The organism is Streptomyces sp. LS1784, assembly GCF_020103755.1.
In the GTDB taxonomy this organism is placed as follows: domain Bacteria; phylum Actinomycetota; class Actinomycetes; order Streptomycetales; family Streptomycetaceae; genus Kitasatospora.
In genome coordinates this window covers 1-47,631 of sequence record NZ_JAHSQD010000008.1, presented here as the reverse complement: position 1 = coordinate 47,631, position 47,631 = coordinate 1, and the positions used below count along the sequence as shown (strand labels likewise).

54 protein-coding genes and 1 pseudogene are annotated in these 47,631 nt (G+C 70.1%); 28 read left to right on the top strand and 27 right to left on the bottom strand.

The window, feature by feature from the left end; genetic code table 11:
* Positions 1-85: 85 nt before the first annotated feature.
* From KS423_RS02540 to KS423_RS02495, 10 genes are all read right to left on the bottom strand, one after another.
* Positions 86-2,443, bottom strand: coding sequence for an XRE family transcriptional regulator (locus KS423_RS02540; RefSeq protein ID WP_224274338.1), 2,358 nt, complete (start codon positions 2,441-2,443; stop codon positions 86-88).
* Positions 2,440-2,766: a helix-turn-helix transcriptional regulator gene (locus KS423_RS02535; RefSeq protein WP_224274331.1), complete on the bottom strand. Its 327-nt coding sequence runs from the start codon at positions 2,764-2,766 to the stop codon at positions 2,440-2,442. Before KS423_RS02535 ends, KS423_RS02540 begins: the two co-directional genes overlap by 4 nt.
* Positions 2,763-3,506, bottom strand: coding sequence for a tyrosine-type recombinase/integrase (locus tag KS423_RS02530; RefSeq protein ID WP_374119891.1), 744 nt, complete (start codon positions 3,504-3,506; stop codon positions 2,763-2,765). Before KS423_RS02530 ends, KS423_RS02535 begins: the two co-directional genes overlap by 4 nt.
* The gene (locus KS423_RS48365; protein ID WP_374119890.1) at positions 3,425-4,120 is read right to left on the bottom strand and encodes a transposase; all 696 of its coding nucleotides are present in this window, start codon (positions 4,118-4,120) and stop codon (positions 3,425-3,427) included. The genes KS423_RS02530 and KS423_RS48365 overlap by 82 nt, the downstream gene beginning before the upstream one ends.
* Positions 4,121-4,173: 53 nt before the next feature.
* A complete protein-coding gene (locus KS423_RS02520) occupies positions 4,174-4,560 on the bottom strand; it encodes a hypothetical protein (RefSeq protein WP_224274329.1) in 387 nt (128 codons plus the stop codon).
* Positions 4,561-4,857: 297 nt separating this feature from the next.
* Positions 4,858-5,472, bottom strand: a complete 615-nt coding sequence (locus KS423_RS02515) for a hypothetical protein (RefSeq protein WP_224274327.1) — start codon at positions 5,470-5,472, stop codon at positions 4,858-4,860.
* 139 nt (positions 5,473-5,611) lie between these two features.
* Positions 5,612-7,030 carry an IS4 family transposase gene (locus KS423_RS02510; RefSeq protein ID WP_224274326.1) on the bottom strand — a complete coding sequence of 473 codons (1,419 nt, stop codon included), beginning with the start codon at positions 7,028-7,030 and terminating at the stop codon, positions 5,612-5,614.
* A gap of 275 nt (positions 7,031-7,305) precedes the next feature.
* Positions 7,306-9,054 carry a hypothetical protein gene (locus KS423_RS02505; protein WP_224274324.1) on the bottom strand — a complete coding sequence of 583 codons (1,749 nt, stop codon included), beginning with the start codon at positions 9,052-9,054 and terminating at the stop codon, positions 7,306-7,308.
* On the bottom strand, positions 9,051-9,368 hold the full coding sequence (locus KS423_RS02500) for a hypothetical protein (RefSeq protein ID WP_224274322.1): 318 nt from the start codon (positions 9,366-9,368) through the stop codon (positions 9,051-9,053). The genes KS423_RS02505 and KS423_RS02500 overlap by 4 nt, the downstream gene beginning before the upstream one ends.
* Positions 9,353-10,459, bottom strand: a complete 1,107-nt coding sequence (locus tag KS423_RS02495) for a site-specific integrase (RefSeq protein WP_224274320.1) — start codon at positions 10,457-10,459, stop codon at positions 9,353-9,355. The genes KS423_RS02500 and KS423_RS02495 overlap by 16 nt, the downstream gene beginning before the upstream one ends.
* Before the next feature lie 682 nt (positions 10,460-11,141).
* On the opposite strand from KS423_RS02495, the gene KS423_RS02490 reads away from it, so the two are divergent.
* The 12 genes from KS423_RS02490 (at position 11,142) to KS423_RS02430 (ending at position 19,207) form a co-directional block, all read left to right on the top strand.
* Entirely contained in the window at positions 11,142-11,369 is a 228-nt protein-coding gene (locus KS423_RS02490; protein ID WP_224274318.1) for a hypothetical protein, read from the top strand.
* Positions 11,370-11,528: 159 nt separating this feature from the next.
* Entirely contained in the window at positions 11,529-12,737 is a 1,209-nt protein-coding gene (locus KS423_RS02485; protein WP_224274311.1) for an MFS transporter, read from the top strand.
* A gap of 25 nt (positions 12,738-12,762) precedes the next feature.
* Positions 12,763-13,476: an HAD family hydrolase gene (locus KS423_RS02480; RefSeq protein ID WP_224274309.1), complete on the top strand. Its 714-nt coding sequence runs from the start codon at positions 12,763-12,765 to the stop codon at positions 13,474-13,476.
* A gap of 138 nt (positions 13,477-13,614) precedes the next feature.
* Complete coding sequence (locus KS423_RS02475; protein WP_224274307.1) at positions 13,615-14,199, top strand: DUF4913 domain-containing protein; 585 nt, start codon at positions 13,615-13,617, stop codon at positions 14,197-14,199.
* The gene (locus KS423_RS02470; RefSeq protein ID WP_224274305.1) at positions 14,196-14,948 is read left to right on the top strand and encodes a glycosyl hydrolase; all 753 of its coding nucleotides are present in this window, start codon (positions 14,196-14,198) and stop codon (positions 14,946-14,948) included. The genes KS423_RS02475 and KS423_RS02470 overlap by 4 nt, the downstream gene beginning before the upstream one ends.
* Positions 14,945-15,436 (top strand): hypothetical protein, encoded by a 492-nt coding sequence (locus KS423_RS02465; protein ID WP_224274303.1) that lies wholly within the window; start codon positions 14,945-14,947, stop codon positions 15,434-15,436. Before KS423_RS02470 ends, KS423_RS02465 begins: the two co-directional genes overlap by 4 nt.
* A complete protein-coding gene (locus tag KS423_RS02460) occupies positions 15,433-16,086 on the top strand; it encodes a hypothetical protein (protein ID WP_308020124.1) in 654 nt (217 codons plus the stop codon). The genes KS423_RS02465 and KS423_RS02460 overlap by 4 nt, the downstream gene beginning before the upstream one ends.
* Positions 16,083-16,910 carry a helix-turn-helix domain-containing protein gene (locus KS423_RS02455; RefSeq protein WP_224274302.1) on the top strand — a complete coding sequence of 276 codons (828 nt, stop codon included), beginning with the start codon at positions 16,083-16,085 and terminating at the stop codon, positions 16,908-16,910. The genes KS423_RS02460 and KS423_RS02455 overlap by 4 nt, the downstream gene beginning before the upstream one ends.
* Before the next feature lie 126 nt (positions 16,911-17,036).
* On the top strand, positions 17,037-17,516 hold the full coding sequence (locus tag KS423_RS02445; RefSeq protein WP_308020123.1) for a DUF317 domain-containing protein: 480 nt from the start codon (positions 17,037-17,039) through the stop codon (positions 17,514-17,516).
* A 45-nt stretch (positions 17,517-17,561) separates the two neighbouring features.
* Complete coding sequence (locus KS423_RS02440; protein WP_224274300.1) at positions 17,562-17,834, top strand: hypothetical protein; 273 nt, start codon at positions 17,562-17,564, stop codon at positions 17,832-17,834.
* Between the two features lie 14 nt (positions 17,835-17,848).
* The gene (locus tag KS423_RS02435; protein ID WP_224274298.1) at positions 17,849-18,697 is read left to right on the top strand and encodes a DUF317 domain-containing protein; all 849 of its coding nucleotides are present in this window, start codon (positions 17,849-17,851) and stop codon (positions 18,695-18,697) included.
* 24 nt (positions 18,698-18,721) lie between these two features.
* Positions 18,722-19,207: a hypothetical protein gene (locus KS423_RS02430; protein WP_224274296.1), complete on the top strand. Its 486-nt coding sequence runs from the start codon at positions 18,722-18,724 to the stop codon at positions 19,205-19,207.
* Between the two features lie 7 nt (positions 19,208-19,214).
* Here KS423_RS02430 and KS423_RS02425 read toward each other — a convergent pair whose 3' ends face one another.
* A complete protein-coding gene (locus KS423_RS02425; protein ID WP_224274295.1) occupies positions 19,215-19,454 on the bottom strand; it encodes a hypothetical protein in 240 nt (79 codons plus the stop codon).
* Between the two features lie 218 nt (positions 19,455-19,672).
* On the opposite strand from KS423_RS02425, the gene KS423_RS02420 reads away from it, so the two are divergent.
* Positions 19,673-20,020: a DUF317 domain-containing protein gene (locus KS423_RS02420; protein ID WP_224274293.1), complete on the top strand. Its 348-nt coding sequence runs from the start codon at positions 19,673-19,675 to the stop codon at positions 20,018-20,020.
* A 26-nt stretch (positions 20,021-20,046) separates the two neighbouring features.
* Positions 20,047-20,391 carry a hypothetical protein gene (locus KS423_RS02415; protein WP_224274291.1) on the top strand — a complete coding sequence of 115 codons (345 nt, stop codon included), beginning with the start codon at positions 20,047-20,049 and terminating at the stop codon, positions 20,389-20,391.
* A gap of 124 nt (positions 20,392-20,515) precedes the next feature.
* On the opposite strand, the gene KS423_RS02410 is transcribed toward KS423_RS02415, so the two are convergent.
* Entirely contained in the window at positions 20,516-20,689 is a 174-nt protein-coding gene (locus KS423_RS02410) for a hypothetical protein (RefSeq protein WP_224274289.1), read from the bottom strand.
* Between the two features lie 245 nt (positions 20,690-20,934).
* Here KS423_RS02410 and KS423_RS02405 point away from each other — a divergent pair, with 245 nt between their 5' ends.
* A complete protein-coding gene (locus KS423_RS02405; RefSeq protein ID WP_224274287.1) occupies positions 20,935-21,147 on the top strand; it encodes a hypothetical protein in 213 nt (70 codons plus the stop codon).
* 1,330 nt (positions 21,148-22,477) lie between these two features.
* Here the strand turns inward: KS423_RS02405 and KS423_RS02400 are convergent.
* From KS423_RS02400 to KS423_RS02355, 10 genes are all read right to left on the bottom strand, one after another.
* Positions 22,478-24,307, bottom strand: a complete 1,830-nt coding sequence (locus tag KS423_RS02400) for an AAA family ATPase (RefSeq protein ID WP_224274285.1) — start codon at positions 24,305-24,307, stop codon at positions 22,478-22,480.
* Between the two features lie 221 nt (positions 24,308-24,528).
* The gene (locus tag KS423_RS02395) at positions 24,529-24,918 is read right to left on the bottom strand and encodes a hypothetical protein (protein ID WP_224274283.1); all 390 of its coding nucleotides are present in this window, start codon (positions 24,916-24,918) and stop codon (positions 24,529-24,531) included.
* A 91-nt stretch (positions 24,919-25,009) separates the two neighbouring features.
* The gene (locus KS423_RS02390) at positions 25,010-26,758 is read right to left on the bottom strand and encodes a relaxase/mobilization nuclease domain-containing protein (RefSeq protein ID WP_224274281.1); all 1,749 of its coding nucleotides are present in this window, start codon (positions 26,756-26,758) and stop codon (positions 25,010-25,012) included.
* On the bottom strand, positions 26,755-27,180 hold the full coding sequence (locus KS423_RS47880; RefSeq protein ID WP_224274274.1) for a MobC family plasmid mobilization relaxosome protein: 426 nt from the start codon (positions 27,178-27,180) through the stop codon (positions 26,755-26,757). Before KS423_RS47880 ends, KS423_RS02390 begins: the two co-directional genes overlap by 4 nt.
* A 275-nt stretch (positions 27,181-27,455) precedes the next feature.
* A complete protein-coding gene (locus tag KS423_RS02380) occupies positions 27,456-27,680 on the bottom strand; it encodes a hypothetical protein (protein WP_224274272.1) in 225 nt (74 codons plus the stop codon).
* 83 nt (positions 27,681-27,763) lie between these two features.
* A complete protein-coding gene (locus KS423_RS02375; RefSeq protein WP_224274270.1) occupies positions 27,764-28,762 on the bottom strand; it encodes a DUF2637 domain-containing protein in 999 nt (332 codons plus the stop codon).
* Positions 28,759-29,325, bottom strand: a complete 567-nt coding sequence (locus KS423_RS47875) for a WhiB family transcriptional regulator (RefSeq protein ID WP_308020122.1) — start codon at positions 29,323-29,325, stop codon at positions 28,759-28,761. The genes KS423_RS02375 and KS423_RS47875 overlap by 4 nt, the downstream gene beginning before the upstream one ends.
* 109 nt (positions 29,326-29,434) lie before the next feature.
* Positions 29,435-30,142 (bottom strand): ATP-binding protein, encoded by a 708-nt coding sequence (locus KS423_RS02365; protein WP_224274263.1) that lies wholly within the window; start codon positions 30,140-30,142, stop codon positions 29,435-29,437.
* Positions 30,142-31,179 (bottom strand): hypothetical protein, encoded by a 1,038-nt coding sequence (locus tag KS423_RS02360; protein ID WP_224274261.1) that lies wholly within the window; start codon positions 31,177-31,179, stop codon positions 30,142-30,144. The genes KS423_RS02365 and KS423_RS02360 overlap by 1 nt, the downstream gene beginning before the upstream one ends.
* A gap of 1 nt (position 31,180) precedes the next feature.
* Positions 31,181-31,336: a hypothetical protein gene (locus tag KS423_RS02355; protein ID WP_224274259.1), complete on the bottom strand. Its 156-nt coding sequence runs from the start codon at positions 31,334-31,336 to the stop codon at positions 31,181-31,183.
* Between the two features lie 578 nt (positions 31,337-31,914).
* Here KS423_RS02355 and KS423_RS02350 point away from each other — a divergent pair.
* A complete protein-coding gene (locus tag KS423_RS02350; protein WP_224274342.1) occupies positions 31,915-32,358 on the top strand; it encodes a helix-turn-helix domain-containing protein in 444 nt (147 codons plus the stop codon).
* Positions 32,359-32,362: 4 nt separating this feature from the next.
* On the opposite strand, the gene KS423_RS02345 is transcribed toward KS423_RS02350, so the two are convergent.
* Positions 32,363-33,187, bottom strand: a complete 825-nt coding sequence (locus tag KS423_RS02345; RefSeq protein WP_224274257.1) for a helix-turn-helix domain-containing protein — start codon at positions 33,185-33,187, stop codon at positions 32,363-32,365.
* Between the two features lie 421 nt (positions 33,188-33,608).
* Here KS423_RS02345 and KS423_RS02340 point away from each other — a divergent pair, with 421 nt between their 5' ends.
* The 6 genes from KS423_RS02340 to KS423_RS47870 all read left to right on the top strand — a co-directional run bounded on the left by KS423_RS02340 (position 33,609) and on the right by KS423_RS47870 (position 40,593).
* Positions 33,609-34,319, top strand: coding sequence for an SDR family oxidoreductase (locus KS423_RS02340; RefSeq protein WP_224274255.1), 711 nt, complete (start codon positions 33,609-33,611; stop codon positions 34,317-34,319).
* A 107-nt stretch (positions 34,320-34,426) separates the two neighbouring features.
* Positions 34,427-34,924 (top strand): regulator component, encoded by a 498-nt coding sequence (locus KS423_RS02335; RefSeq protein WP_224274254.1) that lies wholly within the window; start codon positions 34,427-34,429, stop codon positions 34,922-34,924.
* A gap of 230 nt (positions 34,925-35,154) precedes the next feature.
* A complete protein-coding gene (locus KS423_RS02330) occupies positions 35,155-36,243 on the top strand; it encodes an IS110 family transposase (RefSeq protein ID WP_224274252.1) in 1,089 nt (362 codons plus the stop codon).
* A gap of 33 nt (positions 36,244-36,276) precedes the next feature.
* A complete protein-coding gene (locus KS423_RS02325) occupies positions 36,277-37,521 on the top strand; it encodes an MAB_1171c family putative transporter (protein ID WP_224274248.1) in 1,245 nt (414 codons plus the stop codon).
* Between the two features lie 2 nt (positions 37,522-37,523).
* Positions 37,524-38,705: a cytochrome P450 gene (locus KS423_RS02320; RefSeq protein ID WP_224274340.1), complete on the top strand. Its 1,182-nt coding sequence runs from the start codon at positions 37,524-37,526 to the stop codon at positions 38,703-38,705.
* A 172-nt stretch (positions 38,706-38,877) separates the two neighbouring features.
* Positions 38,878-40,593, top strand: a complete 1,716-nt coding sequence (locus KS423_RS47870) for a prolyl oligopeptidase family serine peptidase (protein WP_224274246.1) — start codon at positions 38,878-38,880, stop codon at positions 40,591-40,593.
* Here KS423_RS47870 and KS423_RS47135 read toward each other — a convergent pair.
* Positions 40,571-40,693, bottom strand: a complete 123-nt coding sequence (locus tag KS423_RS47135; RefSeq protein ID WP_263454383.1) for a hypothetical protein — start codon at positions 40,691-40,693, stop codon at positions 40,571-40,573. The genes KS423_RS47870 and KS423_RS47135 overlap by 23 nt on opposite strands.
* A gap of 60 nt (positions 40,694-40,753) precedes the next feature.
* Between KS423_RS47135 and KS423_RS02310 the strand changes: the two genes are divergently transcribed.
* Positions 40,754-41,299, top strand: coding sequence for an HD domain-containing protein (locus tag KS423_RS02310; protein WP_224274245.1), 546 nt, complete (start codon positions 40,754-40,756; stop codon positions 41,297-41,299).
* 1 nt (position 41,300) lies between these two features.
* Here KS423_RS02310 and KS423_RS02305 read toward each other — a convergent pair whose 3' ends face one another.
* Together KS423_RS02305 and KS423_RS02300 are read right to left on the bottom strand one after the other, a co-directional pair.
* Positions 41,301-41,771 (bottom strand): NUDIX hydrolase, encoded by a 471-nt coding sequence (locus KS423_RS02305; RefSeq protein WP_224274237.1) that lies wholly within the window; start codon positions 41,769-41,771, stop codon positions 41,301-41,303.
* On the bottom strand, positions 41,768-42,517 hold the full coding sequence (locus tag KS423_RS02300; RefSeq protein WP_224274236.1) for an XRE family transcriptional regulator: 750 nt from the start codon (positions 42,515-42,517) through the stop codon (positions 41,768-41,770). Before KS423_RS02300 ends, KS423_RS02305 begins: the two co-directional genes overlap by 4 nt.
* A gap of 181 nt (positions 42,518-42,698) precedes the next feature.
* On the opposite strand from KS423_RS02300, the gene KS423_RS02295 reads away from it, so the two are divergent.
* The 5 genes from KS423_RS02295 to KS423_RS02275 all read left to right on the top strand — a co-directional run bounded on the left by KS423_RS02295 (position 42,699) and on the right by KS423_RS02275 (position 46,864).
* Complete coding sequence (locus KS423_RS02295; protein ID WP_224274234.1) at positions 42,699-43,088, top strand: roadblock/LC7 domain-containing protein; 390 nt, start codon at positions 42,699-42,701, stop codon at positions 43,086-43,088.
* The gene (locus tag KS423_RS02290) at positions 43,085-44,542 is read left to right on the top strand and encodes a hypothetical protein (RefSeq protein WP_224274232.1); all 1,458 of its coding nucleotides are present in this window, start codon (positions 43,085-43,087) and stop codon (positions 44,540-44,542) included. The genes KS423_RS02295 and KS423_RS02290 overlap by 4 nt, the downstream gene beginning before the upstream one ends.
* A 36-nt stretch (positions 44,543-44,578) precedes the next feature.
* A complete protein-coding gene (locus KS423_RS02285) occupies positions 44,579-45,085 on the top strand; it encodes a LuxR C-terminal-related transcriptional regulator (RefSeq protein WP_224274231.1) in 507 nt (168 codons plus the stop codon).
* On the top strand, positions 45,085-46,590 hold the full coding sequence (locus KS423_RS02280) for a helix-turn-helix transcriptional regulator (RefSeq protein WP_224274229.1): 1,506 nt from the start codon (positions 45,085-45,087) through the stop codon (positions 46,588-46,590). The genes KS423_RS02285 and KS423_RS02280 overlap by 1 nt, the downstream gene beginning before the upstream one ends.
* A 121-nt stretch (positions 46,591-46,711) precedes the next feature.
* Positions 46,712-46,864 (top strand): hypothetical protein, encoded by a 153-nt coding sequence (locus KS423_RS02275; RefSeq protein ID WP_224274228.1) that lies wholly within the window; start codon positions 46,712-46,714, stop codon positions 46,862-46,864.
* Positions 46,865-47,001: 137 nt separating this feature from the next.
* On the opposite strand, the pseudogene KS423_RS02270 reads toward KS423_RS02275, so the two are convergent.
* Positions 47,002-47,631, bottom strand: a pseudogene (locus tag KS423_RS02270) (XRE family transcriptional regulator); the annotation flags it as partial.

The window sequence follows — 47,631 nt, the reverse complement described above, 5'->3', positions numbered from 1 at the left end:
GTCAACACCGCCCGCTCCTCCTCGGACAGCAACAACGGCTCCAACGCGGGACCACGACGACGCACCGGAACATCTGGAGAAGGACTCATGAACGATCTAACGACGGATCTCTGGCGCAGGACACTAGGTACTCGGCCCAGTCGCGTCGGGCGTAGGCGACCCAGCGGAGTGCGGTGTGGCGGTGCATCCCGGTCACGTCGGCGAGGATCGGGCTGGGGAGATCGGCAGCGAGGGCGGCAAGCGCCGCGTTGCGTGCAGTGCGAACTGGGATGCCGTGCCGGTTGAGTTTCTGGGTCATGCCGTGGGTCGAGATCGGCTTGCCGGGGACCATGCCGGGGAATAGCCATCGAGGGCCTGGGTGGGATCGTGAGAGCTGTGGCCGTAGCTGGGGCTGTTCAGCGAGGTGCCGCAGGAGCTCGGCGAGTCGCGGGGGTAGCAGCACGGGGTGACGGCCCAGGACCAGGTGAGTGTGCTGGTCACCGACCTTGAGGTGCTCGGGTGTCAGGTGACAGAGGCGTTCGGTTGACGGGCCGAACAGCAGGGTGATCGCGCCGGCCGCCCGGACGTCCGCGGGCAGGGCATCATCGGTCAGGCAGCGCTGGAGGAGTGGCCATCGATCATCCTCGTCGAGCAGGTCCTGGGGTTCCTGGCTCGGGATGGAGGGGACGGTGAGCTCGCGGGTGAGCTGGCGGCTCGTGGTCCATTTCAGGAAGTAGCGGACCAGGTAGCGACGTTGGCTGGTGGCTCCGGCGATCCAGTCGTCGACGTGCTCCTGGGCGAGGGCAGCAAGGGTCAGGCCGCGCTGGTCTGTCCAGGCCAGGAAGTCCAGGGCGACGCTGATGCGGCGTCGCAGGTCGCGGTCGGCGGAGGCGGGGTGGTGTCGGATGGCGGCCCGTTGGCGGGCGCGTCGGAGCAGGAACCAGTGCAGGAACGGGCGGACGAGGTTGGCGTGCGCGGCCGGCTTGTCCGCGAGCTCGTGCTCCAGCCAGCCGGGGATGCGTTCGAGGTCCTCGTTCCGCTCGACCAACACGCCGGTGTGCACGAGGAGTTGGCGGATGTAGCGCTGGTTCCGGCTGGGCGGGAGCTCGTCGAGCAAGTCGTGGCTGAGCTCGCGCCCTTCGGTCACCAGTCGGGCAAGGAGCTTGGTGTTCGGGCTCTCCTTGATCCACTGGATGGCCGGGAAGGGTGACGGGGCCACTGCCAGCGCCGCTGCGAGCGGCTTGAGCTGCGTGGCGACCGTGCCGTCGGGCCCGGCCAGTAGGGCGTCGACCCGCTCGGCGAGGACGCAGTAAGCGCATTGGCCGCGGCTGTGGGGGTTTCCGGCCCGACCGCACTGCTTGCAGGTGTAGTCGGCGGCGAACCCGACACATGGTCCGCAGACCTCGACGCCGTGATCGTCTCGTGCGACCAGTGGCTGGACCATGCCGCAGCGAGGGCACTCGGCCGGTGACCGGAGCACGGCCGTGTAGCAGACCTGGCAGACCGGACCGATGGGCCACCGGGTGGTGCTCGGCTTGGTCCGGCCGCAGCGGGCGCACGGCTCGCCAGTGCGGTGCCGCTGGTAGCAGGTGGCGCAGATCGGCTGCCCCTGCTCGTCACGGCTGGCGCAGGGGCGGACGCGACTGCAGATCGAGCAGGTTGCTTCGGGGCCCTGGTAGCAGCCGTCGCAGAGGTCCGGCTGCCCGTCACGTGCGTTGCGGGCTATGCGCTTGAGCTGCCCGCACCGGCCGCAGAGGCGCCGTGGTCGGCGATGGCGGTTGTAGCAGAGGTGGCAGACCGCGCCGTCGGCGTCGACGAGAGCGGCGGCGGCAGTCTTTCCACAGGTCACGCAGGTGTGCGTCGGGCGTTTCCAGCACTTGATGCACAGTCCGCGCCCGTCGTCCCGTCGTACCACCGGGTGCCGGAGCTGGCCGCAGTCGGCGCACTCTTCGAAGGTGACGGGGTCCGTGCGGTAACACCGGCTGCAGATCGGCCCTTCGGGGCGCCGTGCGGTGACGCGCTGGCCATCTCGGTGGCAGCGTGCGCAAGTTGCCAGACGGTTCCGGGCGCCACACGTCCCACAGAGCCGTCCCTCAGGCCGCAGGTCCCGTAGGTCGGTCCGGACCTTGCCGCAGTGAGCGCAACCGGGTCGGACCACCGGGTGGCCGGCTTCGTCCAGCACCTGGATCAGCCGCAGCAGAACCGGCGGGCAGAGCGAACTGCCCGACGCCAACGCGTCAGGGTGGGCGGCGAGGTGTCCGGCCAGTTCCTCCAGGAACTTCGCTGCCCCGCGCACAGGGATCGGGACCGCGGTCACCAGTGCGGCCTCGGCCTCCTGGGCGTCGAGCGACGGCAGCATCGAGGTGAGCTGGCCAATGGCGGCGGACGTCGCGGCCTCCATGCGGGCGGCCTGCGCGGCGAGCCGGGCGACGGTTGACGGAGCAGTCGGAGAGGATGCGTTCACAGACCCTCCGGCCGTCGGATCGCGGTCCGTCGCACGGCCGGCAGCGGCCCCGGCGTCTCGCCGCCGGCGGTCTTGCGTACCTCTTCGTTGACGACCTGGACCTCGATGAGGTCGTTGGGCTGGCAGCCGAGGATGTCGCACAGAGCCGCGAGGGTGTCCATCGACAGCCGCTGCGGCGGCTGTGTGACCAGGCGGAAGACCTGCTCACGTGAGAGGCTGACGCCCCGTTCGGCCAGCAATGGCACCAGGTCGCTGGTCTGGAACATGTCCCGGTCGGCCATGAGCTTGCGCAGGTTCCAGCGGTAGCCCATCTTCTTGATCACTTCGGGTCCTCCCAGATTCCGGGGTATCGCTGGCCCAACTTCTTGTGCAGCAACCGGTTTCGGTACTCGTCCGAGACGCCGGTGTAGAGGGCTGTCGTGCTCGCGTAGCTATGGCCGGCCCGGTCTTGGATGAACCGCTCCGGGTAGTCAAATTCGGTCAAATGGGTTATATAGGAATGTCTTAGGCAGTGCAGTTCGAGTTCTTCGGGCAGGCCGGCGGCCTGCTTGGCGGCTTCGAAGGCTTCGTTCGCCGAGCGACGTGACAGGCGCCCGCACCGCTCGGTGACCCAGATCGCGGGGTGCTTCCCCACGTTGAACCGCGGTCTGACCTCGGTCAGGTAGTGGTCGAGGTCGTCGACGATCCAGTCCATCTCGGGGACGGTGAAGATGGTGCGGCGCTTGGGCGGGCTGCCCTTGGAGGACTTGCCCCAGCGCACGAACACCGCGCCGTGGCGCTTGTATTGCGGGGCCTTCGGGTTGCGCCGCAGGTCGGCGATGTCGAGGCCGACGTTCTCCCGGCGCCGCATGCCGTAGGCGTAGTAGGTCTTGATCAGAGCGGAGTCGCGCATCGCGGTCAACACGCCCTTGCGGCCCCGCTTCCGGATCTCCTCGACTCGACCGTCGGCGGCGTCGAACAGGTCCTGGATCTCGTCGTAGGTCAGCGGTCGCCGGCGCGGGTCGCCCTCGTACTCGCTGACGTGGGTGACGGTGTTCCACTCGTGCAGGATCTGGACCGGCACCTTCGGACCACGCCGAGGTCGATCAGCAGCTGGGAGACCTTCTTGCTCGTCATCGAGGTGCCGCGGTCGGCGTGCACGGTGTGTGGCACGATGCCGTTACGCTCGATGGCCTCACGGATCAACTCCTCGGCCCGCTCGGCTGATTCGGCCCGTTCGACGGTGTGGCCGACGACGTAGCGGCTGTAGATGTCGATCATCACGTAGGCGTGGTACCAGATGCCCTTGACCGGGCCGGGCAGGCGGGTGATGTCCCATGTCCATACCTGCGAGGGGCCGTTAGCCACGAGCTCGGGGATGGTGCGGGGCGGGTGCGTGGCCTGGCGGCGGCGTTCGCCGTTCTGTCCGGCGGCGGCCAGAATCCGGTACATGGTGCGGATCGAGCAGTGGTAGCGCCCGGTGTCCAGCTCCCGAGCCCAGATCTGCGCGGGAGGCAGCTCGGCGTACTCGGGGCTGTCCATAAGCGCCAGCACGGCGGCGCGCTCGGTGGGCGACAGCGCCTGCGGCGGAGCGGATCTGGGACGCTTCGGCTTCTCGGCCGGCTCCTTGGGGTGCAGGTGCCGGTGGTGGGTGGCCCGGGACCTTCCGGTCAGCCGGCAGGCCGCCACGATCCCCACGTGATTTGCCAACTCATCCGCGAATGCGGGGAGGTGGGCGTCCAGGACGTGCTTCAGTCCGCGCTCTCGGAGACCGATTCCAAGAGCGCGACAGCTTTTCCCAGGACCTCCACCGCGGCCTTGTTCTTCGCCAGCTCCCGCTTGAGTCGCTCGTTCTCCCGGCGGAGCTTCTCGTTTTCGATCTCGGCCGCCGTCTTCTTCGGCCTGGACGGGCTCTTGCGGTGGTCGGCCAGCCGCTCCAGCGCGCCGGCCTCGCGGGCGGCCCGCCATTCCTGAATGTGCGAGTGGTACAGGCGCTCGCGTCGCAGCAGGGCCCCGCGCTCGGCGGAAGAGGAGGCGGCCTCGTACTGCTCAAGGACGCGGAGCTTGTACTCGGCGGTGAAGGTACGGCGCTTCGGCTTCGCGGCCGGGTCGGTCCCGTCGGGGTTGGTGCTGTTCATTACTGGGTGGTACTCCTGTGTCTCGCCCTCTCAAACTACACAAACCCGCCGAAACGGGACGTCTCACCCAAACCTGTCACAGAGGGCCGGCCGACAGGCGTGAGCGCATGCGAACGCCGTGCTCCTTGAGGAACGTGCGTCGAAGTTCGCCGTTGATGAGAGTCCAGGCCACCAGCCGCAGTTCCTCCCGAAGGACGGCTGGGCAGTGCTCCCAGAAGATCGATCTGCGTCCCTGGCTGCAACACCGTTGCGTTTGGGCTGTGAGTCGTACGTCAAGCCCCAGCCTCGACCGTGCCCTCAGCCGAAGACAATGGCATGGCCGCTGGCGATGCTCGACTGGCATGCTGCATAGAGCTGGGCCCAGGCGAACTTCTCGGGCTCGAAGGGGTCAGTGCGCGGCATGTCCACCAGTTTGGCCTGCTCCGCACGGGAGAGCGTTCCGTCCTCGTCGGGATGGATGTCGATCCCCGGTGCCAGCCAAACCAGCTCGGACTGCAAACGCTGGCTGGACCCGACCATTCCGTACCCTAGGACTTCGTCATCTTCGGGCAGGAACAGCGGCTCATTCATGTCAACCGGCACGTAGTAACCCCCGTTGTCGGCATGGCAGAGCAGGTGTGACGAAAACATGGTCAGCTCGTCATCGACCTTCTGCTGGTCCCGGGCGTACTGCTCAGCGTCCACGGCGTGAGCGGGGGTGACAGCTTCCCCGCGCAGCCGCAGGACGAACGCACGGCGCAGGTGGCTCAGGTAGCTGTAGGGAAAGCCTCCGGCGTAGAGGACATCGCCAGCGGGATCCGTGCCCGGTTCGCGCCAGTCGATGCCCTGCCTGGTAAGTGCCTGGTTGAGCAGGGCGAAGGCGCTCAGATGGTGTTCCCATCCCTCGGGGTCGTTGCGGGCCAGGTCGTTCAACAACCCCACTGTTATCGAGAGTCCCATGCCCACAAGGTTAAGAGGAGGGTCTGACACGGCAGCTGCAGTTCGTGATCGCTGACGTGTTCGTGCTGTTCTTGCGTCCTGAACATGAAAGGGAGTTGGTTGTCGGACGCGTTTAGCGGCGGGCGCGGGGTGAAAGTCCGCCTTCCATGGCGTGGATCTCGACGGAGAGGGTGTAGGTCTGGGCGGTCTGCGGGTGTTTTCCTGCGTTCGGCCCGTACTTGCTCGTTGGGTTCTTGCGGCTGCGGGCCTTGACGCGCTGGCGCCGCGCGGTGGGCAGTAGGTTGTCCAGGACCATCCGGCCGATCGGTCCGAGCAGGGGGTTGGGTCCGGCGGCGTGTATGCCGGTGGCGGTGGTGACTTGATCGGCGGCGGCCTGCAGCAGAACGGTGAAGCTGATCCGCTCCATGGCCAGACCCGGTCGAGCGGTGACCGCGTCGGCCGCGGTGCGGATGAGCGCCTGGTAGGTCGCCAGAAGCGCGTAGACCTCCTGGTCCAGGCCCGGGACGCTGCGCGAGCGCAGGACGCGGCCGTCGAGCATGGTCGCCTTGATCGAGAAGTAGGTGGTCTCCACCTGCCACCGGCGGTGGTAGAGCTCCACGAGTTCGCTGGCGGGGTAGCGCTCGTGGTCGAGGAGGCTGGTGACCAGCCGCCACGGTTCGCGCCGAGTGGTGCCGTCGGCGAGGGTGACGGTGATCCACGCCTCGATCATGCGCACCGGCAGCGTGCTGTAGCCACTCCCGGCCCGGTAGGGGGCGGCCAGGCGGGCCAGGTAGGAGCCGTCGGGCAGGCGGCGCTGGATGGTGGGGCGGCGCCGGGCGGAGGAACGCACCAGGAACTGAGCGCCGGTCGCGGTCACCTCGCGCAGGAACTCCACGGCGTCGAAGGCGGCATCGCCGAGCAGCAGCATCGAGGCATCCAGGCAGCTCAGCAGGTGGCGGGCGTAGGGAAGTTCACCCTCGTCCTCGGGGCCGAAGCAGGCGGCGAGCACGGCCCGGGTGCCGCACTCGACCACCACGAGCAGGCGTAGCAGCGGGTAACCGAACTCCAGCAACTCGCCGACGCGCTTCGGGTAGCGCCAGGTGACCTGCTCGTCGTCGGGCACGTGCAGATGCGTGCCGTCCAGTGCCACGGTCCGCAGCCCGCGGTAGAAGGACCCGGCCTGGCCGCGATCGGCGACCGGGCCCGCGAGGACCTCGAACAGGCGGCGCAACGGGACCGCTCCCACCCGGCGTCGGGCTCTGGCCAGCGACGATGCAGCCGGGCGGACAGGGGCGAGTACGTCAAGGGCTGCGGTGAGCTTGCCCCACACCACCCGGTAGGAGCACTGCTCGAACAGGGCCAGGGCCAGGACGAAATACACCACGACCCGGGACGGCAGTAGCCGAAGCCGCTTCTCGCGTGCCCCGGTCTCCTCCAGCACCGCGTCGACCAGCGCGAAGTCCACGATCTGGGTCAGCTCGCCCAGATGCCCGGGCGCATGGACACCCGCGGCTGTCTCGATGGTGCGGGTGATGGCAGACTTCTCCTGCAACGGGACCCCTGGTTCTTGATCACATGGCTCGACACCACAGTGATCTACCAGGGGTCCCGTTCTGGCTGATCAGCGGCTTGACGAACCACCAGTCAGCCAAACGCAACGGCGTTGTCCCTGGCTGGGGTCTTCGATCAACGGGGCCATGGGCCAGATGAGGGCGCCGTAATTGGCGTTGAGGTGAGCGTGCTCCGCCACGACCAGGTGCGCGGGGACGACCGGGGTGGCCGGGGTCGGCAGCGGAAGACGGAAAGGATCGGGCTGGGCAGCGGCGGTCACGGGTTGAGCTCCCCGGTCAGCAAGTGGTCGATGATCTCACTGTCGGTTTCGGTGATCCGGGCCAGCGCATGCCGCCAGCCGCCGTCACCGATCGTGTTCTTTAGGTCTCCCAGACGGGCGTGCGCATCGCCCCAGTCCCGTTCCCACGCGGCCGGCGGCAGCACGGATCGAACCTGGGCGAGGGCCTGGTGCAGGTGAGCGAGCCGGGGATGGTGGTCTGCGTGGACGCGGGCGTTGCTGCAGGCCAGACACAACAGGAACGAAGCGCCGCAGCCTCCGCTGGAGGCGGGGACGGGACTGTTATCGGAGTCCGAGCAGTCCGCAGTCGCGGTCTCCGCGTGGGCCGGGTCGCGGACCTCGCTCAGCTCCGCGGCCAACTTCACCGTTTCACGGGCCTTGCGGACGGCGGAGGCGGCGCCGGCCGCGATGACAGGTACGGCCGCGGTCTGGACCCGCTGATCGGGCAGCGCGTAGGTCCGGTCGTGTGTCTCCTGCGAGTGCTGGGCTCGCTCGCCGCGCTCGACGGCCAACACCGTCCGGCGTCCGCGCTGGAACGGTGAGCCGCCGAGGCCCTCCTTCTTCGCCCAGTCCGATGCGTCGTCATAGCTGACGCCGAACCGGATCGGACCGACCGGCGGCGGCCGTTCCATGTCGCCGGTCGTCTTGTCGGATCGGTAGGTGCGCCAGGCGATGAAATGGTCGATGCCTGGGGCGAGTTGGTCGGCGAGGGCACGGGCGAAGCAGGTTGCCCGCAAGGCCTGGGTGATCAGCCGCCCCGGGGAGTCGGCGCCGCTGTCGGTGACGTTCTCCGTCTCGTAGTAGCGTCCGGCGCCGCGGCGGTACTTCACCAGCGGGATGCGGTAGGTCGGATGCCCGTCCATCCCTGGATCGGCGGTTGCGCGCGATATGAGGGCGCGGTCGATCACCGACAGATTCCACCCGTACTCGGCCATCAACAGCACCCCCAGCGCGGTCGCCTCCCGCCGGGACAGGAACAGCCGCTGCCACGTCACCTCAGACTTCGCCCCGCCCAGCACCCGGCGGTATCTGCCGACCAACGCCATCTGACCGGCGGGCCTTCGGGTATGGGGCAGGGTGCCTGTGCGGGCAAGGAGGTCGAGGGCCTCCCCGAGCTTCCAGTCGTGGCTGTCCGCGGCAAACTCTCCGTCCCGCCAGCGTTCCAGGTGCCTGGCGTTGTCCTCGATCCGCAGCAGCGCGGTCCGGAATATTCGCCGGGCGACGAGCTTGACCTGGTCGAAGTCCGCTTCGTTGAAGGACTGCCGCGTGCTCGGAAGATCGCTGACGCGCCGGGCCAGTTCCTCCACCACGGGCCCTGTCTGGAGGCGGGCGTCGCCCCGCAGCAGAAGCGACACGCTGCTGAACTGCATCCGCCCGCCGGCGGTCGTCCGCGTGCTCAGCCACCAGCGCTTCACCAGCGCGGCTGAAAGCTCGTCCAGATCTCTCGGGGGCTGGTCCTGCTGCGACAGAAACGTCGCGAAGCCGACCACGAGGCGATGGATGCTCTTCGAGGTGCTGTGGCGGGTCCAGGAGCTGCCGCACCGGGCGGCGAACAACGCGGCGAGCGAGCGCTGCAGCGGCTCAGCCACCGGCAGGGCGGAGAAGTCGTACTCCTTGACACGGCCATCCGTGTTGCAGTGACGGACTATCAACCCGTCGAACGCCAACAGCTCGGGGCGACTGTGATCGGCCGGCGGCAGTGATGCCTTGCGCCCGCGGGCACTCACTCGGCGCCCCCGGCGAGCGTCATACAGGCATCGATGTCCTGGATGCCCTCCGCGTCACGGGCCACGCGCGCGAACAGACAATCCAGACTCGGCATCGGAGCATCGGGCGGTACTGCCGCGTCGGCGAGCAGTGACTGCAACTGCAGATGCCGCACCGGAGCCAGATACGTCTCAACCGTTGTCTCCCGCGAGGCGTGACCCAAGAGCCCTTGGACCATGAACCACGGATCACCGTAGAGCAACCTGAAGTCCCGCCGCTCGGCCGGCGTCAGGCCGTAGCGCCGGTCCATCACCTCGTTCAGCACGACCAGCATGAAAGCGCAAAGCTATGCCGGCCGGCGTGAACGGTCGCGTAGGGGGCGAAGACCTGATGCGGATCCCGACCCAGGTGCTCGGGCGGGGTCAGGACGCGCTCGCACCGCTGGTTCGCCGTGCGGAACACCCCTTCCCACGAATGCGGCTGAAACGGCAGCCCCTGCTCGTTCAGCCACAACCACAGCGGCTCGGGTCCCTCCGGGCCCTCGGTGAACAGCAGCATCCGCTCCTGCCAGGTCAGCCGAGCCAGTTCCCGCTCGCCGACGACGCCGTCCTGGTCGCACCACCGCACCCTCGGCTTCGTCCCGCGCGTGACCTCGGTGACCTCTCGCCGCTCGGGCAGCCGGTCGTACCGGCCCGCCCTCTGGGCCTGCCGCACCGCCCATGCCCGCGACGAGTCCACGTAGCTCTCGACATCACCCACCGCGCCGGTCGAGACGTAGAACGTCCGCGACTTCTTCGACCGGGTCACCTCGGCCGCGATCCTCCCGTAGCAGTAACGGCTTTCTGGCAGAGTGAGTTTGGGGATCTCGAACGTCAGCAGCGAACCCGCCTCCAGACGCCGCAGGCCCGACGACGTCACCAACCGTGTGAACGCCACGTTCCGGTCCTCCAGCCGGCCCATCCAGCCTCGCTCCGGCACCCCATGGCGGGTGTGGCCCCGTAGCCCCACGTTGATCCACAGCCGCCACGTACGCGGCGTCAGCCAGTGCACGTTCGACGGCCTACTGTCCTTCGCCTTCGCCGTTGCGACGGTCAACACCTCACCCCGCCGACCCAGAACCTGCCTGGTCGCCACCGGACTCCGGGTGATCCAGCGCTCCTTGACCGCCCACGCGAACAGCCCCGAGAACGCGGCCAACTCCCGGTTCCACTTGGACCCGCCGACCCGGACCGGATTCTCAGCCGCGCGCAGACGCCAGTGCTCGTAGTCCTCCAGATCCCGCGCCATCGCCTCCCTCCACGACCGCCCGCGACTCGACAGAAAGGTCAGCAGCAATGCGATATCCGTCGCATAGTTCCGCTTCGTCTCGACCGAATGGCGGCGGAAGCCCGGCGACTGCACGTACAGGCTCAGCAGGGGGTCCACCCGGTAGTCCGGCGACAAGAAGATTGGATCGCCCGCCCGGACCCCGACACCGCCCCCTCACGCTCTGTCAGGTCAGCCCATCCAGTCAGCAACCGGTCCGATATCCCGCCCCGAGCTCTCCCGGACGGCACCCAGCACACCCGCCACTCCACCTCGACCACACCTCTCTTGATCGGCTTCAACACGCCGATTCAACAGGGAACTCGTCGAGCTCCGGTACGACGCGCGATGGCTCGTGCTTCGCGCCTCCGACGTCGGCGCACCCCACCACCGGGCCAGGGTCTTCCTCACCGCCTGGCCCGCCGACGGCGGCGCTACTCAAAACTCCCACGTCCAACATCGCGACGAACGGCGGCTCGCAACATCCGGAGAAGAGGAAGCGCGGGGGCCATGGTCCGAATTTGGCGGACGAGGTGGAGTGGCTGCTGCCCACGCCGAAGGCGTCGGACGGGATCAAGGGCTCGCCGAACCAGCGGCACGGCGGCGGGGACCTGACCCTGCCCTCGGCAGCGGCCTCGCTCCGACCCTCCTCACCCCGGAACCCAGCCTCGCGTTCCCGCAGGCGGGCGGCTCCGCCCGCGCCGGAAGCGATGGCACTGCCGCTGTGGGCGGAGGCCACGCCGCAGTCCGACTCGACCCCGGACGATGGGGACCGTACGCCGCCGCCGTCGCCCGATGGGAGATGCTCACGCACCCGGCACCGCCGGCCACCGACGAGGGCGGCAAGCTCCGGGCCGAGTTCGTCGAGTGGATGCAAGGGCTCGCGCCGGGCTGGGTGACCGCTACCCCGGGCCTGGGCCGACCGGCCCAGCTCACCGCCCTCGGCAACGGCGTCGTCCTCCAACAGGCCCGCCAGGCATTGGAGTTGCTGGAACCTCCCTTCCCTCCGTGCCCGCGCTGTCGTACCTGATGAGGGGCTTCTACCCCTTCTTCCCGGCCGTACCAAATCCCGGAATCCGCGGACCCTTCTCTCCGCAGCCGCACCGAGCCGAGGGGGCTGTCATGCCTGCGCATGCCCCGGTCCAGCGCGCCCGCGCGCCGCCGGCCGTACGACCGAAGGACCTTCTCCTTGACCACCACCACCGCCTGCGGCCCAGCCCAGGACAGCGGATACCGCGCTGTCCTGGGCTCGCCGCACGTCGCCCGCCTGCTGGGCGGCACCCTGATCGGCCGCCTACCCACCGGCATGGCGCCGATCGCGATCCTTCTGCTGGTGCGCGCCGAGCACGGCCCGCTCGCCCTGGCCGGCGCCCTCGGAGCCCTGTACGGCCTCGCCTCCGCGCTCGGGCAGCCGCTGCTCGGGCGCCTGGTCGACCGCCACGGCCAGATTCAGGTCCTCGCCCCCGCCACGATCGCCGCCAGTACGGCGTTCCTGCTGCTGCCGTGCACCGGTCCGGTCCGTCACCCGGTGCTCGCCTCGCTGACGGTGCTGGTGGCGGGGCTGGCGACGCCACCGCTGGAGGCAGGTCTTCGGGCGCTCTGGCCGGTGCTGCTGCCCGATGCCGGGCGCCAGCGCACCGCGCTCTCGCTGGACAGCAGCACCCAAGGCCTGGTGTTCGTAGCGGGTCCACTGCTGGCCACCGGCTTCGCGACCGGTGCCGGAGCGACCACCGCGCTGGTGGCGACCGCGGCGCTCGGCCTGCTCGGCACCGGCCTGGTCGTCACCTCCCACCCCTCCCGCGCCTGGACGCCCGCGGAGTTCACCGAGGCAGTGCACTGGACGGGGCCGCTGCGGGTGCCCGGGCTGCGGGTGCTGTTCGCCGCGCTGATCGGCACCGGTGTGGCGCTCGGCGCCGTCAACGTCCTGGCGCTGTCCGCCGCCGAGCGCCACCATGCCGGGTGGCTGGCCGGGGTGATGCCGGCCGCGCTGTCCATCGGCAGCATGCTCGGTGGCCTCGCCTACGGCCGCCACCCCTGGCCCGGCGCCCCCGCCAAGCACCTGGTCGCCGCCTCCATCGGCTTCGCGGCCGGATGGCTGCCGCTGCTGCCCGACCCCGCGCCTGCCGTCGCCGTCCTGGGCGCCGTGCTGCCCGGCTCCTTCCTCGCCCCGCTGCTGACGGCGGCGTTCCTCACCGTCGACCACCTCGCCCCCGAGGGAGAAGCGACCGAGGCATTCGCCTGGCTGATCGCCTGCATCGGCGTCGGCCAGGCCACCGGCACCGCCCTCGCTTCCCTCTCCTCCAGCGTCGGCCCGCAGTTCCTCGCGGTCGTTCCCCTCACCGGGGCTGGTGCCGCGCTGTGGCTGCTGCGCCGCTTCAACGACCGCCTTTCCACCTGACCCGCACACATCCGAAGGACCTGCCGTGAACACCGCCCTCTTCGCCGCCACGACTCCCGCCACCCGTATGCACGTTGTCTGGGACTGGAACGGTACGGTCAAGGACGACCTCGACGACCACGTCTCCGCACTGAACGCGACCCTGCCCGCTCTCGGCGGCGCCCCGGTCGACCGGGAGACCTACCGGGCCAAGCACACCGTCCCGATCCCCCGCTTCTACGCCCGCCTGCTCGGCCGCACGATCACCGAGCAGGAGTGGATCTCCAGCGACAACGCCTTCCTGGCCCACCTGCGCGCCCAGCCGGTGCGCGTGCGCGACGGCGCGACCGAGCTGATGACCGCCCTGCGCGAGGCCGGCCACACCCAGTCGCTGCTGTCGCTGTGCCCGCACGACACCCTCGTGCGCGAGGTCGAACAGGCCGGCATCGGCCACTTCTTCAGCCGGTACGAGGGCCGCATCGGGCCCTCCGGCGGCACCAAGGCCGCACCTCTCACCACCCACCTCGAAGCCCTCGGCCTCACCGAGCAGGCGAACCGGGTGCTGCTGGTCGGCGACGCGGTCGACGATGCCGACGCTGCCCACGCCAACGGCGCCCACGCGGTGCTGCACACCGGCGGGCTGCACCACCCTGCCAAGCTCGCCGCCACCGGCTACCCGCTCACCGACACCCTTGCTGACGCTGTCGCCCTCGGCCTGCGCCTCGCCCAGGACCACAGCACCCAACTGGCCTGCGCCTAGCACCGATCGGCGGCCGGACCAAGCCGCCGTTCCTGCGGACCATCTCCCTCAACGACTGCTTCACCGGAGCCCTACCGTGACCCGAAGAAAACCTTCCGACCCCGGCCTCTCCGACCGTCCGAACCTCCTGGATGTGCCATGTCCGACCCGATGCCGGGCACCCCCGAGCCCGATCCGATCCACATCCCCGACGAGGACCTCGACGACCTCGTCAGCGCCCTGAACCGCACCATGGCCGAGGTCCGCCAGCACGGCGTCATCCTCGACCGTCTCAGCTCCGAACCCGACGACGAGACGGGGTCCGGCTCCATCGAGCCGGACCCCGGCAGTGAGGACGCGCCCGAGGCCGCTCCGCCGCTGTTCATCCTCGCGATGGGCGGCGCGCAGTACGCCGCCGAGCTGGCCGAGCTGTCGTTCTGGGTCACCCACATCCTGCTGCCCGTCTACGGCCGGGAGATCGGCTCCATCCGCCCGTGGTGCGCGAAGTGGCCCGAGCACCCCGAGGCCGTCGCCCGCCTCCACGCGCTGTGGCTGGCCTGGCAGCAGTTGACCGCCGCCGAGGCCGGCCATGGCGGCCCTTCGACGTGGCATCGCGACCACCTCGACCACGCCATCGCCCAACTCCGGTCCCCGGAAGGTCCGTTCGCCGCGTGCACCACGAGCCCCTCCCGGCCGGCCCACCGCGTCCTGTCCACCCCCGACCAGCTGGGACTCGCCACATGAAGGACACCGACTTCCGGCTCGACAACCTCGAACCCGCCGACGAGCACACCGCCGAACTGTACGAGTCCACTTGGGTCAGCGACTTCAAGACGATCTCCCAGCACGATGTGGGCGACCACAGTTTCATCATCGCCTTCGATGCCTCGGCCACCTGGGGCTACCCCAACATGCCCAACATCGCATCCTTCGATCTCGTGCGCGACAGCAGCCAGGCGACCTTCAGCATGCACAGGTCCAAGCACGCCACCTTCGCGTTCGCGCAGAACTGGCTCGTCAACCGCGACTGCCCTCCGGATGTGCTCGCGCCGATCATCGACGTCCCCAAGCCAGCCGACGAGCTGACCGTCCATGTCGAGGACCGCATTCGGCGCTCGGGCGAGGGCCTTGCGGTCGTCGACTACCAGGTCATCGACGGGTCCGACGTCGAGGGCTGGAGCATCGCCGTCGACCGCCAGGACAAGGAGCTGCCCGTCCGGCTGTTCCTGGAAACGCTCCAGCCCGACCAGTACACCTACACGGTGCGTGAGGGGGCGTTCGCCAACCACGCCGCCGCCGAGAAGTGGCTGGAGCAGCGCTCCACTCCGCTGCCCGACGCGCCGGAGTATCGCCTCAATGCGGCGGCCCTGCGCACCCGCGCCGCCCTCGCCCGCAGCACCGCCTCCTCGGCCGCCGTCACCGCCGCCGACGTTCTGGCCGCCGCGCCCGCAGCCGCAGCCGCCGCGCGGCCCGGCAGGGGGCGGTCTCAGTGAGCCGCGCCAAGTTCGCCTTCTCCGCACACCCTGATGCCATCGCCGACCTGCGCCAACTCCCCGACGCCATCCGCGACCAGGCCCTGCTGCACCTGCAGGACCTCGTGCACGGCGAGCGCGTCGCCAAGCGCCTCGACGGCCGGCTGGAGGGCTGCCACAAGATCTACCTCGGCGTCGGCGACCAGTTCGCCAGCCACCGCCTGGTCGTGCAGTTCCGCGACGCCCCGCCGGCCTCAAGGCACGCACGCGAGGTCCATCTCGTCGCCGCCGGCCCGCGGCTGGACTACGCGGTCTACCGCTCTGCCCAGAACCGCCTGGGCCGCACCGGGCTCAACCACCCCGCCGGTCTCAGCCCCACCGAGGAGGCCCGGGTGCGCGCCGCCCGTGCCCGCTCCACGCGCCCGGCACCGGCGGCTGCCCCCGGCACCGCGTACACCACAGCCTCTCCCGGCTACGCCCCCAACTCCGCTGCTCGAAAGGCCCGATGATGACCACCGCGCCCACCCACGCCGAACTCGCCACCTGGCTCGTCGAGGCCGCCGAAGCCGTCTCCGGCATCGTCACCACCCAGCGCTCCACCCCGCTCTCCCGCTCCTACCTCCACCCCGTCCTCGGCCCGCTCGCCGCCGGGCCCGAGGTGCTCACGGCCCTGGCGAACCGCATGGAGGACCTGCTCGACGAGGAGCTGCCGACCGCCCCGGCCACCCTGTTCACCCTGGCCTCCTACGCCTCCGCCCTGGGCTGGCTCACCGAGTCGCTCTCCGAACTGACACAGACCGTCGACGCCCTGGCCACCATGGCCGGTCTTCCGCCGCGCCCCGGTGCCGCGCCCACCGTCCCTGGGGAGCTGGACGGTTTCGACCTCTCCGGCTACGCCCCGCGCGACCAGGAGACGGTCACCACCCTGGCGGCCGAAGCCGCGCTCCCGCCCGGCCTCTACCTCCAGGTCCTGGGACGATCCCTGCTCGCCGCCTCGGACTTCACCGACGCGTGCATGGAGATCGTCGGCGCCCTGACCGAGGACGCCCACGACCTCCTCAAGGAGTCGGTCAGCTTCATACGCCTGGGCGGCAACGGCCCCGACAGCCTGCCCACCCTGGTCCGCTCCCTCATCGCCCGGATGGAGACGACCGAGTGAACCCGCACGACCAGCTGGCGAAGCCGGCCCCTGCCATGACCACCGCCGACGCGGCACGCGTGGAGAACGTCCTGCGCCATCTGGCCCCGAAGTGGACCACGCACTTCGTCCACACGATCGCCAAGTACGGCCCGGAGCTGCGCGTGCGCGACGTCGCCCACCGCCATCCGGCGATCAACCAGCCGTACGTGAGCAAGCGCCTCGCCGCCATGGCGGACGCCGGGCTGGTGAACCGCGACACCACCTTCGACCGCTGGGCGCCGTACCGGCTCAGCGCCGGCGCGCGAACGCTCGGCCCGCTCTACCGCGCGGTGGCCCAGTGGTCCTCCGAGCACCTCGACCGCCCACCGCAGGGCCGCTCCGACCGGATCGAGGACGCCCTGCGCCGTCTGCAGCTGATGGACACCACCGAGGTGGTCCGGCTGCTCTCGGAACACGGGAGCATGCGGGTGGGCCACCTTGGGGAGCGCGTCGGCGTCTCCGAGCAGCTCATCGCCACCCGGCTCAACCGCATGCAGGCCGACGGCCTGGTCTCCCGCACCGGCTCCCGGCACGGCGCCCCCTACATCCTGACCGACGCCGGGCGCGCCCTCGCGCCCGTGTACACCGCCGTGCAGCAGTGGGACAACTGGCACTCGGCCGCCCAGGCCGTTCGGATGCCGGCTGCCACCCGCACCCTGGTCACCGGAGCGGACACAGTGCGAACCGCGGCGGCACTGCGGCGAAGCCCCGCCCCCGCGGGCCTGTTCAGCCACACCCCGGCCCCGCAGCCGCGCGTCCCCGCAGCAGTGACGGCGGCCTCCCACCCCTCCCGCGGGCGGTGACCGCCGTGAACACCCAGTCCAGAACCCTTCCCATCTCCGGCTCCCCCGCGTCCGCACACCGCCGCCCCGGCCCCGCCACTGCCGGCGTGCGGGCCCGTTCCCCACCTCGTTCAGGATCTCCTCCCGGTGCTCTCCACCTCCCCCTTGCTCGTCCACCCGCTCCGTCTCGCCGGCCCCGGCGACCAACGGCTCATCACCGACGCACTCGACACCGCCCCCGGCTGGAGCCGAGACCGCTCACCCGACGGAGTACTCCGCTTCACCAGCCCCTGCCGAACCGCCGTCATCACCGGTGAACCCGCGACCGGCCACCCTGGCGCCTGGACCGTCCACGGCTACCGCTCGCCCGGCTCCGCCCCACTGTGGCGTGCGTCGTTCGCGCCCGGCACGCCCGCCGAGATCACCGCCGCCTTCACGACCACCCTCGTCCACGGCCTACGCAGCGGGCACCGCGACTACCTGCGCGGAGGCCCCCACCACCTCCCGGCCACCCCCGCCTCCGTCCTCGCCGACCGCGGCTGGCGGCCCGACCAGAGCACCCCGGGCTTCCACGACCAGGTCGCCTCCGACCTCACCGCCGTCTACCGGCACCGCATCGGCCACTAGCCGCCCGACGCCGAGGCCGCCGGCCGGACCCCGCCGGCCTGGAGCATGCTCGCCGGAAACCTGCGAAACCCCTCCTGGCGTGCGGACTTCACCACCGGCGTGCCCTTCTACCCCCTCGTCCGCGCCACCCTCCTCTTCAGCTCGCCCGCGCCCGTGAAACGGCGCCGCTGCGACATCCCCGCCCACCACCTCCCTCACCTCACCGCCCGGACGCCCTCCGAAGCCGCCGACGCCCGCCCGGCACCCCGCAGTCGGCCGACCGCACCCGCCACCCCGTCCGCCGCCCGGCCCGCGCCCGCTGCGGCGCGCCGCCGCTGACCCTGGACAATCCGATGCCGTACACCCCCGAGAAGCCCCGCGAGTACCGGATCACCCCCCGCTACCTCGCCAACGGGGACGCCAACGGCTCCCCGGCCATCCAGCGCATCCTGGACGCCGGCTGGGCCCTCAGCAGGGACGAGCTGGCGAACATCTTCGTCACCTCGCCGGACCTGCGGGCCCGCCTGGCGTACCTGCCCGAGGGCGAGGACTCGACGCTGTGGAAGATCAGCGCGGGGCCGGACGCCTTCGCCCCGCCGCAGTGGCTGGTCACCTTCGACGACCGCACCCCGCCCGAGGTCGTCGAGGACTTCACCGCCGCGCTCGCCGACGCCTACGCACACGGTCCCGAGGCCTACCTGGGAGGCGGCGGCCGAACCTCCGGAGCCGACACCGCCCTCCGGCTCCTGGCCGACGGCTGGCGCCTGGACCCCGCCACGCCGTTCCTGAGCTACCAGTCGCCCGACCGCCTCATCCAGCTCCACCGACGGGACAACCCGCTGCGGCACGAAGCCGAGATGGCCGGCGACACCGAGCGCTGGCTGTTCGAGGTCGGCCCGCCCCGAGGCATCTGGTACGCCACCGCCTCCTCACGCCTGCCCGAGCACCTGCTCCAGACCCTCACCACCGCCGTCACCGACCGGACACCGGTCAACCGGTACATGCGGCGCGTCGACCTGGAGCACCTGCCCGCCGTCGCCACCGCGACCCCGACGGCGCCCAGCCCCCTGGAGGTCGCGCGCGTCCGCGCGGCCACCTCCCGCTCGCTCTCCGTTCCCCGCACCGCGCCCTCCGCGCTCGCCTACAGCACCACCACCCGCCCTCCGGCGCTCCCGGCCGCCTCTGCCGGACGCTCCCGCTGACCACCCGCGCCTCAAAGGAACCCCGTGCCCGACGCCACCGCCCTGGAGCACGCCGACGCGATGATCGAGAAGGCCTGGGGCCGGCCGATCACCGAACTGGAGAAGGCCGCGACCCGCCACCCCGTCGAGGATCCCCTGCTGCGCGCGGCCATGCACAGCCGCGGCTACCTCACGGTGGTCTCCAACTCCGTTGCCGTGCACCAAGAACGGCTGCACGCCCTCACCCGTCCCGGTCACGTCCCCGCCTTCTACGACCTCGACCGGATCACGGAATCGGCGAGCGCCCTGCGGACCGCCCATGCCGAGAGCAACACCGCCTTGCAGGCGATCCGCCACGTCGTCGACGCCCGCGAACTCGCCCTGCAAACTCAGAACGGTCCCGGCACCGAGCGCGTGAAGGCAGCCACCGCGCGCAGCACGCACGCTCCGCGTCCGGTGAGTCTTCCCGCGGAACGGCCCGCCCCGCCGACCGCAGCCGCTCCAGCTGCCTCGGCCGCGAACCGGCGGTAGCGGACGGTCAGTTCACGTCCTGGTCGTGGTGGGCGCCAGGGTCGGCGGCGCCCACCACGCGGGCCAGCTCCTCCAGCGTCAGCTCCACGCGCCGGCCGTCCACCAGCCTGGCCTCGACCACCTCGGCCTGCGCCCGCTCGGCACGACTCGCCGTGTTCACGGCCCACTGGCCGTCGGCGATCATGGCGATGTCGCCCCTCGTCCACGCCCGGCCCGCGCTGCGGCTCTTGCGCTCCAGCGCCGCCATGTCTCGGCCTCTGCTCGGCTCCAACGCCGTCCCCCTTCAGACCTGCGTACGGCGTCTCGCCGTAACCCCTCTTCAGCACCGGGCCCCGCCGATCCATTCCCGGGCCGGTTCGCCCACGGCAGACCGGTCGTCGCCGGAAACGACTACGAGCTTCGGTACATCGCATGTCAACGTACTCATGTCGCCGAAACCGCAGGTCAACGAAGGGACCCGGCTCCATGAGCACGTCCACCAACCTCCTGCCCGCCCCTGTCCGCCCCGCCGTCCAGGAGCGCGGCCGGCTCTCCCCCGACCACGGTGCGGAGCCGGTGCTCTCCCTGCTCGACGGCCTCGGCTGGACCATCGTGGACACCCCCGAGGCCAACCTCCACTGCACCAGCCCGGACGGACGGGTCTACGTCGGCTGGCTGCCCGAGGACCCGGGCGCGTGGCAGCGCGGCATCGTCTGGCGCGTCCACGTCCGGCCCGCCGATGCCGCCGCCTGGAGCCAGGAGTTCGGCACCCACACGCCTTCCGAAGCCGTCGCCGGGTCCCTCGCCGCGCTCGCCGCCAACCCGTCCCGATAGACCAACACCCCCGATCGGAGCACTACTTGACCACACCCCGACTGGACCACATCGTCGCCCACGGCACACCCCGCACCGGCCTCGGGCTCGCCCTCGACGACCTACGCATCGCCTGTGCCGACGGCTTCTGCCTCTCGGTGCTCGCCCCTGACCCCGCCGAGACGTACCTGCTGCCCGCCCGGACGCTCGAAGTCGGCTTCCCCACTCGGCGGCCCGAGCCCTGGAGCCGCTGGCGGTCCTACCTCGAACCCGCCGCCGACGAAGACGACCCCACCGAGTCCGTGTACCTGCACGTCCCCGTCGCCCTGGTCCGGGACCTGATCGAATCCCACGGAGGCGAAGCCCGGCTCCTTCCCCGCCAGCGTTCCTGACGCCGTATCCGTCCCGGCCGGGTCGGTCGCCATCGCGCTCGGCCGCCTGGCCACCGATGGCCTGGTGGTGCTCGAAGCCGAGGGCGAGCCGCCGGCTCTGCGGCCCTACCGCCTCGCCGACTGATCACCCGCCCCCGAAGGAGACAGCACGAATACCCATCACGTCGACTTCCACCCGGTCGTCGTCACCGCCACCACCGAGCACCGCGCGAGCCGCCGCATCCTCGCCAGCCCCCATCTGCGGATCGTACGCGCCGACCAGGTCCTCCCCGGCGACCTGATCGTCTCCGCCTTCCAACCCGCCGGTCCCGGCCGCTTCCGGTGCACCGACTACTTCGCCTCCGGCCCCTACTCGGCCCGCCCCGGGCTCTACAACCCGGACTGCGGCTGCGGCGTCTGCTGCCTCCCCGATGCTCAAGGCCCGGACGGCGCCGTCGTCCTCACGACCGGCCAGCCATGGGACACCTGCGACCCGTGGCCCGCCGACGGCCTCGTCCTCATCCGCCCGAACACCCCGCCCACCATCAGCCCGAGGAAACGCCCGTGCCCCAGAACCTGACCGTCGCCCACCTGATCGCCCAGCTCCAGGACCTCGACCCGGGCCTGACCGTCCGGCTCGCAGTGAACCCGGACTGGCCGTTCTCGCACCTGCCGGCTGCAAACCTCGTCGTCCACAACAACGTCGTCTACCTGCCTGAGGACGGCCAGGAGGGCTACCTGCCCACCGCCGTCCGCGAAGAACTGGCCTGGGCCTGAATCACCCGACCGAAGGAGAACCGCATCCCCACCCCCGATCACCCGGGCCTCGCCCAACCGCTCGACAACCTCGCCCTGCGGCCCATACCGCCGCGGACGAGCGGAGCCCTCGTCCACAGCATCCCCGCCTCGCCCGACCAGCCGATCAAGGTCTCCTGGATCCCCGACCCCGCACCCCGGCTGCCGCTCAGCCGCATCCGACTCCGGTGGGAACCAGCCATCGGAGCCGGCTGGGACGTCACCGCCCACCTCGGCCTCGCAACCACTGAGGTGCACCTGGCCACTTGGACCGCCGCCACCGACGACTGGCCCCGCCTCGTCCGCCCCACCCTGCGGGAGGTCACGGCGCTGTGCTCCGCCCTCGCCGTCGCCACCGCCGCGCTCCGCGTCGCGGTCTCCTCACCACCCGCGGTCGCATGCCCTTCCCATTCAGACGCAGCGAGAGCGGCCTCCCCCGAATCTGGTTCGTCCTCCACCTGCCCCCAGTCGACCGACGAAGAAGGGGCAGCCGAGGAACAAGAGCTCTGGGGCTACCGCGAGGTAGCAGCGCATCTGGGCATCAACCTTCGCGCCGTTCACGCCCGACGCGCGCGTGGTTCCCTACCTGCTCCTGACGACACGAGCGTTCTTGACCGCCCCCGCTGGAAGGCGAGCACGTTCCAGAGCTGGAAGCCCCGAGGCCAGGGCTATCGCCGTGACCTCCAAAACGCTCCGACCGACGACGAAACCACCGATTGACCAGGCAGGTACCCAGCCACTCCCGGTGCTCGTCCAGCCCGTTCAGCCTCGACCGCCGCTCCCATTCAGCGCTTGGCGCCTCACCGAGCATACGAGCAGCAGTACAGAGGACCGCCACCATTCGGAGGCGGTCCTCTCACCGTCCGGCCCACTCCCAGTCGATGTCGACGGGCGTCCCTCCGGAGGCCACGGCACGCCGAGCAGCACCAACAGCGGGAGGAGCTCCGTTAGCGCCAAGCGTTGCTCTTGATCGCTATGCGATGACACCGGCAACCTTCGGTGGCCGACTAGGCAGGCGCGGATGTTCGGCCAGTGGCCTCCGAGGTACCCACACAGCAGAGTGTCAGTGGTGCAGGAAAGAATACGGGCAGAGAGGAGGAGAGATGACTTCCGAGCAAGGCTCCTTGCATGACACCTTCCCTGCTCCTAACGGGTGCCGTTGGTGCGGCATCAACGAGCGATCCCATGCACGGCAATGGGTGGAGGAGGCAGGCTGGCATGCCTGGACCACCCCGACCAGCGAACAGCGCAAAGCAAGGATGAAGGCCCGACGTGTCGCCCAGCTCGAGCAGACCATGCAGTCCGGAAACGATCAGCCTGCCATCGACCGCAAAGCCGCAAACTCCTCCCTGAGCTGCGGCGGCACATCCGACGGAGAGAGCAAGGATGTCGCCAGCTCGTAAACCATTTCAGGCTTCCCGCCAGGACTTGCACTTCCTTGCTCCTGGATCATCTCCAAGATGCCCTTGCTGAACTTTCTGCCATCACGATGGGCCTTGAAGTCCGCGGCTTCCCAAGGCAGCTGGCCTTCGGGACGAGGCCACTTGTTGTTGGCTACCCGGGCCCACTGCTCGTCCTCGAAGATCTCCTCGAGTTCGTTGAGGCCCTTCGCCTCACCCACGAACGACACCTGCGTCGCCGGGTCGAGACCGTACCAGCGCAGCTTGTCCTCCCGGAAGAACTTGGCGACGTTACGGCTGTCAGCGTCAACGAGCAATCTGACAGTACGACGCTGGCTGGCCAGATACCGGGCGAGATGAAGAGCCCCCTCGTTGTTGTTGCAGGCCCACAGGGCAATACCCGCAGCCTGCAGCGACAGACCTTCCGAGAGGCGGAAAAGCACGGGGATGGCCTGCTGTTCAGTGGGGCCCTCCACGGCGAGGAAGCAACGCTCGTGGAGCAGGACTGAATTGCGCAAGCCCAGCGCGGAAGCGATCTTCCCGAGGTGCACGTCGATGCCTTCGTGCGTGTCCTCGGCAAGGCGTTCCATGACGGTACGCCCAGCCTCGAGTCTCAGGTGGACAACGTCAGCGATGTCAACCCCGTCGATGAGGTTCATCGAATGGGTAGCGACGATGACCTTGACCGAGTCCGTCGCGCACTGGCGACGGATAAGGTCCATCACCGTCCGCTGGTGGCTGTAGTCCAGATGTGTATCGGGTTCGTCGTAGGCGACGATCGTCTGGACGGGTGGGGTGTCATCCTCACTGGGCTGGGGGTCTTCCAGAAGCTTGCTCGTCCATTCCCAAACGGCGAGGGCGATCCGGCGGTTGCTTCCGCGCCCGGACCTGGAAAGGTCGACACGCTCGCCGCGGGACCGGGAGATGTGCAGATGAGCGTGCTTGAAACCGTGAGAGAACGAGATCTCCGGCTCCACTGAGACGTCCACGAGGTCGGGGCAATGCGATTTGATGTGCTCACACAAATCGGCGGCATCAGCCTTGACCGAGGTTGTCACCTCGGACTCGATCTTCCGCAGCCGCTTCTGCAACCCATCGTCGCCGAGATGGGTTCGGTAGCTTCCGTCCAACGCCGTGTGAATGGCCCGGTCCGGGCTCTCGTCCTTCCCACTGAACGGCAGCAGTCTCGGAAGCCGTCGTACGAGTTGATTCGGAAGTGCGATCCACTCCCAGGCCTGGGCCGACTGGTCCGCGTGTGCGACCAGTGCGGCTTGCAGGTCGGCCTTCACACCCTTGCCTTCAGCGTGCAAGCCGAAGGTTTCCATCAACTCTTTCAGCTCTGAGACGAGCAAGGATCCGACGTCCCGAAGCCTGGGATCGGCCGGGATCCGGGCCCAGTATTCGAGCACGGGCGCACCGTCGCCCTCGACGCGGCGGCGAATCCTCAACTCGGACGGAAAGCCCATCGCCTGTTCCGAGCTGTCCAGCGCAAAACTTCCCTCTACCCATGTCAAGGCACAGCGAGCCGGCGTAGCGGCGGAGGCGTCGAGTCCATGTGTGGTTTCGTAGGTCCGATCCTGTTCGGTCAGGCGGTACCCGCCGAGGAGAAAGTCGAGAGCGGCGAGCACTGCACTCTTGCCGCCATCATTGTGGCCGGCAAGGATCGTCGGCGCGCTGACAGGAATGTTCTCAACCAATGTCAGCGAGCGGAACCCACTGATGGAGAAGTCCTTCAGATGCACAGTTTCAGCCGCTCCGCTCTCCCCTGCCGCCACTCGGTCCCGCAGGCAGCACCAGCCCACGGGGGACGCAACTGACGTCACCTCCGCTGCAGACGACCATCGTAGGCTCATCAGCACGACGCCCGTGCCCGGGTAGCGGCATAACACCAAGCTGAGGCTCGGGCCTCGATGAAGCGCGGACCCGTGCAGGACCACGAGTTGGGACTGGCGAGACATCAAGATCATTCCAGGTAGAGCCCGGCGAAGAGGCCGTCGAACCCCAGGGCGGTGCATGCCTCGTCAAGGGTGCGGTAGTGCGTCCAGGATGGGTCGGCGATCATCGCGTCGAAGTCCCTGCGGGTGATCTCGGGCTCCAGCCACTCCTCCCCGCAGCGGCAACCGATCCAGACGTGGCGCCGGTGGTTGATCAGCAGCCAGTCCCGGCACGCCCGGCACTTCGGGCAGATGACAGGCATACCGCGGAGCGCCAGTTCGGTGGGGCACCTCACGAGGCGAACCGCGTCCGGGCCGCTCGGCGGTCGGCTGTCGTACTCCAGCTGCAGGAGGGGGTCGGCAGCCGGGGTGGTGGTCGGGCTCGGGGTGCTCGTGGTGCGCTCGTCGGTTCTGGTCACGGGCTCTCCGTTCGGTGCTCGGGTTCTTGCGTAACACCTGGTGGGGCCGGGTGTCGAGGGGGTTTGTGCCCGACGGGCTGGGCCGGTGGGGTTAGCGGCGCGGGGTCGGACGGTGCGGGTCGGTCGCGCACTGGGCCGGCATCGGCTGGGCGGAACGCTGTGCGGGGCGGCCCGGCTTCGTGCCGTTCCTGGTGGTTGCCGGAGCCTGGTGCGGGGGCTGGGGGCTCGCGGGGAGGTCGGCGATGCGGCGGATGCGCCAGACCAGGACGTCGTCGCGGCTACGGGCGGTGTCGAGTTCGCGCCAGGAGGAAGCTTCCTCCAGCAGGGCCTTCGGGTCGTGGCCGGCTTGCTCGGCTTCGGCGAGGACCGCGGCCAGGGCGTCGTGGCCGCGGACCGGCGCCGACGGCCGCCGGTCGCTGCCGAGGACGGTGTGGATGGTGGTGTCGTGGCGGCGGCGCTCGGCCGCGGGTAGAGCGCGACCCGCCTCGCGCATCGTGCGCATCGGGGTGGCTGCGGCCCGCTGGTAAGCGGCGCGCAGGTGGTCGGCGGCCTGGCGGGAGGCGGCTGCCTGCTGGGCGTGGCCGCGGGCGGAGTGCCAGCGGGCGGCGGCGAGGGTGACCAGGACGAGGGTGGACAGGACCATGGCGGTGGCGCCGCCGTCCTCGCCGCGGCCGAGGGCGCTGCCGGCGTGGACGATGCAGCGGGCGGCGGAGCGTAGGGCGCGGATGTCGGCGGTCTCGGCGCGGACGTGGCTCCGCGTGGTGCGCTCGAAGGCGCGGGCGGCTGCTCGGAGTTCGGCTCGGGTGGCGGCCAGGGAGGTCTGGGCGAGGGCGTCGAGGAGTTCGCCCGCTCCGACGAGCTGGGCGGCGGCTTCGTCGTCGTCCTGGTCGAGGACGGCCAGGGTGCGCTCGGCGATGCCGGCGGCATCCCGGCGTCGACGGGCGGGAGCGGAGCGGTCGGCGCGGGCCGGGCGGTCGTCCGGCTCCGGGGTTGCGGTGGCGGGTGCGGCATCGAGGCGGCGGCGGATTCGGGGCAGGGAGAGGTCAGGGGCGAGTTTGGACCCGGGGAACCAAATGGGCTCGCCGGCACGGTTGCGGTCGCCGGGCAGAGCCACGTTGTAGCCGAGGACGTCGCCGGAGGGGGCGTGGCGCAGCTTCACCCGAAGGCCGGCTTCGCGCAGGCGGGTGAAGAACTCCTGCTCGTTGTCGGCTCCGGCGACGGCTTGGCGGACGGCTTCGCGCAGGGTTTCGCGTGGGGGCTCGGTGCGGCCGGTGCGTTCGGCCTTGAAGTGCTCCTGGCTGGTGGGGTTCTTGGCGGCGGTGCCGTCGCCGGGGTTGAGCCGGCGCAGGCCGTACTCCTTCTCTATGAGGCGGGCTTCGGCCTGGGCCTTGCGCTTGTCGAAGGAGAGGTTGGCGAGGCGGCCGTCCTGGCGGACGAGGGTGGCGGCGATGTGGATGTGGTCGTCGGCGTGGCGGACGGCGACCCAGCGGCAGGCGGCGGTGTCGCCCTTGGGGGCGATGCCGGTGGCGTGGACGATGCGCCGGGCGATGGTGGCCCACTCGGCGTCGTCGAGGTGCCGGTCGCCGGGGGCGGTTCGGAGCGAGCAGTGCCAGATCCTGGTGGCCGGTGCCTGCTGGCCGAGGGCCTTGACCGGCTGGTCGAGCTGGTTGGCGAGTTTGGCGACCTGGTGGCGCTCCGGGTTGGGGCCCGGGTCGGGCGCGAAGCCGTTCCAGGAGGCGACGAGGTGCTGGTCGGTGTGCTCCTCGTGCTTGCCGGGGCCGAAGAGGTAGTCGATGAGGGGGAAGGCGCGGTCGGTGCCGGTGCGGATCTTGGGGATCACCGGCGGATGAGCCAGTCGACGGCGTCGTCGACCGCGTCGATGGAGGCTTCGACGCGGGCCAGGAGCTGGCGGAGCTCGGCGCCCGGCTGGCCGCCGGCGTTCACGTAGTGGGCGAGCTGGTTGAGGTTGTTGCCCACGGCGCCGAGCTGGCGGTTGGACTCCATGAGTTCCTGGATGCCGCGCCGGTAGTCAGCGACGGCAGCGCTGGGGTCGGTGCTGGCGGCGGCAGCCACCGCGGCGGCAGCGGTGTAGCCGCCGGGGGCGAGGTCGGCTCGGGCGGCGGCGTGCTGGAGGAGGGACCACTCGGGGTCGCTGAAGCGGGGACAGACGCGGTTGGCGCGCGGCACGCTCTGGCGAAGGCGTCGGCGCGGCGTGGCGCGGGCGGCGGTCGGCTGTTGCTCCTCCTCCCCCGTGGTCGGCACCCCTGGGCCGACTTCCCGGTCGGCGGCAGGCCCCCCTGGGTCTGCCGGCGCCCGGGGTGGCGGGGCGGCGGGCGGGGGGGCGGGGGGGGGCGCCCCCCGCGGGCCGCGTGCCGGGGCGCGGCCCGCCCGCCCGGGGCCGGCCCCCGACCGGGATGCCTGCGCTCCGTTCGGGGCGCAGGCGGGGTAAGGACTCCTTACCCCACAACTTGCTCCGCGAGGAGCCTGATCACGGTCACGCTCTGGTCCCGCCGTGGTGCCGTCCCGGCCGGGCGCGGTCACCGGCTGGCCTCGTTGTCGCGCTGGCGGATCTCGCGGAGGAGGTCCTCGACGAAGTCGAGCGTGAGGACTGGGTGGTGGAGGGTCCAGGGGCTGGAGTGCTGGCCGCATTGAACGCTTCGGGTGCCGTCAGAATCGGTTTCGACGCGGTAGATGTGGCCGCGCTGGAGCATGACGGCGAGCCAGGAGTCCGCCTCGGCCCAGGTGGCGGGGGTGGTGCGCATGGTGGGTGCCCTCGTTCGGTCGTGGTTGGGGTGGGTGACCGGCCGGGGTGACCGGATCGGTCACCCCGGCGGCAGGGTGTCGGTCAGGACCGTCCGGCGGTGACCGGCTGACCGTGCTGGTCGCGCAGCTGGGCCATCAGCTGGGTCAGGGTCGCGCTGGACAGTGGGATCTGCTGGCCTCGGATCGCCTGGGCGACCACTCGGCGGGTCAGCTTGTCCTCCGCCTCGACCGCCTCGCGGGCGATGGCCAGCAGTTCCTCGGTGTCCAGGTCAGTGCGGCGGTCAGCGCTCTCCCGGTCAGTGACCTGCGGACCGGTGACCGGCTGACCGGCTGTCTCGACGGGGCTGACCTTCGGGGCGGTGACCTGGCCGAGCACGGCCGGTCGGCTGGTGACCGGCTGGGCGGCTTCGGGGTGACCGCCCAGGTCAGGGGGCTCGGTCAGGCTGACCGCGTTGACCGGGGTCAGCTGCGGCGGGTTCTCCGAGGCGGTGACCGGACGGCTGACCAGCTGACCGGCACCGAGGTGGCCGATGCTGTCCTGACCGCCGGTCAGCTCACCCGGTCGCTCGGTCAGGTCAACCTCGACGGCCACCTGACCGAGGTCGGCTTCGGTCACTCGGTCACGACGGCTGTCCGGGTCAGCCGGGTTGACCTGTCCGCGGGCGATGAGGATGTAGAGGTGAACGGCTCCGGCCAGAGCGAGCGGAGCGATGGTGGACAGCACAGCGACCACCGTGTCGCCCAGCCGGAGACCGCTGGCGACGCTCTGCTGGTTCAGGCGGATCGCGTGCAGGGCGTTGGCCCACAGGCTGGCCCCGGTGGCCGCGCCGAAGAGCGTCCAAACGTAGATTCGGGCCCGCAGCGGGGCGTCGCGCAGCACCAGGAGGGCGCGCACGCCGTAGGAGATGAACCCGTCGATCACGAGCGGGAACAGGTAGGTGAGGAAGCCTCGGACGTGGATGGCAACGGCCATCTGCTGAAGGGCGTCGTACGAGAGCGCGCACCCGGCGGCGCCGAGGGCGATGACGACGGCCCGGTCCCAGCCGGTGACGTGGGCGGTGGTCGGCGTGGTGGTGCTCATGCGGCCGTCCCGAAGTCGTCGCGGCCGAGCTGGTCGGTAGCGCCGGTGCCGGCCGATGCAGCGCGGGAGGCTTCCTCGGCGATCTGCCGGTGGCGGATCGCCCGGCGGGTCTCGCGGTAGAGCTTGAGGGCGTGCTCATCGGTGATCTTGAGGAGCCAGGCGAGTCGTTCGACCGGGACGCCCTGACGGTACCCGGCGAGGGCGACCGCTCGGCGCTCGGCCTTCGTGAGGTGGACATCGCGTCCGGCGAGGGTGTCGTTGACGCGGCTGTAGTCGAGGCGGTCGTTGATCTTGGCGTGCAGGGGTTCGCGTTCCTCCTCGGTGAGCCCGCCCCTGACGCCGTGGGTGTCACCAGTTTCGAGGGCGGCGTCCAGGCAGGCGCGGGCGACGGGGCACTGGGCGCACAGCGCCTTGGCGGTGGCGATCTTGTCGGCTTCCTCCGGTCCTGGGAAGAAGGTCTCCGGGTCGACGGGGTTGTATTCGGTCGGGTTGCAGGCGGCCTGGTCCTGCCAGGTGTGGTCGCCGAGGCTGCGGTGGCGGGCAGGGGTCGCGGTGGTGGTCATGCGGGGTTGCTCCGATCGCTCTCCGCGCGCGGGGCTGTGTCGGCGGAGAGGGGCGCTGGTTCGATGAGGGGTGGGCGGCTCGCCATCGGGCGGCCGGGCGCGGCGGCGGTCAGGCGGCGCGCTGGAGGCGTCTGCGGTCGACCGGCTCGAAGGAGACCCGGGTGGTCATCTGTGCGAGCCGGGAGGTGACGCGGTCACCGAGGCAGGTGCGGAGGTCCTTGATCGGCAGGTTGCTGGTGATCAGGGTCGGGAGCATGTGGTTGTAGCGGCGGTTGATCAGCCGGTAGGTCTGCTCTTCGACGAACTCGGAGCTCTTGGCGGCGCCGAGGTCGTCGAGGATCAGCAGCGGCACCCGGCTGTAGGCGGCGAGGACCCGCTCGGCGTCGGTGTCGGAGCTGGGCCGAAGGTCCGCGTAGAGGTCGGCGGCGGTGGTCGCCCGCCAGCGCACGCCGATGCCGGCCTGCACCAGGGCGCGGACGGCGCCGTACGCCTCGTGGGTCTTGCCCGCGCCTACGACCCCGGCCATCAGCAGGCTGGGGCCGGTGGCGACCTGGCGGCGGGCGCCGAGGCTCGGGGCGACGGCCTGGACGGCGACCTGCCGGACCCAGGCGAGGACCTGCGGGTGCTCGGCGACCGCATCGCGGTAGCGCGGCGGCATCCCGGCGGACAGCGCGTCCTCCGGCGAGTACGGCTCCGCCTCGTCCGGGAGAGCGTCGACGGTGGCCTGCTGGATCCCCCGGGCGGCGAGGATCCGGGCCATCCGGTCGAGCACCGAGGGGCCATCGGCGAGGGTCTGCGGGTCGCGGTGGGTGCGCATCACAGCTCCTCGGCGTAGGCGGCGACGGCGTCGACCGGGTTGGTCCACGCCTGGTGAGCGGGCACGTTAGGCCGGATTCCCGGCCGCACCAAACCAGTGCCCTGTGCGTTCATGGCGTCGTTGACCAGGCTCGGCAGCCGGGACGGGTGGCCCTGGATCTCGGCGAACCGCCGCAGCCCGGACCGGACGTGCTCGGCCGCGATGCCCTCGTCCAGCAGGGTCTTGACGACCTTGCCGAGGTGGCCCAGCACGCTGCCCGGCGGGCGCTGGCTGCAGGCGGCGACGTACTCGCCGATCAGCTGGTTGGCCGAGACGGTGTCCGCGTCGGGCGCCTGGCGCCCCGTAGGGAAAGAAGATCCAGGATCCAAGATCCTAGATCCAGGCGCCGAGGGCTCCGGGAGGACTCGGCGAGCCTTCGGGGAGTCCTCGGCGAATATCGCCTGACCTGCGATTTTCCTCTGAGTCGGAGCCGCCGCCGAGTGAACAGTTGCGTCAGCGCCATCCCCGGAGGCGAGACGAGCGGGCAGTACCGACGACAGTTCGGGGAGCTGATCGAGCCCGGCGGGTGCGTTCGCCGAGGCCTCGGCGAATTCGCCGCGAGCACTCGGGGCTTGCTCATCGGCGGTTCCCGAGGCGTCGACGAGGGCGGCCCGCTGGATGCAGGGACCCTTGCAGACACCACACCGCTCCGGCTCGCAGTGCGGGCATGCGGGCAGCCGGGAGAGGCTCGGCTTGTCGATCTTCTGGTGGTTGTGCCAGGTCGGATAGTGGAAGTACTTGCGGCCGTCGCAGCCGGTGTACCGGCAGATCGCGCCGACGGCAGCGAGCTGCCGAAGGTGGTCCTCGACGTCCGCCCGGCTGATCTCGTCGCGCAGCGGCCAGATCAGGCCGTAGATGATCGCGGCTTGGTCGCGGTGCCTGCCGTGGTCGTCGGCATGGTTGGTCATGCCGAGGAAGGTGACCATCGCCGGTATGGACACCTCGGCCAGCGTCTCGGAAACCCAGGTCTCCGGCTTGACCGATCGGATGCGAGCCATGTCAGCGGCCCCGACCGGCGAGGGCGAGCTCTGCGGTGTCGAGGTCCAGGGTGTGGGGCAGGCTCCAGTCGGCGTCGGGCCACATCCGCAGCACCCAGCAGGCGGCGACCTTGGCGGTGACGCGGGTGATGTCGATCGGCTGACCGGCCGTGTCCACTGCGGAGGCATGGGGGTGGGGCCACCGGTGGTTCGGATCAGTCAGGCTGATCCGCAGAGTGGCGGCGCCGGGGATCATGTCGTTGAGCCGGGACGCGAGCCGACGGTGACGCTCTTGATCCGGGTGGGCAGTTCCCCTGTGCGTGGCAGGCATGCGATACTCCGTGGCTCGTAGGAGCGCATGCAGCGGTCTCGTGCAAAGAAGTCCCGCTGCGTGCGTGGTTGTGAATCGGCACCCTTCGGGATGCCGGCCCGGCGTCTGGGAGTTGGTAGCTCCCGGGCGCCGGTCTCATTTCCGCTCAGTTCGGGGTCTGTGCAAGCCCGGTGCGGCTGGGGCCAACCTGCTGGCCCCGCCCCGGGCTGCTTGCGGGAGCAGCACCATAGGGGGCACCTGCACGGCCAGTCCAGAGCGTTTGCCTGGCGCCCCACCAGGGGATTTCCACTGCTGAGCCCGTTTCGGCAGGATCAACGTACACTCCAGTTGCGCCACTGAGTCAACTGCTGTGTCGAGATTTGAGCCTCAGGGGGCGAGACCACACACTGCAGTGGCTACACTGGTCGTGACGACAGGAGGTGGGCATGATCAACGGAGCAGGGCGAACGTTCGCCGACCGGCTGGACAAGCTGTTCCGGGAGGTTCACCCAAAGGGTCGCGGCGCGTACACGTACGCCGAGGTGGCCAACGCCATCAAGGAGGCCGGCGAAGGCGCCATCACCGCCAGCGGCATCCAGCAACTGCGTACCGGTGCGCGAAGCAACCCCAAGATGGCCACCATCAAGGCCCTCGCCGACTTCTTCGGCGTGCCCGCCGGCTACTTCTTCGACGATGAGGTGGCCGAGCGCACCGCCGCTGAGATCCAGCTCGTCGCCGCGATGCGGGACCAGCAGATCGCAACGGTCGCCCTTCGGTCCGCCGGCCTTTCCACCGCGAGCCTCAAGATGGTGCACACCGTCATCGAGCAGGCCCGAGTGCTAGAAGGGCTCCCGTCCGACGATCTTCCAGGCGTCGACCTGAGCGAATAGCCGCTCAGTCCATGCGCATAAGGATCATGAGTCGCACGGTGGTCCGCCGAAGCGGCGCGAGGACCATCATCCGGACGGCGATCTCCTGCTCGCCGTGATACGGCAGCCGAAGCCGCCGAATGTCGCCGTCCGGATGATGGATCAGCTCTGTGTGCTCCCACATCTCCCGTGCCTCCGGGCTGCCTTGGAGAATTTCGCGCGCAACCTGCTGGAGATCCGCCTTTTCAGGGTTCTGGAGGCAGGCGTACCGCAACTGAGCAAGCATCGGGCCAGCCCAGTCCTCTGCCCACCGAACGAGCTGAACGCGCGCCTCCGGATACAGGAAAGCCCACTTCATGACATTGGGCTCGTAGGGGACCCAGGGAAACCACTCGATTTGGGGCCGGTTGTGCCCGAAGACGTTCCACGCCTCATCCGACAGATAGGCGGGATTGGGCAGTTGGTTGTCCAGCAGTTGCTGCATCCCCTCGTCGAGGATCTTGACTGCTTCGGCGTCGACGGCTGGGCGCTGGCGGGGCGGGTGCCCCACAGTCCTCAGATACAGCACCTCGCGCTCCGCCTCGGACAGCCTCAAGGCTAGGGCGAGCCGGTCGAGAAAGTCCGGACTAAAGTTCGCTTGGCGCCCCAGCTCCAGCTCGCGATACCAGCGATCAGTCACGCCGGTGAGCCCGGCAACGTCCATCTGAGACAGCCCCGAGCCCCGCCGGCCCTCACGGACCAGCCCCGGAATTCGTCGAGGATCCACGCGTGCACGCCACGAACGCAGAAGCCCACTCAGAGACTGCGCGGGATCATCATGCAGACCCGACCCGATTCCCGGATTATCCACAGCTGAGAGCTTATTCCTCCGCTCCCGTTTTCCAGGCTCCTCTGAAGTCGTGGCGCAACTCACAGATCAACTGACATTTTGTCAGAACATCTGATTTGCACTTCGCTCGCTACTCAGCGCATGCGAATGTTTAACATTCCACCGCCTGTCATCGCTGGAATGCAACGGGCGTAGACCGCCATGCTTAAGGGCCGACTACGCCCAGCAATCGGCGTACGGCGCATCTCGCGCGCCAAGGTCGGCGAGATGATCTGGCGGCGCCTCGTCACGATGCGTAAGCGGAAGCATGATTTCCCGGAAGCGCCACTTCCTCTTAGCGCCGGGCATGGTTAGAGCGCAGGTTCGAGTGTCCTCCGGCGCGGAGCCGTGACGGGCTGCCTGCCCCACCTGTCGTCGTCAGCGCGTGTACGGGAGAAGCACCATGTCGGGTCGTTCTGTTCTGGTCGTCGGCGGAAGCCGCGGGATCGGTCTTGAGGTAGCTCGCCAGATGGCCGACCACGGAGACCAGGTGGCGGTCACCTCCCGGTCCGGCAAGACTCCTGCGGGGCTGTTCGCCGTGAAGTGCGACGTGACGTCGCCCGCGGATGTCGAGCAGGCGTTCGCGGCAGTGGAAGCCGAGCACGGCCCGGTCGAGGCGGTCGTCGTCAACGCTGGCGTCACCCGCGACGCCCTCCTTCTCCGCATGTCAGAGGACGACTGGGCTGCGGCCATCGAGACCAACCTGACCGGGGCCTTCCGATGTGCCAAGCGAGCCCTGCGCTCGATGCTGCGCGCACGGCGAGGCGGCAGGCTGGTGTTCATCTCGTCGGCGGTTGCGCTTGCGGGCGAGGCCGGCCAAGCCAACTACGCCGCGTCCAAGGCCGCCCTGATCGGGTTCGCCCGCTCCGTGGCTCGGGAGTACGGCAGCAGGGGCATCACCTCGAACGTGGTGGCCCCTGGGCTCACGGCGACCGATATGACCGCCGTCCTGGGCCAGGAGCGGCTCGACGAGATCGTCGCCCGGGTTCCGCTGGGCCGAATCGCCCAGCCCAGCGAGATCGCGGCGGCGGTCCGCTTCGTGGCAAGCACCGAGGCCGGCTACATCACGGGGGCGGTCATCCCGGTCGACGGCGGCGCCGCCATGGGGCACTGACGCTCCGCCGTTTCCCTGACGCGGGATACAACTCCCGCACCCTGCTGATCGCCCGACCACGTCCTGTACGGCTTCCCCAACAGGCTCGTCTTCTTCCAGGGGTGACCATGGACAGCAGCCAGCTCCGAGCTGCATGCGAGCAGCGCCTCGCCCTCCTCGAACTGCCCCACCGCTTCGGCACCCAGCAACTCCGCGAAGCGGTAGCCGCCCTGCGGGGCAAGCCGATCGTCTTCCGCCAGCTCCCGGCAGACGCCGACAGCTCCACACCGTGCGGCATCCGTGTCGAGACGCCGTCGGCCGACCTGCTCTTCGTCGAGCAGGGCACATCCGCCGCGCACCAGATGCACATCCTGGCGCACGAGATCAGCCACATCCTCTGCAACCACCCGGGTTCCCTGGCTCTGGGCGACGGCGTCGCCGAGAGCATCGGGTTCAATCCCACGCTCGCGCTGCGGATGTCGGGCCGTACCACCTACACCACGGCAGACGAGCGCGAGGCCGAACTCCTGGCCACGCTCATCCGCCAGCGCGCCTACCGCGAGAGGCTCCACCCATCGCCTCGTCCGGCTCGAGCCGACGAGCGCTGGGACGCCATCTTCTCCTGACAGTGATGATGTGACTGGTGGTTCTGCTGATGAGGCTGACTCGCCTCCTGACTGACGTCTCGGACTGTCCTGTTTGGGATTTGTCGTCTCGTCAGCGGGGCCACCACGCACGCGGCCGGACGGGTGCTTGTGACTTCATAGGAGCTTGGTCCAGAAGCCCCGTCACTGTCTTGTCCACCCGCCCGACCGGCGCGTGCCGCCCTCGGCTCGGACAAGCGGCAAGGACGGACATGACCAGCATGACGCATGACAGTGCGGAGATCACCGGCGGAGTCGACACCCACGGCCTGACCCACCACGCGGCCGTGATCGACCCGCTCGGCCGGCACCTCGCCGACCAGGAGTTCCCGGCCACGATCGCCGGCTACCGGGCTCTCCTCGACTGGATGCGCTCGCACGGCGCACTGACAGCGGTCGGAGTGGAGGGAACCGGTGCCTACGGTGCCGAGCTCGCCCGGGTTCTGACCGCGGCCGGGGTGACGGTGATCGACGTCGACCGGCCCGACCGCAAGACCCGCCGGATGCGCGGCAAGTCCGACCCGATCGATGCCTACGCCGCCGCCACGGCCGTGGCTTCCGGACGGGCTACCGGCGTCCCGAAGAGCCGCGACGGCATGGTCGAAGCGGTGCGGGTACTGCGAGTCGCCCGCCGCAGCGCGGTCAAGGCCCGCACCCAGGCGATGAACCAGCTCCGAGGCATGCTGGTGTCCGCCCCGGCGACGCTGCGCGAGCAACTGGCCGGCCTGGACCGAAGCGTGCTGATACGCACCGCCGCCCGCCTGCGCCCCGGCGGCGACCTGTCCACACCACTGGCCGCGACCAAGGCCGCGCTGCGGCGCCTGGCCCGCCGCCACCAGGCACTGGACGAGGAGATCGCCGAGCTCGACGCCGGGATCGGCCCGCTGCTCAAGCAAGCCGCCCCCGAACTGCTCGCACTGTTCGGCGTCGGCCCCGAAACCGCCGGCCAGCTGCTGGCCTCCGCCGGAGACAACCCCGAACGCATGCGCTCCGAGGCCGCCTTCGCCCACCTGGCCGGGGTCGCACCGATCCCGGCGTCCTCCGGCCGCACCAACCGCCACCGACTCAACCGCGGCGGCGACCGGGCCGCGAACAACGCCCTGCACACCATCGTGCTGGTCCGCATGCGCTACAACGAGCGGACCCGCGCCTACGTCGAGCGCCGAACCAAGGAAGGCCTGTCCAAGAAAGACATCATGCGCTGCCTCAAGCGCTTCGTCGCCCGCGAGATCTACCGCGCCCTGACCAGCACACCGACAACCCGACACATCACTCAAACCGACCTTGCTCCTGCGGCTTGACGTCCATAGGAGCATCCCTTCCAAGGAACTCACGTGATCAGCGCCATCTTCGGCGGGATGCCCATCCTCCTGCTGGCAGCTTCCCTCTACTGGGCGCTCAGACGCCGAGCCGGCCAGCGACCGGCCGGCACAATGAGCATGTCCGCCTTCCTCGCCTGCTTCGCCGTTGCATTCAGCGCCTATGCTCCGGTGGTTCGCACGCTGGAGGACTCGATCGCGCTCGACTTCTCCCGGCTGGTGAGCAACTCCGCGACCCTTTCCGCGGCAGCGAGTGTGACCTCGGTCCTGCTCTTCCTCAATTACCCCGCTGCGGAGGCCCGCCGCCGGCTCCGGATCCGTCTCCGGCTCCTGGCCCTGGCCGTCGCGACGATGACAGCGGCTTTCGCGCTCACGCCGCCCTCCCTCGTGTGGAGCGCTTCTGAGCATCAAGGCTCCCTCGACGAAGCCCCCGTCACCCTGCACCTGTATTCGCTGGCCTACATCTGCTTCCTCGCCTACGCGATCTTCGACTGCCTCGCCCAGACCTGGACCCGGTCGCGCACCGCCACTCGCACCAGCCAGCGAGTCGGGCTTCGCACCACCGCCGTCGGCTGCGTCTTCGCTCTCGTCTACACGACGTACAAGACGATCAATGCCGTTGCAGCGACCCTCGGTTGGGAAGCGATCCCCGGGCATGACCGCTGCACGAGCCTGATCACTCCAGTGAACTGTGCCTTCGCTGTCACCGCTCCAGCAGTCAGCGTGCTGCTCATCACCTTGGGCTTGACCCTCCCGGCGCTCCTCTGGCCGCTGACGCGCTACCTCCAGCAGCGCTGGGAGCTTCGGTCGCTCGCCGACCTCGAGCCGCTCTGGCTCGACCTCACCGCCGCGATGCCCGGACTCGTCCTCCAACCGGACGCCGCCACGGCCGAAGCCGACTTCCTCCTGCAGCGCCGAGTCGTTGAGATCAGCGACGCCGTCCTCGCCCTCCGGCCCTACCGGTCGCTCGCGGTTCAGCAGGCGGCAACCCGAGAAGTGGAACGCCATGGACTCGCCGGCGCGGCCGAGGGCGGCGCCGTGGTCGAGGCTGCGGTACTGGCCGTCGCCCTGCGGACCATGGTCGGCGGCGGCTGCCCCGAATCCAAGCATGCTCCGCAGGCGCCCGGCACTGAGGCCCGCGCGGGAGACCTCCGCGCCGAGACGGCCTGGCTACGCTCGGTCGCGCGGGCCTACGCCGCGAGCAGCGTCGTCCGATCCGTACGACAGCTCCCCTTGGTTCCCGAGACCGCGAACGGATGACCATGAACAGTCCCTTCCAGGACCCCGACTTCCTCCGGGATCCGTACCCGACGTACGAGGCGCTCCGGCGCAACGGCGCTGTACAGAAGCTCCCAGGCACCGGACACAAGGCCGGCTACGTGGTGACCGGCTACAGCGAGGCGAAGCAGGCGCTCGCCGATCCTGGGCTGTCAAAGGACACAAAACGCTTCTTCGCGGGCAAGGAGACCGGCCGCAGCCTCCACTCCGCCGTCTCGCAGAACATGCTGGCCACGGATCCACCGGACCACACCAGACTGCGGCGCCTCATCACGAAGGCGTTCACTCCCGGTGCCGTCGACCGCCTACGCCCGTACATTGTCGACCTCGCCGACGAGCTGCTCGAATCGTGGATGCCCGGAGACCAGGTCGACATCATCGAGAGCCTCGCCATCCCGCTGCCCGTCACCGTGATCTGCCAACTCCTCGGCATCCCGCCTGCCGACCGGGACCGCGTTCGGGCGTGGTCGAGGGACCTGTTTGCCGCCGGCGCCCCCCAGCGGATCGACACCGCCTCCCACGCCCTCGCCGAATACATGTCCGAGCTGGTCTCGTCAAAGCGACGCACCCCGGACGATGCGCTGCTGTCCGCCCTGGTCGCTGTCCGGGACAGCGACGGCGACCAGCTGACCGAGCAGGAGCTGGTCTCGTTGGCGGTGCTGCTCCTGGTCGCCGGACACGAGACGACCACCGCCGCGATCGGCAACGCCGTCCTGGCCCTGCTCCGGCACCCTGGCCAGCTGGAGCTCCTGCGGTCGGACCCGAACCGAATCGAGAGCGCAGTCGACGAGCTTCTTCGCTACGACTCCGCAGTCACCATCGCCACCTGGCGCTGGGCTCCCGAACCAATCCGAGTCGGCGAGACGGACATTCCGGCAGACAGCCCAGTGTTCGTCAGCCCGGGCGCCGCCAACCGCGACCCCGCCCGGTTCGCAGACCCGGATCGGCTCGACCTGGGGCGGGAGGAGGCACGCGCACACCTGGCCTTCGGCCACGGCATCCACCGGTGCCTCGGCGCACCACTCGCGCACGCTGAGGTGGCGACCGCAGTACGTATGCTGCTCGCCCACTTCCCCAACCTTCGACTAGCTGAGCCCGCCGACCAGCTCCGCTGGCGGCACTCGCGGCTCGTCCGCGGGCTGGAATCGCTCCCCGTCCTTCTGTAAGCCAGCAGCTTCTGCGTAGCGGAGGGCGTCCGAACATCGTGTACAGGTCACTTTGCGGCGGTGGCACTTACGGGTGTGATTCGACAGGATCCCTTCCATGAGGTCTCAGGACACAGGGTTGTCACCCGCGTGGGTTGCGCGGAAGGTTGTCGCGTATGACGAACTCCAGGCTGTGGCAGGCTCGCTGTGGTGGCTGCAGTCCGACCCCGATCACGGCGGGGTCCGGCGCGTGATGTGTTCGGAGCGCTCCGGCATCGCCTTCGCGGTGACGCCATCCGACTTCTCGGTCGGGAGCGAGCTCCACGCCTACGGTGGCGGCAGCTTCGCAGTGGTGGAGGACGCGGTGTGGTTCGTCGGTGACGACGGTTCCCTCTTCCGCCAGCCGCTCGGCTGCACGCCGGACAGGATCGTGCCCGTCTGTGGCTCCGAACAATACGGGGACCTCGCTCCAGGCCCGGACGGCAGGGTGTTCGCGGTTCGTGGCGACAGCGCTGCGGACGAGATCGTCGCGGTGTCTCCTGCCGGAAGCGTTCAGGCCCTGGTTCGCTCCTCCGAGTTCCTCTCCTGCCCTCGGCTCGCAGAAGGCACCCTGGCGTATCTGGAGTGGAAGCGGGACCAGATGCCTTGGGACAGTTGCCGTCTCCTGCTGGCCGACATCCGGTCCGGCCTTCCCGGACCCGGTCGCGTTGTGGCGGGCGGTCGCTCGGAGTCCGTGGGCCAGCCGTCCTGGGGGCCGGACGGGTTGCTGTACTTCATGTCCGACCGAACGGGTTGGTGGAACCTCTACCGGCTTCGCGACGACACGGTGACGACGATCCTGCCCACCGACGCGGACTGCGCGCCGGCGCCCTGGGAAGCGGGCTACCAGTCGTACGGATTCGCCGCCGACGGCGCCCTCGTACTGACCGTGCTGGATGGGTTCTCCACCAAACTCATGGCCGTCGATCCCGCAGGCATCCGGCGTCGGCTCGGTCCGAATCTCACCTCGGTGAAGCCGTACATCGCAGTCGACGACGGCCGACTTGCCGTAATCGGCTCCACGCCGTCGTCCGCCCCGGGCCTGTGGTCACTCGACCTCACGGCACAAGCCGACGCCCTGGCCGTTCCGGTGAGCCCGGAATCCGCGTCCGCCCCGCCCTGGACGCCCACCCCGCCGTCGATCGACACCGCACAGGTCACGGATGGTCATGTGCGCTTCCTGCTGCACCGGCCGGCGGGGGCAGCGGCGCCGGTGCCACTTCTGGTGCGGGCACACCCCGGTCCGACGGACGACGTGCCCCTGCGGCTGGACTGGACGACCCAGTTCTTCGTCAGCCACGGCTTCGCCGTCGCCGAAGTCCTCTATCGGGGCAGCACCGGCCGAGGCCGTGCGTTCCGGCAGGTGTTGCACGGCCACTGGGGCGAGTACGACGTCGAGGACTGCGCCGCGGTGGCCGAGCACCTGCGCTCGACCGACGTGGCGCTGCCCGGGGCGATGTTCATCACCGGCGCGAGCGCCGGCGGGTACACGGCGCTCCAGGCAGCAAGCCGTCCCGGGCCGTTCGCCGGCGCGACGGCCACCTCGGCGATCATCGACCCCGCACGGTGGGAACTGTCCGTCCCGGACTTCCAGCGCCCCCACGCAGCCGTGCTACGGGGGACTGCCTGCGCGGTGACGCCGGAACGGATCCGTTGCCCCGTGCTGGTGATCCACAGCACCGCCGACACGATCACATCCGCCAAGGAGGCCATGCAGTTGGCCCAAGACCTGGCCGCCCTCGGCGGTGACCACGACAGCCTGCTGCTGGACGACGGCGACCACTACCTGTCAGCGCCCGCCGCCCGGGAACAGGCCCTCCGCGCCGAACTCGACTTCTACCGCCGCCTCATGAGCCGCCCGAGAGCGTGACGGCCATGCCGTCGGCCTCGGGTAGCACGGCCCGGGCGAACTCGCGCAGCTCCCGGGACGGGGCATAGTCGACATGGGCCCAGAGGGACGAATCCCCCATCGTCGGACGGTCCGCACCACCGGTCACTGACCCGCGTCCTGTGTCGCCTAGCCTTGAGCAATGAAGCTGAGCCTTGCATACCGGACCGCCGAATCGCTTCTCGCGGGCATCCCCCTGCGCTGGGCGCACTCCTGCCGGGTCTTCGAGCAGGCCAGGGTCCTCGCCCCGGTACTCGGGGCCGACGAGGAGGTGGTGCGCGTCGCAGCCATTCTCCACGATGTCGGGTACGCGCCCTCCGCAGTCGACACCGGTCAGCACATGATCGACGGCGCACGGTACCTGCGTCGGATCGGCGTCGATGCCGAGGTCTGCTCGCTCGTCGCCTACCACTCCTCGTCGGAGTGGGAGGCAGCCGAACTGGGCCTGTCGGCCGCGCTCTCGGAGTTCCGCCGGCCGCCGTCGGAACTGCTGGACGCGATCACGTACTGCGATCTCACCAGCGGCCCCGACGGCACCGTGGTCGACCCAGTGTCCAGGCTCGACGAGGTTCTCCGCCGGTACGGCACCGGCCACGTCGTCCACCGCGCCGTCTCCGCGGCCCGCCCGGCGCTGCTCGCCATGGTCGACCGGGTCGCGAAGCGGCTGGCCGAGTCCGGCGGCGCCTGAGTCAACCGAGGTGCGGGGCTTCCTCGTTCCGGAAGCCGTGGTCGATTCGAAGCCTGGTCGTCGGAGCGATGTCCAACCCGTCCAGTCCCTCCCGCGGCACCCAACGCACCTCGAAGGACTCGCAGCTGGCAGCGAGCCGGCCGCCGACCGGCCTCGCGCGGAAACACAGGGAGAACTCCTGGCGCACCTCCCCGTCAGAGAACTCGATCACATGCCCGGGGTCGCTGTACGTGCCGACAAGGCCGGTGACCTCGACCTCGATGCCGGTCTCCTCCCGTACCTCGCGCACGACGGCCCCTGGAAGGTTCTCGCCGATCTCCAGGCCCCCGCCCGGCATTCCCCAGCGGCCGTTGTCGGAGCGCCGCTCCAGCAGGAGTTCGCCGCGCTCGTTCACCACGAACGCGGTAACGGCGGGCACGATCCGCTGGGCCCTCGGGGCGTTCGGATCGTCGAAGTAGTCGGTACGGCTCACGATTCCTGCCTCGGTAGCGGAACAGCACTGGCCCAGACCTTCTCGAAGCTCTGCCGGTAGGTCGAGACCAACTGGGCGCCAGCGACCCGGCGTAGGTGGAGCACCGGGGTGAGCGGCGCGCTCACGCCGTAGATCTGGGTGTTCACCAGCATCTCGTCGTCGAACCAGTACAAGGAGTTGTGCAGCGTGGACCGGTGCGCCCGGAACTCGATGCCGGGCGTTCCGTAGAGCGGTCGGTAGAGCTTGATGACCTCGCGCACCTTGTACGCGACGCCCTCGCCGAGCTCCTCCTCCTCGCCCCGCCGCGCGACCTCCGAGCTCTCCGGGTCACCGATCAGCAGACGGACCCGGACTCCTGCCCGGGCCCGTTCGGTGAGCGTCCGGTGCCAGCGCGGGTTCTCGGCGAGATGGACGCCGGCGTGGACGAGCACGCCGATGCCCGTCGTGGCGCGCTCGGCGAACTGCAGCCACAACTCCGGTGGTACAGAGGAACGGTGGGGATAGACGTGGACGATCTCGGCGTCGGCCTCGTCCAGGCGCTGGATCTCGGACTTCGCGTCCGGCCAGAGGTAGTCCTCATCGGTCTGCAGCCTGGCCGCCGCCGCCTGGCGGTGCCGCCTGTACGGTTCACGGCTCTTGAGGATCCAGCGCTCCACCGTCTTGGCATCGACACCGCAGTGCTCCGCCAGTTCCCGCTCGGTGACTCCGCGGACGACCAGCGCCGACCGAAGGCGTTCGTTCGCCATGGCACTCCCGGATGGGACGTCTTGGGACGTAATGAGACCTCAGGACGATACCGAGGACGTCCGAAGACGTCCAGCTCGGACCTGATCATGTCCCCCTCCTCCCAGGCATTCTGAGTCTCCGCCGCCCGACCGGATCGAGTCGGTCGGCTCGAATCCACCCGCTCATCTGCGGAGAATCGCCATGTACCCGTGCATCCTCAGCACCGTCGTCAACGACCTGGTCGGCACCGCCGGCGTCCTGGCCGCCATCCACGTCAGCCCCGAGGGGCTTGTGCTCGGCGCCTCCCCCGGCGTCGACCGCGACGAAGCGGACCACTGGGCCGCCGTCATGGCAGCCCTCAACGCCGTGAGCAACCGCGGCACCGAGATCATCAGCCGCCACAACGCCGAGTCCAGCCCCTGGGGCCACAGCCTGATCGAGGACCGCTCCGGCCGGACCCTGATCCGGGTCGGCGCCGCCGACGGCTCGATGCTCGCCGTGGTGTGCGCGAAGACGGACCACCTGGGCGAGATCGCCTTCCGCCTCGTCCAACTGGCCGACGACGAGTTCGCTCCGACGGAGGCGGCGTGAACGCGACCACCGCCGCGAACGGCGCCGGGGCGCCTCGACGGCCCCTGCCGCTGCCCGGCCTCCTCTCGGCCGTCCACATTATCGACCCCCACACCCGCGGCGTGGCCGGCCTGGCCTCCTACCTGGCCCGGAGACACGCTCGGGTGACGGTCTCGCCGTCGCACCCCGATTCCCACCCCGACCTGCTTCGCAGGCTCGAACGGAGCGGTGTCGGCCTTCGGGCGACCAACCCCGGGACGGCCTCGCTGATCTGGGGCGGAGACAACACCGTGGTCCACGAGGTCCTGGACCACGCCGTCGGCCGAGGCCTTCCCATACTGGGCTACGCACGAGCCGTCGAGCTGCTGGCCGCCACAGCGCCGACCACGGTCGCCGTCGCCGGCAGCCACTCCACCACCATGGCCGCCGCAGCGCTCATCTGCGCGCTCGTCAGCCGCGACCCCGGGTGGATCCTCGCCGAGGCGCCCAAGGGCGACTCCGCCGGCTACGACGGCGGCGGAGAACTCCTAATCGTGGACCTCTGCCCGGACAGCTCCAGCCACGACGCCTCGCCGCCCGGTTGGCGCTTCCGCTCCCTGGGCGAAGGGCTCAACCCGGCCGTGACGCTGGTCACCGCCGCGGACGCCGCACCGCCGTGCTGGTGGAACCAGCAGGAGGCGCTGGACCAGATGGAGGCCCTCGCTCGACGGAGCGACACGGTGGTGGTGTGGGCCGCCCAGCCCGGTTGCCAGGAACTCGCGGACCGGCTGCGCCGACGCCGCCCGGGCCCGAAGGTGGTGACCGTCGGTCGCGGCGCCGACATGGACGTGCAGACCCTCGGGAGGTTCTGGACCGGAGAGGACCACCGCGTCACTGTCCAGGCGGGCGGCGAGCAGCACACCTTCACCGTACCGGTCGCCGGGACGAACTCCGCCATGGCCGTGGCGACGGCCTGGGCCGCGGGCTGGGCGCTCGGTGTCCCCGGCCATGAACTCGTCGACGGGCTCGGCGCGTTCGCCGGCGTCGAGAGGTCGCTGACCCGGCTCGGCACGAGCGGTGGCATTGACGTCGTGGAATCCAGGGCCGTACACCCGAGGGAGATCGAGGCCGACCTCCAGGGCGCCCGGATGCTCACCGAGGGCGCGGTGGTGGCCGTGTACGAGCCCTCCGGGCACCTGCGGTCGAACGCCCTCGCTGGCCTGATTGCCGACGCCTTGACCGCCGCCGACCGGACGGTGCTGCTGCCCGTCCACTCGACGTTCCCCCGTCACCACAACCGCGCCGACGGCGGCGAGAGCATCCTCAACGCCAGTTCCACCGGCGCGGTGATCCGCTACGAGCCCGGCCTGGACCAACCGGGCCCCGAGTCCCTGGTCGCCTCCCTCGTACAGCGGGGTGACCTGGTCCTGACCATCGGCCACCAGGCCGCCCGGCGGATCGGGCCCTCGCTGCTGGCCGCCCTCGACCGGCCGTAGCCCATCCCTCGTCCCCACTTCTCCTGGAGATCCGCCATGCCCACCTCCCTTCCCGCCAAGCCCGACCTGTCCGAGGCCGACGTCCTCCTCCTGCAACAGCTGGCCTGCGGCGCTCTGTACGGGGCGATCAGCCGGGCCACCGGAATCGAGGAAGCCAAGGTCGGCAATGCCATCCTCACCCTGCTGACGAAGATCGGCACGAAGTCGCGCTTCCACGCCACCGCCTTGGGCGCGGGGTGGGGCTTGGTGGAGGACGTGCACGTGATGAACCCCACCGGCAACCCGCCGCTGGCGAAGCACGTCGAGGTCCTCGCCGGACTGGTGGGCGGCGAGGACGCGGCCATCACCGCGGAGCGCCTGGGCCTGACCGTGAACACGGTGAAGACCTACACCCAGACCGTCCTGAGGACGCTCGGGGTCCGGTCGAGGGAGCAGGCGACCGCAGCGGCTGTTCTCGGCGACCTGGTGCCGCTGCGGACCCTCGGCGTCGGTTGGCCGGCTGTGACGCTCAGCAAGCTTCGGCAGCAGGCAAAGGCGGGCTGATGCAGACGGAAGTGGCGCCCACGGCGCTGGCCCTGCCGCTCGTCGCGGTGTTGGACAGGGTCGGTCTCGGGATGACGAACGCGGCGATCGGCGCGGCGATGAATCTGAGTGTCGACACCGTCAAGAGCCACCTGCGCCAGGTGTACAACCGGTTGGGGACGGCGAACCGGGTCCAGGCCTTCGCTCGAGCGTGGCAGTCCGGTCTGCTCACCCGTTCGGCCCCAGTGGGCGCTCCGCCAGCCCTCACGGACGAGCAGATGTTGATCCTGCGGATCTGGGCGGCGGGCGGGAATCGCCCTGACGTCGCCCGCGCGCTGGAGGTCCGGGAGCGTGCAGCGGAGCTCTACGAGGACGCCGTGCTGAACGTCTTCGGCGCGCGCAAGCGCGTTGTCGCCGTCCGCCGAGCGCTGGAGCACCAGCTGATCGATCCGGCCGGCGACACCCTGGCAGAGCTCACCACACCCCTGGCGGCCGATTCGAGCCAGGGCCGCACCAGGCACCACTGGCCGAAGGGAGCGGCCGGTGTATCCGGCCCCGTAGCCACGACCCCAACAGAGCCCAACCAGCGCTCCGATCCGCTGGAACGCGCCGTCGCGGTGCTGCGGTCCGCGCGCGGTCTGGCCGTACACCTCGGCGCGCTGGCCGGCCTCCCGAAAGTGCCGTCGCTGGCGGAGGTTCTGGCCGGGTCCGCACCTCGCGGGCCGGTGCCGACCGTCGTGCGGCTGGTGCACCAAGCGCTGGCCCTCAGTGTCCCATGCGCTCTGGTGCTTCCTGCCGCGGCGGTCGATCCGGACCATGCCGTCGGAGTGGTCGGGCTGGAAGCGGCCTGGTCCTGCGCCGTCCGCCAGGGCGCGTACAACGGCACCGCCGCCTACGTGGTCGCCGCCCACCGGCTCGGCGCACCGGCCGATGACCTCCTGGTCGTGTGCACCACCGATCAGGCACCCGTGGCAGGGGAAGCCGGCTTCCGCCGGGTCCTGACGACCACGAACATCGTTCCGAGGACGGAGCCTCGATGTACTCCCGTGCCCGAGCTGAACGCGCTGCAGCGCCGGATCGCCGAGCTCGCCGCCGAGGGGCTGACCATCGCCGAAATCGGCGGCCGGGTCCATGCCGGGGAGTACTTGGTCCGACATCGCCTGGCCGACCTGCGCCGACGCGCCGGCGCCGTGGACGACGCACACTTGGCCGTCCGCCTGATCACGACGAAGCTGATCGGCACCCAGCGGCTGCGGGCCGAGCTGCCCGACCGCGTGCCCGAGCTGGATCAGTCGGGACGAGCCGTGATCACGCTGATCTGCACCGGGACGATGAGCGAGGCCGGGGCGAACGGCGTCGGGCTGAGCCTGCGCGAGGCCCGCACCATCGAGGCCAGGGTCGTTCGTGCGCTCTCGTGGCGCGGCAGCCGCACCCATGCTGCCGCCGTCGCCCTCCTCACCGGCATCGTCACCCTACCTCCGACGAACTCCGTCCCCTCCATGGAGCCGATGGTCCCGGTGCCGTGAAGCCGGCTTCGAGCAGGGGACAGTGACCGCCACGCCCTTGCGGCCCGCCTCCCGTACGCCCCGACAGCCCACCGTGCCGGGCGACGCACCGGCCCCCCACACACACTTCCAGGAAGAACAAATGATCTTTCGAGCCATCGCCGCAGCCGCGATCCTCACGTTCTGCGTGACGATCGTCTCCTCCGCACCCGCTCGGGCTGCCGAGCCGGGTATGCCGATCTGGACCGCCCCCGTCGCCGAGAGTCTCCCGATCTGGCCCACTTCCGGTCAGTGATCCAGGTGGGGTGCTGCTCTGCACGCTGAGCGGCACCCCACCGCCCGCCGCCTCGGGCTCGCACTCCAGGAGCCTGCCCACCAGTTCAAGGGATGTGCTCCACCATGTTGATCCTTGTCCCGCCGCCGGGCTGGATATCAGGCCGCTATCTCGGCTCGCAGCCGTTCCAGGGCACCGTCCGCCTGTTCCTTGACTTCGGGCAGACGACGGCCGGTCCGGACAACGCGCTGGAGCTGGTGCGGCAGGCGGTGGAGGGTCGCGCCATCGACCGCGGCGCTGAGCTGTTGCGCCGCGCCGGTCGGGTCTCCTTTCCGCAACAGCACCTCGCCGGCGGTGATCGCCGCGATGATCCGCCACTGGGGGGTCGCTCCGAGTCCGGCGGCCGGCGCTCGGTCGAGCTGCCGGACCGCTTCAGCGACCCGGCCGGTGCCCATGAGACCGCGAAGGCGAACCTCGTGGAGGGTGAACTCGGAGAACAGCGCAGTGGGTGCCACTTCGTACAGAAGCCGGCTGCCGTCATCGATCGCGGCGTCGAAGACCGCGGGATCCCCTGCGGCTCCGGCAGCCCGGGCGAGCAGGACGATGGCCTCGGCGCGTTCGGTGGCGGTGCGGGCGGTGTCGCGGGCCTGCCCCAGCCGGTCCAGTGCGCGCAGGTGCAGGCCGGACTTGCGCAGTTCGTTGCCATGGTGGCGAAGTGCGTGGGCGTGCAGCGCCGGATCGCCTACCCGCCGTGCGACGCTGAGTCCCTTGCCGGTCCAGCGGGCCGC

Coding starts and splice junctions, on each gene's coding strand:
- KS423_RS02520 (WP_224274329.1), bottom strand. CDS start 4,560: ATGAACAGCACCAACCCCGACGGGACCGACCCGGCCGCGAAGCCGAAG.
- KS423_RS02500 (WP_224274322.1), bottom strand. CDS start 9,368: ATGCTGGTCGTGCTGAACGAGGTGATGGACCGGCGCTACGGCCTGACG.
- KS423_RS02490 (WP_224274318.1), top strand. CDS start 11,142: ATGCTCACGCACCCGGCACCGCCGGCCACCGACGAGGGCGGCAAGCTC.
- KS423_RS02475 (WP_224274307.1), top strand. CDS start 13,615: ATGTCCGACCCGATGCCGGGCACCCCCGAGCCCGATCCGATCCACATC.
- KS423_RS02470 (WP_224274305.1), top strand. CDS start 14,196: ATGAAGGACACCGACTTCCGGCTCGACAACCTCGAACCCGCCGACGAG.
- KS423_RS02460 (WP_308020124.1), top strand. CDS start 15,433: ATGATGACCACCGCGCCCACCCACGCCGAACTCGCCACCTGGCTCGTC.
- KS423_RS02440 (WP_224274300.1), top strand. CDS start 17,562: ATGCTCGCCGGAAACCTGCGAAACCCCTCCTGGCGTGCGGACTTCACC.
- KS423_RS02435 (WP_224274298.1), top strand. CDS start 17,849: ATGCCGTACACCCCCGAGAAGCCCCGCGAGTACCGGATCACCCCCCGC.
- KS423_RS02425 (WP_224274295.1), bottom strand. CDS start 19,454: ATGGCGGCGCTGGAGCGCAAGAGCCGCAGCGCGGGCCGGGCGTGGACG.
- KS423_RS02420 (WP_224274293.1), top strand. CDS start 19,673: ATGAGCACGTCCACCAACCTCCTGCCCGCCCCTGTCCGCCCCGCCGTC.
- KS423_RS02380 (WP_224274272.1), bottom strand. CDS start 27,680: ATGCGCACCACCCCCGCCACCTGGGCCGAGGCGGACTCCTGGCTCGCC.
- KS423_RS02375 (WP_224274270.1), bottom strand. CDS start 28,762: ATGAGCACCACCACGCCGACCACCGCCCACGTCACCGGCTGGGACCGG.
- KS423_RS47875 (WP_308020122.1), bottom strand. CDS start 29,325: ATGACCACCACCGCGACCCCTGCCCGCCACCGCAGCCTCGGCGACCAC.
- KS423_RS02365 (WP_224274263.1), bottom strand. CDS start 30,142: ATGCGCACCCACCGCGACCCGCAGACCCTCGCCGATGGCCCCTCGGTG.
- KS423_RS02360 (WP_224274261.1), bottom strand. CDS start 31,179: ATGGCTCGCATCCGATCGGTCAAGCCGGAGACCTGGGTTTCCGAGACG.
- KS423_RS02350 (WP_224274342.1), top strand. CDS start 31,915: ATGATCAACGGAGCAGGGCGAACGTTCGCCGACCGGCTGGACAAGCTG.
- KS423_RS02340 (WP_224274255.1), top strand. CDS start 33,609: ATGTCGGGTCGTTCTGTTCTGGTCGTCGGCGGAAGCCGCGGGATCGGT.
- KS423_RS02335 (WP_224274254.1), top strand. CDS start 34,427: ATGGACAGCAGCCAGCTCCGAGCTGCATGCGAGCAGCGCCTCGCCCTC.
- KS423_RS02330 (WP_224274252.1), top strand. CDS start 35,155: ATGACCAGCATGACGCATGACAGTGCGGAGATCACCGGCGGAGTCGAC.
- KS423_RS02320 (WP_224274340.1), top strand. CDS start 37,524: ATGAACAGTCCCTTCCAGGACCCCGACTTCCTCCGGGATCCGTACCCG.
- KS423_RS47135 (WP_263454383.1), bottom strand. CDS start 40,693: ATGGGGGATTCGTCCCTCTGGGCCCATGTCGACTATGCCCCGTCCCGG.
- KS423_RS02310 (WP_224274245.1), top strand. CDS start 40,754: ATGAAGCTGAGCCTTGCATACCGGACCGCCGAATCGCTTCTCGCGGGC.
- KS423_RS02300 (WP_224274236.1), bottom strand. CDS start 42,517: ATGGCGAACGAACGCCTTCGGTCGGCGCTGGTCGTCCGCGGAGTCACC.
- KS423_RS02295 (WP_224274234.1), top strand. CDS start 42,699: ATGTACCCGTGCATCCTCAGCACCGTCGTCAACGACCTGGTCGGCACC.
- KS423_RS02285 (WP_224274231.1), top strand. CDS start 44,579: ATGCCCACCTCCCTTCCCGCCAAGCCCGACCTGTCCGAGGCCGACGTC.
- KS423_RS02280 (WP_224274229.1), top strand. CDS start 45,085: ATGCAGACGGAAGTGGCGCCCACGGCGCTGGCCCTGCCGCTCGTCGCG.
- KS423_RS02275 (WP_224274228.1), top strand. CDS start 46,712: ATGATCTTTCGAGCCATCGCCGCAGCCGCGATCCTCACGTTCTGCGTG.